Below are 55,481 nucleotides of genomic sequence, written 5' to 3' on the forward strand. Positions count from 1 at the left end.
TTGATGTCGATGCTGCCATCGGCCGCCTGCGGCGTGTAGTTCAGCTCGCACAGGCCGGCATGGCCGGTGCCTGCGTTGTTCCAGGGGTTGGAGCTCTCCGCCGCGCCGGAGTCCATCGCCTCGACGACCTCCAGCCGGATCGAGGGGTCGAGTTCCTTGAGCAGCACGGCCAGGGTGGCACTCATGATGCCCGCGCCTACCAGTACCACATCAACCGATTCGTTCTGCGACATTCCGCGTCTCCACACTCTACAGCCTAATTGACAGCACAGGATCCCTGGGGTGCCTGGGATCGCCATGTCCGATTGTTCGCAATGCCTGCCATTGCCACGGACACTCGCCAATCAGTCACAGCGCCTTCGCATTGAACGCTGCCTGCCGCCCTGCGGCAATTCGACCAATGGTCAAGATGTCCGAAATGCGTCATGGTCCGCCCTCAGGCGGCACCACCGGACGCGCTGGTGCATCGGTCGAAAAAGGCGTTACTGCGGACTTCGACAGCTATTGCACTTGCCAGACTGTTCATTCTGCTCGCCACACTCTTGTGAAGTTGTGAATTACCCGTTCTTTCACGCTCTTCTGGATGCGTGAACCTCTGAAAGTGGGCCGTGCGATGACGACCCGCAGCGTCGAGCGGGGCCGAACGCGTGAAAACGCGCGCGAGGGCCGATGCAAGACCTGTCGTGGAAGGCTCCCTGTGGGCGAAGTCAGGAGGTGCCGTTCGCGAGGAAGCGGCGTACTGCGGGGCCCGATCAGGAGACGTCCTTGTAATCGGGGGGAGATTATAACGATGTCGCGGGCAGAAAGGTCGTTATTCGCGGTTTAATTGTCGTTTTCCAAGGGCCTCAGGCCGGCAGTCCGCGCCGCCAGCCGTTCGCCTGCGAATGCGCCGGCACCCGCGCACTGGCGGGCAACGGCAGGCCCAGCCAGCTCAGGCGCGCTTCCGTGATTTCCACCCAGCCGCCGCCGACGGGGCGCTCGGCGCAGTGCTTGAAGGCTTGGCAGTTCCCATGGACGTCCAGGTACGCATAGGCGCGCAAGGCCGGGCGGCGGGTCAGCAGGTTCCAGAAAGCGAGCATGGCGGTCGGTCCTTGAGCGAGCGGGTGTGCGAGCACGGTAACCCTTCGACCATGAACCCTGTATGACAGCCCGTGCAGGCCGATGGCCGCTCATCGGGCGGCTGGGTATACTGCGGCCTTTGCGGCCTTTTCTGGAGAATCGCCCATGTTGCAACGTCTGTTGTTCGGTTTGATCGCGGTGGCCAGCGTGAGCCTGGTCGGGTGTGCCCACAGTCCGCAACAGCTCAGCCCGCAGCCCACTCTCAATGCCCAGTTGGCCGCCGTCGGCCGTGGCCAGCCGGTGGTCGTGCGCGTGGTGGACGGGCGTCCGAGCCAGTCCCTGGGCACCCGCGGTGGCCTGTACCCGGAAACCAGCACCATCAGCGTCAGCGGCAACGAAGTCGTGCCCAAGCTGCAGGCCCAGGCCGAAGCGGCTGTGCGTCTGCTGGGCTTCACGCCAACCGCCAACGCCTACAACGCGCCCCAGCTGACCGTGACCCTGGCCGAGCTCAAGTACCAGTCGCCCAAGGACAAGATGTACGTGACCGAAGCCACCATCGGCGCCACCTTCCGTGCGGACGTGAACAATGCCGGTCGTCGCTACAACGGTCGCTACGGCGCGTCGTTGGATCAGCGCTTCGGCATGGCGCCGAACCAGGAAACCAACACCAAGCTGGTCAGCGATGTGCTGAGCGATGCGCTGACGCGTCTGTTCAAGGATCCGACCATCGGTCAGGTACTGGCGCAGTAACGACCACGCCCGTCCAGGTGTCGATCGCCGCCCGGTCTCGTGGCGGTGATCGACACGCTTTTCATAGCCTTGAGGGCCTAGCCGCAGCCGGTCTGGCATAGGCTGCATACGTTGAACTGCTTTGCGAGTCCGATAGGCCGACGCGACCTGTTGTGCGGGCTTGCCCGCGATGCAGGCGGTGACGGACCGGACGCTATCGCGGGCAAGCCCGCTCCCACAGGGTCCGCGACAGCCGGTCCTGCTGCGGCGTGCTCATGGATGAGCAGTCTTGGGAATGGATCAGCGGTAAAGCTTCTGAGCTCGCTGGTCATCGCCATGCTCTCTGCACGACAGCGCGGCGCCGGGCGGACGCTCGCCAGTCCGTCAGGCCGCTTCGAAGGACCAGTCCAGCAAGCTGATGCCCGTCTGCGCATCGACATCTGGCAGATCATGATGGGCATGTCCGCCCAGAGCGCAATACGTCAGCCAGCGGCGATCGTGAACGTTGATGGAAAAGCCGTCGATCAAGGCGGACTGCTCGTCGCTGTGCGCGACCCGGTACAGGTGATCCTGGGTTTCAGCGTGCAACATGATGGGCTCCCATGCGAAGAAGGCCGACAGCGTGGCCTCTTTGCATGACGAGCGTATGACACCGCGTTTTACCCTCACCGGGCGACGGTCGCCCATCTGACCGCCGTCCGGCGCTGTACGTGGTGCCTGCCACGCCTGCTCAGCGTTCCAGCGTCGCCTTGACCTGGTATTGATTGCGGACCGGCGTCGCGTACTGCTCGATGAGGTACGGCTGGTGCTCGACCGGGCAGGCGTCCAGGCGACGCTGCCACTCGGCCTGGGCCGTCGCCAGCTCCTCCTTGGGGAACAGGCTGTCGGCCGTCGGCACGTCGAGGGCGGGTTCAGCCTGTGACCACATGGCATAGGCCAGGTAGTGCGCCGGGAACAGGCGGTATCCGGACAGGACCTGACGGTCGACTTCCTGCGCCAGCTGCTTGGTGTCCTCGAACGCTGCCGTGATCGGCGTGGCGAAGTGGATGTGCACTCGGCCCTTGTAGCCGGTGATGCCCTTGGCAATGCTCGAGTCGTCTTCGCCAGGCGCCTTGGTGTAGCTGCCGGTGGTTGCCCGGATGTACAACTCGCGTGCCTTGTCCAGGTCGCAGGGGTCGTATTCGTAGCTGATCGAAACGGGTGTCAGGTGAAGACTCTGGAACACTTCGCCGAACGGCTCGTCCTTGCGGCTCATGTGGAACATCTTGAGGATCGCCGAATCAGTGCGGTCGTCCCCGTCCTTGGCGCGCCCTTCGGCCTGGGCGATCCAGATCGACACGCAGTCGTGGCGAATCGAATGGTTGATGTAGGCCGACAGCAGTTGATACGCCGCCAGTTTTTCACGTCGACCCGTGAGCGAGCGGTGCACGATGAAGCTTTTGTTCAGGCGCATCATGTCGCTGACGAAGGGCTTTTGCAGCAGGTTGTCGCCAATCGCGATCCGTGGCGTCGGCAAACCGGCATGGTAGACCGCATAGTTGACGAAAGCCGGGTCCATCACGATGTCGCGGTGATTGGCCAGGAACAGGTAGGCCGTCCCGGACTTGAGCTGCTCGACGCCGGTATAGGTCACGCCATCGGTGGCACGCTCGATGGTCTTGTCGACGTAGTGCTCGACCTTGTCCTGCAAGGTGGCGACGCTGTCGACGCCCGCGAATTCCTTGCGCAGGCGGCGAGCGATCAGGGGTTTGAGCAGCCAGCCCAAGGCGCCTGCCGCCCGAGGGAAGCGGAAGTGGGTAAGGATGTCGAGGAAGGCCGCGTCGCTGAACAACCGTGCCAGCACGGCAGGGACCTCGGCGTCGTCGTAGGGTCGGATGGCATCGAATTCGCCCATCATGCTCTCTTGTTGGAAACGACTAAGGTAGAAGGTGATCACCGCTGCCGGCAAACGGATGCGAAACGGCGCGGTCTACAGGCAGACCGGCAATTATACGCATAAGTCATCCCCGAGGCCGCGATGCTCGAAGAAGCGCTCTACGACTGCCCCTATTGTGGCGAGGCGGTGACCACATCGGTCGACCTGTCCGGCGGCGATCAGACCTACATCGAAGACTGCCAGGTCTGCTGCCGCCCGATCGTGTTCAGTCTGCACGTGCAGGGCGATGCGTGGAGCCTTGAGACGCGCAGCGAGGACGACGCCTGATGCAACGGATCTACGCCCCCGAAAGCCTCATGCAAGCGCAATTGCTGATCGACGTGCTGGCCAGCGAGGGCGTGGTCGCGCACCTGGCCGGGCGACACTTGACCGGCGCACTCGGTGAATTGCCAGTGCACGGCCTGCTGGCCTTGATGGTGGTCGACGATGACGCCGAACGCGCACGGGCGCTGATCGCCGCGTACACTACCGCGCAACCCCTGGCCGGTGACGAGCCAGAGCCGGTTTCCACCACCTTGATCTGTTAGGCCCCCACGCCCCATGTCTGGACGTTATGCACTGTTTCGCTGGCCGCCCACCTTCACGGCGCTGCCAGGCTTTCCCAGCGGTCAGCCGCCGCATTGGAACATCGCACCCGGCGCGCAGGTGCTCATCCAGCGGCTGCTCGAAGGCCAGTTGCACGTCACGCAGGCCCGTTGGGGGCTGACACCGGCCTGGCTCACCGATCTGTCGCGCACACCGGCCCACGCCCGTGCCGAAACCCTGGCCGATCAACCGATGTTTCGCGACGCGTTCGTCCAGCGCCGTTGCCTGATGCCGGCCAATGGATTCTACGAATGGCGCGGTACTGCACGCAAACGGCCCTATTGGTTGACGGATGGGCAGGGCGGTCTGCTGGCCTTCGCCGCGGTCTGGGAGGCCTATCCGGTACAGGATCAGGTCTGGTTGAGCTGCGCGATGGTCACCCAGGCTGTCATGAACCAGCGCCGCCCGCTGCTGCTCGACACGGCCGCACAAGCCGCCTGGCTCGATCCGCAGACGCCGATGCCACGCTTGCATGAACTGCTCGCCCAGCCACCTGCCAGCCTGCGCGAGCGGCTGCTCGCCAACTTCGTCAACGATCCGGCGCTGGACGCCCCCGAGTGCCTGACCCCGGCTTCGTGATGCACGTCGCACGGACGAGGCAAACCGCTGCATGGCGCTGGCTTGAAATCGGCGTTACGCCTAGGATACGCGGCACGTAAAAAGGGAGTGTTTTCATGCGCAAGTCATTCGTCGCCAGCGCCTTGGGCGCTAGCATCCTGCTCGCCGGCTGTCAGGCCGTGAACACCACCAGCGGCGGAGCCGTGGGGGTAGAGCGCAAGCAGTACATGTTCAGCATGCTGTCGACCGACGAGGTCAACACGATGTACGCCCAGTCCTACCAGCAGACCTTGAGCGAGGCTTCGGGCAAGGGCGTGCTGGAGAAGAGCAGTGTCAACGCCAAGCGGGTCCAGCGCATCGCCGATCGCCTGATCGCCCAGGCGCCGCTGTTCCGGCCCGATGCGGCGCAGTGGAAGTGGGAAGTCAACCTGATCGACAGCGACGAGCTCAACGCCAACTGCGGTCCAGGCGGCAAGATCATCGTCTACAGCGGCCTGATCGAAAAGCTCAACCTCACCGATGACGAGCTGGCTGCCGTAATGGGCCACGAAATCGCCCACGCCCTGCGCGAGCACGGCCGTGAAGCCATGTCCAAGACCTATGGCGTGCAGATGGCACGCCAGGGCGCGGGTGCGATCTTCGGCCTGGGCGAAACCAGCCTGGCATTGGCCGACAAGGTCGTCGAGTACTCCCTGACCCTGCCCAACAGCCGTTCCAACGAGAACGAAGCCGACCTGATCGGCCTGGAGCTCTCGGCCCGCGCCGGTTACAACCCGAACGCCGCCATCACCCTGTGGAACAAGATGACCCAGGCCTCCAACGGCGCGCCGCCTGAGTTCATGAGCACTCACCCGGCCTCGAGCAGCCGCATCGCCTCGTTGCAGGCGGCCATTCCCAAGGTCATGCCGCTCTATCAGGCGGCCAAGAAGTAGGTGAGGGGCAAGCTATAAGCTTCAAGCTTCAAGCTGAAACGTGGCGTCTAGGCGTCCTCGAGCATGACATGCTCCAGGGCGCTAGCTTGTAGCTCCTAGCTTGCCGCTACACCCACCCACTGCTCTGCAGCGCCGCATAGACCGCCACCGCCGCCAGCACGAAGAACGCGGCGGCGGCCAGCCGGCGAATCAAGGTCAGCGGCAGCCGGTCGGCAGCGAAGTTGCCGGCCAGTACCACGGGGACGTTGGCGATCAGCATGCCCACGGTGGTGCCGATGATCACCATGATCAGGTAGGGGTATTGCGCGGCCAGCATGACCGTGGCGACCTGCGTCTTGTCGCCGATTTCGGCCAGGAAGAACGCGATCAAGGTCGTGAGGAAGGGGCCGAAGCGGCGTGCCGTGGAGGCTTCGTCATCGTCGAGCTTGTCCGGCACCAGTGTCCACAGCGCCGTGGCGGCGAAGCTGGCTGCCAGGATCCAGTGCAGCACGGTGTCACTGAAGAAATCCCCGACCCAGGCGCCTACCGCGCCTGCTGCCGCGTGGTTGGCCAAGGTGGCGGCGACGATGCCGGCGATGATCGGCCAAGGTTTGCGAAAGCGGGCGGCGAGCACGAGCGCGAGCAGCTGCGTCTTGTCGCCGATCTCGGCGAGGGCCACGATGGCAGTGGGGACAAGCAACGATTCCAACATCAGGATTCCTACAGGGGCGGGTCGACACGGCTATGACACGAACAGCCTCCCCGCCCCGGGTAAGGTGTGCGTGTCATAGGTCTTGTCAAACCCCGGATCCGTCTGCGCGGACCGTGGGTCGTACGCGCCATGGCCTGTGGGCCAAGTGTGTTGACGCGTACCGGGCGAGCAGGGTGCTCGCGGAGACTACTCCCCTAGGACGGGGCGGATTCTGCCGAGTTGCAGAGCGTTGGGCAAGTGTTGTTTTCAGCTGCGCCGTGCGCTGTAGACCTTGAAGCCCTGGCCTTCGCCCAGCACCTGGCACTGCCCCAGGGCCTGCTCGATCAGCGGCTGATAGCGCAGGAAGCTGTTGGCGACCAAGCGAAGTTCGCCGCCTTTTCGCAGGTATTCGTGAGACTTTTGCAGCAGGTTCTCTGCTGCGGCGTAGTGGGTGTGGACTCCGCTGTGGAACGGCGGATTGCTGAGAATCACCGTCAGCTCGCGCGGCGCGGCGTCGATGCCATCACCGCTGAGCACCTCGCCTTCCAGGCCATTGGCCGCCAAGGTCAGGCGACTGCTGGCCACGGCGAAGGCATCGACGTCCAGCAAGGTCACGTCGCTGTCCGGATAGCGCCGTTTGATCACCGCCCCGAGCACACCTGCACCACAGCCGAAATCGAGCACCTTGCCGGACGGCAGGCCGTCCAGGTGCGCCAGCAACAGCGCCGTGCCCTTGTCCAGGCGGCCGTGGCTGAAGACGCCCGGCAAGCTGACCACCTGCAGCGGACCATCCTCCAGAGAAAGCGCAAAACGCTCTGCCAACTGTTCCAGTGGTGTGGTCGCCGGCGCGTCGTTCACCTGCACCTGCCAGAGCTGGCAATGCCGGGCGCTGTCGAGCTTGCGCGGCGTGCCAAAGCGTTGCAGCTGCTTGGCCGCGCCTTCGATGCCGCCACGCTTCTCGCCGACCAGGTAGAGCATGCCGGTGTTCATCCGGGCCGCCAGTGCGTCGAGCAGGTAGCTCGACAGATCACGGGACTTGGGCAGGAACAGCACGGCGCTGTCGAAGGCCTGCTCGCCTGGTGCGACACCATGGTGGACGCGTCCGGGGAAGCGCTGTTCGAGTCGTGTCAGATCGCCGGCATGCCAGGTCCAGCCATGGGCCTGGGGCAGCCGACCGAGCAGATCGTCGGAAGGCAGGCCGGCCAACAGGACCTGACCCTGGAAAAGCTCGGCCTGACGAAGCAGCACTTCACTGCGCGGGTCCATGGGGATTGTCTCCTGGCAAAAAGGGCGCAGTTTAGCAGAGCCGTCGAGCTAGACGACGCGGCGCGGCTGCCCGGCAAGGAAGGCCTGGGCGTTTTCGGCGAGTTGACCGACGATGCGCTGGCGCGCCTCGACGGCGCCCCAGGCGCTGTGCGGTGTGACGATCAGGCGTGGCACATCCGCAGCCAGCAAAGGGTTGCCTGCCACCGGCGGTTCGGTGCTCAGCACGTCGGTCGCCGCTCCTCCTAGATGCCCGTTGCGCAGGGCATCGGCCAGGGCCTGCTCGTCGATCAGCCCGCCGCGTGCGGTATTCACCACCAGTGCGCCTGGCTTGAGCAGGGCCAGTTCACGGGCGCCGAGCATGTGCCGGGTACGTTCGTTCAAGGGGCAATGCAGGGTCAGTGCATCGACCTGTGGCAGCAGTTCGTCCAGCGGCAGCCGGTCCGCGCGCGCTGGACGGCCCGGTACCTGGCCGCTGAGCACGCGCATGCCGAATGCTTCGGCCAGCCGTGCCACCGCCCCGCCCAGCTCACCGTGGCCGAGCAGGCCCAGTGTCTTGCCTTCCAGTTCGAGGATGGGGAAATCCAGCAGGCAGAACTGGCTGGCCTGTGCCCAGCGGCCCTCGGCGACCGCCTGGTGGTAGTCGCACAGGCGCGTGGCCAGGGCGAGCAGCAGTGCCAGCGTGTGTTGCGCGACCGAAGGCGTGCCGTAGCCTTGGCAATTACACACCGTGATGCCTTGGGCACGTGCAGCTGGCAGATCGACATTGTTGGTCCCGGTGGCGGCCACCAGGATCAGATCGATGTGCGGGTTGGCCTGAAGGGTGGCGGCGTCGAGCACGACCTTGTTGGTGACCACCACCGAGGCGCCTCGCAGATGCTCGGCAACCTGGTCGGGAGACGTGGCATCGTACAAGGTGAACGTATCGAACAATCGCTGCAGGGGCGACAGGTCGAGATCCCCCAGGTCGAGCGAGTGATGGTCGAGGAACACGGCGTGGCGTGGGCTGGGCATGAAGACTCCGCTAGCGTGAGGGCAGAGGTGGACAGTGGCCCAACGGAGGGCAGGTTGACAAGTCCGGTGTCTGGCGTGCGTTGGCCCAGGCCCCGCCAGTCCGATCATGGCCCAGGCCAAAATGGCCAAGCCAGTCTGACGGCACTCCCGCTACACTGCGTCCGGCAACGCCCGCCGCCTGCCGTGGTCAGACCACCGGGCGCGGGCGACGTCCGCCGCACGGACCTCTGGCGGCGGCGACTCGGCCGCGCCACTCTGCGTACACACCTTGATCTGGAGAACCGTCGATGACATCCGCCCCCGCCCGTTGGCGACGCGCCCGCCTGCCCATGGCCATCGGCCTGGCATCCTCGCTCGCCACACCCGCGTTCGGCGTCAGCTTCAACATCGGCGAGGTGGAAGCCCAGTTGGACACCACGCTGTCGATCGGTGCCGGCTGGTCCACGGCCAAGCCGGACAAGGGGCTGATCGGGGCCAACAATGGCGGTCGAGGGTTTTCGTCGATCGGCGACGACGGGCGACAGAACTTCACGCGTGGCGAGACCTTCTCCAAGGTCTTCACCGGCCTGCATGGCCTGGAACTGAAGTATGGCGACAGCGGCGTGTACCTGCGGGGCCGCTACTGGTACGACTTCGAACTCAAGGACGAAGGCCGTCCGTTCAAGGACATCGACGATTCGCACCGTGCGCGCAGCGCCCGATCCTCTGGCGGCGAACTGCTCGAAGCGTTCGCCTACCATCATTACACCCTCGGCGCGCAGCCCGGCACGGTCCGCCTGGGGCGGCAGGTGGTGAACTGGGGTGAGGGTCTGTTCATCGGCGGCGGCATCAATGCCATCAACCGCACCGACGTCAGCGCCTTGCGCCGACCTGGCACCGAGCTCAAGGACGGTCAGGCGCCCGTCAACCTGTTCTACGTGTCCCAGCAACTGACCGATACCGTGTCGGCCGAAGCGTTCTATCAGCTCGAGTGGGCGCAAACCGATGGCGAGAATTGCGGCACGTTCTTTTCGCAGTCCGATCTCCTGGCCAATGGCTGCACCGACAACCTGCGCCTGCTCGACAGCCGTCGCACCCTGTCGAGTGCCGACCGGTCTCTGCTGGCCGGGCAGGGGGTGGCTGTCGACGACGAGGGCGTCAAGGTCGCTCGGGGCGTGGACCGCGACGCCCGGGACGCGGGCCAGTTCGGGCTGGCGCTGCACTACCTGTTCGAGCCGCTGGATACCGAGTTCGGCGCCTACTTCATGAACTACCACAGTCGATCGCCGTTCTTGAACGCCCAGGGCGCCTCTGCATCGGCGCTGGCCGCGAGTCAGGCCTTGCCCGAAGCGTTGCGCCCCCTGGCCGTGGCCGGCAACAGCCGCTATGCGGTGGAGTACCCGGAAGACATCCGCCTGTACGGGGTGAGCTTTGCCACGACGCTCTCCACGGGCATGGCCTGGCGCGGCGAACTGAGCTACCGGCCCAATGCGCCCGTGCAGCTCAACACCCATGACGTCCTGTTCGCCAGCCTGCGTCCTGCAGGTGGCGTCCTGGCCAATGCGTCGTTGCTCGACGGGGCCGTCGGGGAAGCGACCCCTGGCTACCGGCGCAAGGACGTCACCCAGTTCCAGACCTCGTTGACTCAGGTGTTCGACCAGGTCATGGGCGCGCGCCGTTTCACTCTGATGGGCGAGCTGGGCGTCACCTACGTGGGCGGCTTGGACAGCACACGCCAGGCGCGCTATGGCCGCGATGCCGTGTTCGGCCCTGGTCCTCTGCCCGAGGCAGGGGGCGGAGACAGCTGCGCTCGGTTGAATGGCGACACCTACGAAGGTTCCGGTTTCGCAAGCAGCGCCGACCCTGGCCGTCATTGCGAAAACGAAGGCTATACCACCCGTGCAGCATGGGGTTATCGCGCGCGCGCGGCCTGGGACTACGACAATGTCTTCGCAGGTGTCGACCTCAGCCCGAGCATCGCCTGGTCGCACGACGTATCGGGTTACTCACCAGGCCCGCAGGCGACGTTCGAGGAAGGTCGCAAGGCCGTGAGCCTGGGGCTGGACGCCGAATACCAGGACACCTACAGGGCCAGCGTGGCCTACACCAACTTCTTCGATGGGGCCTACAGCACGCTGAGCGACCGCGATTTCCTGACGCTGAGCGTGAGCGTGACGTTCTAAACGCCCGCGATCCAAACGATGGCTCGACGCCATCAGGCGCCTGTGGTGAAATCCGGCTCATCTTTTTCCGATGGCGGTCGATAGCCTGCATGGCGTCTGGCAACGGCATGCGCCATTTCCCTTCTACACCAGGACAGGTCGCGTAGATGCTGCAGTACGGGCAAAAATCCTTTCTGATCGTCGACGACTACACCGACTTCCGGACGTCGACGCGCTCCATGCTGCGCGAGCTCGGTGCTCGCGATGTGGACACCGCCGACAGTGGCGAACAGGCGCTGCGTCTGTGCGCGCAGAAGCGCTACGACTTCGTGCTTCAGGACTTTCACCTGGGCGATGGCAAGAAAAACGGCCAGCAGGTGCTCGAGGACCTGATCATCGACAAGCTGATCAGCCATGAGTGCGTGTTCCTCATGGTCACGGCCGAAAGCAGCCAGGCCATCGTGCTCAGTGCCATCGAGCACGAGCCCGACGCCTACCTCACCAAGCCGTTCAACCGGGTGGGGCTGGCGCAGCGGCTGGAAAAGCTGACCCAGCGCAAGGCCCTGCTCAAGCCGATCCTGCAGGCGCTGGACCGCGGTCGCCCAGGCGAAGTGCTGGCCGCCTGCGCCGAGCTGTGCAAGAAGGACCCTCGGTTCGCGCCCTTGTGTCTGCGCTATCGCGCCGATGCCATGCGTGACCTGAACCGTTTCGAGGAGCTGGAGAAGTTTCTCAAGGCGATCCTGGCCAGCCGTCCGCAGCCGTGGGCCTATGCCGCACTGGGCAACCTCATGCACAAGCGGGGCAAGTACGGCCAGGCCCAGGGCGTCTTCGAGCAGGCGCTCAAGGCCTTCCCGATCATGCCCAACCTGTACGACGGCATGGCCGAGGCGTTGGTGGCGCAGGGCGATACCCAGCGCGCGCAGACCCTGCTCGAGGAAGCCGTGCGCCTGTCCCCCCTGGCGGTACGTCGCCAGTCGCTGCTGGGCAAGCTGGCGATGGAGAACGGCGACTTCGATGGCGCGGCCAGGGCCTTCCGCCAGGCGGTCAACCAGGGCAAGAGTTCGCGCTACAAGGACCCGGAATGCAACCTGGGGCTGGCCCAGGCGTTGATGAGCCGGGGCGAGCACCAAGGCCTGGATGCGCGGGCTCGGGTCGAGATCAACACCACACTCAGCGAAGTGGCCAAGGAAAACGCCGACGACCCGGGCATCCAGGTACGCGCGCGCATGATGAAGGCCGCCAGCCTGCAGCAGGTCGGCGACCCCGACACGGCGCTCAAGCTCACCGAGCAGGCCGTGCAGCGGCTGGAGAAGATGGACCAGTTCTTCTCCGTGGACGCCGCGCTGACCGTGGCCAGGCAGTTGCAGCAGCTGGGGCAGGGCGACGCGGCCAACAACATTCTCAAGAGCTGCGTCGAGACCTACGGCGACGACCCGAAAGTCATGGACAGCGTCTCGCAACTGACCGACGACCCGAGTGTGCTCACGGCCGTGACCCAGGCCGTCGAGCTCAACCGCCAGGGCGTGCGCAGCTACCAGGCCGGTGCCGTGCCGCAGGCGCTGGACACCTTCCGGCGCGCGCTCGGCATGCAACCGAAGAACATCAGCATCGCCCTGAACACCACCCAGGCCCTGCTACGGATCGCTGGCGACAAGCTTTCCGATGAAATCCTGCAAGAATGCCGCAGCAGCCTCCAGGGCGTGTCGGGCATTCCCAGCAGCGACAGTCGCTACGAACGCTACCGTAAACTGCACCTTCGAGTCTTTGGCGCATGAATCAGGAAAACCAGGGGCTGGATTTCTCCACGGTGATCGCCTCCACCGTACACGACATGAAGAATTCCCTGGCCGCGCTGATCCAGGCCCATGGCCAGTGGGTCGGGCGAATGCCGGAGGACCTGCGTACGGGCGTCGAGCACGGCGTGATCGAGCACGAGTTCGCTCACCTCAACAGCATGCTGGTGCAACTGCTGGGGCTGTACAAGCTGGGCGTCAACCAGCTGCCGGTGTGCCCGGACTACCACGAGCTGGACGACTTCATCGAGGCGCAGCTGGCGTTGCACCAGGACGTCCTGGTGCAGCGTGACATCCTGGCTTCGTGGCGCGTGGACGCTTTCAGCCCGCTCGGGTTCTTCGACCGCGAACTGGTGGCCTCGGTGGTGGGCAACATGATCGACAATGCCGTGCGCCATGCCGGCCACGCCTTGCTGTTGACCATCGACGAAGAGGACGAGCAACTGGTCATCAGCATCAATGACGACGGTCCTGGCTATCCGCAGGCCATGCTCGAGCGCCAGCAGGAATTCATCCAGGGCATCGACCAGAGCAGTGGCAGCACGGGGTTGGGGCTGTATTTCGCCTCGCGCATTGCCGCGTTGCACGAGCGCGATGGCGTCAAGGGTCGCATCGAGATCGCCAATGGCGGCACCCTGGGCGGCGGGGTATTCCGGCTGTTCCTGCCGTAGGGGCCGGCCTGGCAAGGAATTTTTCTCCGCGATCACGATCCAAACCGGCACGGGCCTGCCAGAGGTCCCACGCACTTTTTGAATCGAGTAGGAGCTTGCCCATGTTCAACATGCAGCGTCTTGTCATCGCAGTCACGGCCGCGGCCGTGATGTCCGGTTGCGCCAGCCAGAACCCTTACACCGACCAGGGCCAGGCCTCCAGCGGCGTGAGCAAGACGGCCAAATATGGCGGGCTCGGCGCACTGGCAGGGGCCGTGGCAGGCGCGGCCATCGACCACAACCACCGTGGCAAGGGGGCGCTGATCGGCGCGGCGGCCGTGGGCGCAGCGGCGGCGGGCTACGGCTACTACGCGGATCGCCAGGAAGCGGCATTGCGCGAAAGCATGGCCAACACGGGCGTCGAAGTGCAGCGTGAGGGCGATCAGATCAAGCTGATCATGCCGGGGAACATCACCTTCGCCACCGATTCGGCGAACATCTCGCCCAACTTCTACAAGCCGCTCAATGATCTGGCTGGCTCGTTCAAGCAGTTCAACCAGAACACCATCGAGGTCGTTGGCTTCACCGACAGCACCGGCAGCCGTCAACACAACATGGACCTGTCCCAGCGCCGCGCCCAGGCGGTCAGCAGCTACCTGACCTCGCAAGGGGTGGACCCTTCCCGTGTCTCGGCACGTGGTCTGGGGCCAGACCAACCGATCGCCAGCAACGGTGATGCCAATGGGCGTGCGCAGAACCGTCGCGTCGAAGTGAATCTCAAGCCGATCCCAGGGCAGGACTACCAGCAGCAAGGACAGCAGTAAACGGTGGGCCGGGCTGGCGTCGTCCTTCGAGGAGGAGGGCGCCGGTCAGGCCGTCATCGCGGGCAAGCCCGCTCCCACAGGGGCCAGATCAGGCCAGACTACCGCATCAGCCCTGGTCTCATGCCGATGCAGGCTGTGCTGACAAGCCGGTTCTTGCGGGTCCATGCAAGCCGGTTCCTGTGGGTCCATGCAGGCTGTGCCGGCAGACCTGCCCAGGTGGCAAAACCAGCCTGTGGGAGCTGGCTTGCCAGCGATGGCGATAGCGCCGTCACAACCGCCCGTCCATCGCTCCTCGCACATGCCAGCCCCCCATTCTCAGGCCGTACTCGCCTGTATCGCCGTCAGGGCAATGGTATGGACGATGTCATCCACCTGCGCCCCACGCGGCAGGTCGTTCACCGGCTTGCGCAATCCTTGCAGCATCGGCCCCAGACTCACGCAATCGGCACTGCGCTGCACGGCCTTGTGTGTCGTGTTGCCAGTATTCAGGTCGGGGAACACGAACACCGTGGCGCGTCCCGCCACCGGGCTGTCGGGGGCCAGCTGACGGGCGATGGCCGGGTTGGCCGCAGCGTCGTACTGCAATGGACCGTCGATCACCAGTGACGCCTGCTCCTGCTGCGCCAGACGCGTGGCTTCGCGGACCTTCTCCACCTCATCGTCGGTCACCGCCTGGTCGCTGGAATAGCTGAGCATCGCCACCCGGGGCGCGATGCCGAACGCCTGTGCCGAGGCTGCGCTCTGCCGGGCGATCTGCGCCAGCTCGTCGGCATCGGGGTGCGGGTTCATCATGCAGTCGCCATAGACCAGCACCTGCTCGGGGAACAGCATGAAGTACACCGACGACACCAGGCTGTTGCCCGGTGCGGTCTTGATCAACTGCAAGGCCGGACGAATGGTGTTGGCGGTCGAGTGCACCAGCCCCGACACCAGTCCATCGACCTCGTCCAGCGCCAGCATCATGGTGCCGATCACCACCGGGTCTTCCAGTTGTTGCTCGGCCATCGGGGCGTTGAGGCTCTTGCTCTTGCGCAGGCGCACCATCGGTTCGACGTACTGCGCCCGGATCTGATCAGGGTCGAGAATCTCCAGCCCCGGCGGCAGCACGATGCCCTGGGCCTGCGCCACCGCCTGGACGTCGTCGGGCTTGGCCAGCAGCACGCAGCGTGCGATGCCGCGCTCCTGGCAAATGGCTGCAGCCTGGATGGTCAGCGGCTCGGCGCCTTCCGGCAGGACGATGCGCTTGTCGACCTGGCGTGCGCGCTGGATCAACTGATAGCGGAACACCGCTGGCGACAGGCGCAGCTCCCGGGGTGTGCCGCAGCGCTGGTGCAGCCAGGTGGCATCCAGGTGGCTGGCGACGAAATCGGTGATGACTTCGGCACGCTCCCGGTCATCCACCGGGATTTCCCGGTTCAGCTGGTGCAACTGGTTGGCGGTCTCGAACGAGCCGGTGCCGACCGACAGCAGCGGCAACCCCGCCTGCAAGGCCCCCTGGCACAAGCCGAGGATCCGCGGGTCGGGCTTGCTGTCGCTGGTCAGCAGCAGGCCCGCCAGCGGTACCCCGTTGATCGCCGCCAAGCTGACCGCCAGAATGATGTCGTCGCGGTCGCCCGGTGTCACCACCAGGGTGCCCGGCTTGAGCAGGGGCACCGTATTGGCCACGGTGCGTGCGCAGATGATCGTCGTGTTCATGCGCCGTTGCTCGTAGTCGCCGGCATTGAGCACCTGCGCGCCCAGCAGCTCGGCCACATCGCGGGTACGTGGGGCGTTGAGCTCGGCCTGGTACGGGATGCAACCCAGCAGCCGGAAATCATCGCCTCGCAGCAGCGGCGAATGCTCGCGCAGGCGATTGGCGAAGGCCGGCATGCTCTCTTCGCTGCGCACCTTGTTCAGGATCACGCCCAGCACCTTGGGATCACGCGGGCCGCCGAACAGCTGCGCCTGCAACTCGACCCGGCCGGACAACTCGCCGAGCGCCTCGTGCTCGGCGGCCGACACCAGGATCACCTCGGCGTCCAGGCTCTTGGCCAGGTGCAGGTTGACCCGTGCGGCATAGCTGGCATGGCGCGTCGGTACCATGCCCTCGACCACCACTACGTCAGTGTCGACACAGGCTTGCTGGTAGAGACGAATGATCTGTTCGAGCAGCTCGTCCAGCTGGCCCTCACCGAGCATGCGCTCCACGTGGGACAGGCTCAGGGGTATCGGTGGCTTGATGCCATGGGTGCGCGCCACCAGCTCGGTGGAGCGTTCCGGACCGGTATCGCCAGGGTGCGGCTGGGCGATCGGCTTGAAGAAACCGACCTTCAGGCCGGCGCGTTCCAGCACACGGACCAGGCCCAGGCTGATGGACGTCAGGCCGACGCCGAAGTCGGTTGGTGCGATGAAGAATGTCTGCATGCAGGCTCTCGAGCGCAGCGAATGGAAAAGTCAGGGCTCAAGAGTAGTCCCATCGACCCCTCCAGCGCACCAGCCGCAATCAAATGGCTGGCCCAGGCACGCAGCGCGTCGGGCGGCATCGAGCACCCACGGGCGTACCTGCCAGGGCGGCTGGTGGCGCAGGTGCTGGGTGTGCCCGCACGACAGCTCGACCACCCAGTGGCCCTGCTCGTCCTGACGAAAAGCGACCATCCGACTGGTGGAGGCGACATCTTCGGAGGTGCGTTCGCAATCGCGCGGTGCCTTGGTTACACTTGTCCGTTCTACATTCTTTTGCAAAGGTCTCCTCCCCATGCTGATTGCCGCCAACAAGGCTGTCTCGATCGACTATACCCTGACCAACGACGCCGGGGAGGTCATCGACAGCTCCGCCGGTGGTGCGCCGCTGGTCTACCTGCACGGTGCAAGCAACATCATCCCGGGTCTGGAAAAGGCCCTGGAAGGCAAGCAGGCCGGTGACGAGCTGAACGTCGCCATCGAACCTGAAGAGGCCTACGGCGAATACATGGCCGAGCTGGTCAGCACCCTGAACCGCAGCATGTTCGAAGGCGTCGACCAGCTGGAAGTCGGCATGCAGTTCCACGCGTCGGCGCCGGACGGCCAGATGCAAATCGTCACCATCCGTGACCTCGATGGCGACGACGTGACCGTCGACGGCAACCACCCCCTGGCCGGTCAGCGCCTGAACTTCAAGGTCAAGGTCGTCGACGTGCGTGACGCCACCGAAGAAGAGATCGCTCATCGCCACATCCATGGCGAAGGTGGCCATCACCACTGATTTCTGCGCTAAGCTCAGAAGCAGGAACGAGGCGCTGGGTACGCCGGACATGCGCGCTTGGAACGCATGACCGGCGCGCCCGGCGCCTTTTTGATGGGCGACGTGTCTTGTCGCGATAATCGATAGCCGGGGGGACTTCACCATGAGTGCGTTTCACGACCTCACCTTGCAGACCCTGGAGGGCGCACCGTTACCACTGGCACCGTTCAAGGGCGGGGTGACGCTGGTGGTCAACGTCGCCTCCAAGTGTGGGCTGACGCCGCAGTATCAAGCGCTGGAAGGCCTCTACCAACGCTACAAGGAACGTGGTCTGACGGTGCTGGGCCTGCCGTGCAACCAGTTCGCCGGGCAGGAGCCTGGTACCGATCAGGACATTCGGCAGTTCTGCAGCCTTACCTATGGGGTCAGTTTCCCCATGGCCGCCAAGCTCGAGGTCAATGGCCCCCACCGTCATCCGCTGTACCGCCTGCTGGCCGGCGAGGGTGCCGAATTCCCGGGCGACATCACCTGGAATTTCGAGAAGTTTCTGGTAGGCAAGGATGGCCGCGTGTTGGCGCGGTTTTCCCCACGCACTTCGCCCGATGATCCGTCGGTGGTCCAGGCCATCGAAAAAGCCCTGGCCTGAGGGCAGGCCTCAGGCACGACGCCGGGCCGGGTCACTCCGGTGACAGGGACTTTGCGGCGGACGACGTCGCGAGGTCCGACGCAGGGGGCAGGCTCGTTTCGGGCAATGCGCCCAGCGCCATGCTCGACGACTGGCACGCCTCGCGCAGATAACCTTCGAACTGCTCGACGATCATCGACCAGCCTTGTCGGCTGGCGTGGCACCGTGCGTTGAGCCGTACCCGGCGCAAATGCTCGTTTTCTTCCAGCAACCAGCTGGCCGCTTCGATGAAGGCAGCCTGATCACCCGGCATGGCCAGTGCGCCGTTGTCACCATGACGGATGTGCTGGGCAGCGGCGGCCTGGTCATAGGCCACCACCCCCAGGCCCGAGGCCATGGCTTCGAGCACGACATTGCCGAAGGTCTCGGTCAGGCTCGGGAACAGGAACAGGTCGCCACTGGCGTAGTGCTCTGCCAACGCCTCGCCCTGCTGCGCGCCGCAGAAGACGGCGTCTGGCAACAGGCGTTCCAGGGCGGCGCGCTGCGGCCCGTCGCCGACCATCACCAGGCGCATGCGACGCTGTGGGTGGGCCTGGTGCAAAGCCAGCAGGCACGGGCGCAACAGCCCCAGGTTCTTTTCCAACGCCAGCCTGCCCACATGCAGCACCACGACATCGTCCGGGCCCATGCCCCAGCTGTCGCGTAGCGCCTGGCTGCGTCGACAGGGCGTGAACAATGCAGCGTCGACGCCACGGCTCATGAGGGCAAGGCGCTCGAACCCACGACGCTCCAGCTCGACCTGCTGACTGACGCTCGGCACCAGGGTCACGGCGGTCCGCCGATGAAACCAGCGCAGGTAATGGGTCACCGGGCGGGTCAACAGACCACACCCATAGTGGCTGGTGTAGTGCGCGAAGTTCGTGTGGAAGCCGCTGACGACGGCGATGCCCAGCCGTCGAGCGGCACGCAATGCGTTGAGCCCCAGGGGCCCTTCGGTGGCGATGTACAACACGTCCGGCCGTTGTCGACGCCAGTGACGCGTCAGGGTCTGCACGGAGATCTCGCCCCACTGCAGGCCCGGATAGCCAGGCAGTGGCCACCCGCGCGCGAGCATGACGTCCGGCCCTGGTGGCGTCGTGGTGTCGACCGCCTGCCGCGGGCGAAGCACCTGAACGCGATGGCCACGTTGCCGAAGCCCCTCGGCCAGGCGCCCAAGGGTAGTGGCCACGCCATTGATTTCGGGTGGGAAGGTTTCGCTGACCAGTGTGATGCGCAGGGAGGATGTGCTCATGCACTGCAGTGTGCGGCCAGCGGGTTGCAAGGGTGTGTCATCGTCGTGACCAAGGCATGAAAGCAGGTCGGCAGGTCTGCGTTACGCGTGAATATTTGTTCACCCCACTCAAGAATCGCTCGCACCTGGCCGATGGCTTGTCAACGAACCCTCGATGCCCTCCAGGAGAGCGGTAATGTTCCACAACAAACTGAAGAAAGAACTCCAGCGTCTGCGCGATGACCTGCTATTGGTCTCGCAGATCAAGACGAGTCTCGACAACGAGATGCTGGTACTTCAGCTCGATCCACAGGGACGCATCGAGTCGGTCAACGGCAATTTCGAACGGGACATGCACTACCGCGCCGAGCAACTGGTGGGGCGATCCGTCGAGGACATCGTACCGCCGCATGTCAAGACCCTGGAGTTTCACCAGCGCATGAGCCGTGCCATACGCAATGGCGAACATTACCACGGTGCCTTCAGACTGCTGCGTGGGGACGGTGAGGAAGCCTGGCTGCGTTCGATCTTGCAGCCGGTGCGGGATGCGACGGGGCGTATCACGTGTTTCACCCTCCACTCGAGCGACCTCACTCGCACCATCAAGGCGTCCCGCGAACACGAAAGCCTGATCAAGGCACTGCAGCGTTCCACGGCGGTGATCGAGTTCAACCTCGACGGCGAAGTGCTGACCGCCAATGAGCGCTTCCTGGAGGCGACGGGTTATACGCTGGAGCAGATTCGCGGCAAGCACCACCGCCTTTTCTGCGATCCCGAACAGGCCCGTTCGACCGACTACCAGGCCTTCTGGGAAAAGCTGCGCCGCGGCGAGTACATTGCCGGTCGCTTCCAGCGTGTCGATTCGCGCGGTCGCACCATCTGGCTCGAGGCTTCGTACAACCCGATCTTCGATGCCCATGACGTGCTCTACAAAGTGGTCAAGTTCGCCACCGTGATCACCGATCAGGTCAATCAGGAACACGCCGTGTCCAGGGCGGCGGACATTGCGCATTCGACGTCGGTGCAGACCGACGCCAGTGCGCGCAAGGCCAGCGACGTGGTCAGCCAGTCGATGGGGGTGATGCGCGAGCTGGAAGCCTGCATGCAGCAGGCGGCCGAGAGCATCGAGGCGCTGGACAAGCAGTCACGGGTCATCGGCGCGATCATCAAGACCATCAGCGACATCGCCGGGCAGACCAACCTGCTGGCGCTCAACGCGGCCATCGAAGCCGCTCGCGCAGGCGAGCAGGGACGGGGGTTCGCCGTGGTGGCCGACGAAGTGCGTCAGCTGGCGTCGCGCACCAGCGGCGCCACCGAGGAAATCGCCCAGGTGGTGAAACAGAACGAGAAACTTGCACAGGCGGCGGTGGCGATCATCGATGCCAGCAAGCGTCAGGCCGAGCAGAGCCTGACGCTGGCGGGGCAGACCGATGCGGTGATCGCCGAGATCCAGGACGGTGCGCGCCAGGTGGTCGGCGCCGTGGGCCAGTTCGCGCATCAACTGGGTCGCTGAGCGAGCGGACACAAGCCGGCCAGGGCACGCTCGATCAACCGGCCTGCTCGGTCTCCTTGATATGGTCGTAGACGACGCCAAGGGCCTCACTGACCAGGTTGATGTCGGCCCTGGCGTACAGGTGCTGGCTGGTCTGGCTACGGACCCTGAACAAACCGCCATGGGGGCCGATGGAGGGGCGTTCGCTGTCCAGCACGGCACGGGTCAGCAAATCGACCAGCGACTCGCTGTAGTTCACCACACCGTCCTTGCCCCATGTGGTGTAGAACAGCTGGTCGTAGGGTTCAGCGATGGCGTGCGCCTCGAGTATCTCGCGCAGGCGCCATTTGACGCGGTGGGTGGCGATGACGGTGCCTTGTAGATGCTCGGGCACACCGGCCAGTTCGATGAAGTCTTTCGATTTGACGTCGTAGAAGTCCATGGGTGATCTCCAGGTGGTGAGGTCGCAACCACTGCGGCCTCATCGCCATTGAAAATCGAATCCGCGCCAGGCCAGCGCTACATAGTTAGCGCTCCCGCTCACGCACCCAGAACAGCGTCGCCCCGGCCACTGCCGCTGGCATCATCAGCAGGTTGACCAGCGGAATCAGCAGTGCCAGGTAAGTGACGCCGCCAAACCCCAGGCTCTGCCAGCGCTTGTGCCGCAGCCAGGCGAGCATGTCCTGCCAGCTCATCTTGTTGTTGTCGGCCGGGTAGTCGATGTACTGGATGGCCATCATCCACACCCCGAACAGCAACCAGAGCGGTGCGGCGATCACATTCACCACAGGAATCAGCGACAGCACGAACAGGCCGAGCGCGCGGGGCAGGAAGTAGCCCAGCTTGCGCATCTCGCGACCAAAGGTGCGCGGCACCATCGCGGCCAGCTCGCCCCAGCTGAAGGCGGGGAAGTGATCTTCGCCGCGCACCACCACCTCGACCTTTTCCGCCAGGAAACCGTTGAACGGCGCGGCGATGATGTTGGCGACCAGCGTGAAGGTGAAGAACACCATCAGCGCCACCAGCACCACGAACAGCGGCCAGATGATGTAGCTGAGAAAGCCCAGCCAGTCCGGCAGGCTGGGCATGAGGGTCTCGACCCACAGGTCGAACTGGTGCCAGGCGAAATACACCAGGCCGCCGAACAGCAGCAGGTTGATCAGCAGCGGCAACAGCACGAACAGGCGCAGGCCAGGGCTCAACACCAGCCTGAGCCCCTCGCGCAGGTAGCGAGGGCCGGACAGAACGGGAACAGGCATCTCAAGCACTCCAGGGTCGACAGAGGCGCCGACCTTACCGAGTTTGCACGGCAGGCGAAAGCGACCTGCCTGTGACGAGGCATGACGGGTCAGGTTTCCTGGCGGCGAAACGCGCCTCAGGCATAGAGCCGGGCTATGAGGTGGATTGTCGATGGATATTTCCTTACTCTCTGCGACCTCGCTACAGTGCCCTCACTCTTTTCAACCCTTCGGATCTCGACTTAACAAGGAGTCACCATGAGCATTCTGGTCAACAAGCAGGCCCCGGACTTCGATGCAGCCGCCGTTCTGGGCGATGGCTCGATCGTCGACAGCTTCACGCTGTCCTCGCTGCGCGGCAAGTACGTCGTGCTGTTCTTCTGGCCGCTGGACTTCACCTTCGTCTGCCCATCGGAAATCATTGCCCACAACAACCGCATGGACAAGTTCCGCGAGCTGGGCGTCGAGGTGGTCGGTGTGTCGATCGACTCGCAGTTCACCCACCATGCCTGGCGCAGCACGCCAGTGGAGAAGGGCGGCATCGGCGCGGTCGAGTTCACCATGGTCGCCGACGTCAAGCACGAGATCACCCGTGCCTATGGCATCGAGCACGAAGCCGGCGTCGCGCTGCGGGCGTCGTTCCTGATCGACCAGCAGGGTGTGGTGCAGCACCAGGTCGTCAACAACCTGCCGCTGGGTCGCGAAGTCGACGAGATGGTCCGCCTGGTCGAGGCGCTGCAGTTCACCGAGGCGCATGGCGAAGTCTGCCCGGCCGGCTGGCGCAAGGGCCAGAAAGGTATGAAGGCCGATGCCCAGGGCGTCGCCGACTACCTGGCCGAGAACGCCAGCAGCCTGTAACACGCGGCGCTGCTTCACCGCGGCCGGCGCTCCAGGCGCCGGGCCGTGGTCTTCACCATCCAGCCGGCCACGCCGGCGTCACGACGACGGTCCTGCGGGGCCGCGTCGACAGGAGTGCATCATGTCCGAATCACGTCACTCGCGCGTCATCATCCTCGGCTCGGGCCCTGCCGGCTACAGCGCCGCCGTCTATGCCGCACGCGCCAACCTCAAGCCGCTGCTGATCACCGGCATGCAGGCGGGTGGCCAGCTGACCACCACCACCGAAGTCGACAACTGGCCAGGCGACCCCCATGGCCTGACCGGCCCGGCCCTGATGCAGCGCATGCAGGAGCACGCCGAGCGCTTCGAGACCGAGATCGTCTTCGACCACATCAATGCCGTGGACCTGGCCAACAAGCCGTTCACCCTGACCGGCGATAGCGCGACCTATACCTGTGACGCCCTGATCGTCGCCACCGGTGCCAGTGCTCGCTACCTGGGCCTGCCCTCGGAAGAGGCCTTCATGGGCAAGGGCGTTTCGGCCTGTGCCACCTGCGACGGCTTCTTCTACCGCAACAAGCCGGTCGCCGTGATCGGCGGTGGCAACACCGCCGTGGAAGAAGCGCTGTACCTGGCCAACATCGCCAGCAAGGTGACCTTGGTCCACCGCCGCGATACCTTCCGCGCCGAGAAGATCCTGGTCGACAAGCTGCACGCACGCGTGGCCGAGGGCAAGATCGAACTCAAGCTCAACGCGAACCTGGACGAGGTCCTGGGCGACAACATGGGCGTGACAGGCGCACGGCTGAAGAACAACGACGGCAGCAGCGAAGAGATCAAGGTCGACGGCGTCTTCATCGCCATCGGTCACACGCCGAACACCTCGCTGTTCGAAGGCCAGCTGACCCTCAAGGACGGCTACCTGGTGGTCAGCGGCAGCCGTGAAGGTAATGCCACCGCGACCAACGTCGAGGGTGTGTTTGCGGCCGGCGACGTGGCTGACCATGTCTACCGCCAGGCGATCACCTCGGCCGGCGCCGGCTGCATGGCGGCCCTGGACGTGGAACGCTACCTGGATGGCCTGCAGAACGCCTCGTTCTGAGCCGACAGGCATGACCGCGTCCGGTGTGCGCCAGGCGCGGTGAAAAAGCCCGGTGTCGCGAGCGCGATCCCGGGCTTTTTCATGTCTGTGTGTCAGAGGCTCAGACGCATCGACAGGTCGACGGCCTTGACTTCCTTGGTCATGGCACCGATCGAGACGAAGTCGACGCCGGTCAGGGCGATCTCGCGCAAGGTCGTCTCGTTCACCCCGCCACTGGCTTCGAGCTTGGCCTTGCCCGCCGTCCTGCGCACCGCTTCGCGCATGTCGTCCAGGCTCAGCTCGTCAAGCATGACGATGTCGGCCCCAGCGTCCAGTGCCTGGCTCAGTTCGTCCAGGCTTTCGACCTCGACCTCCACGGGTTTGCCCGGGGCGATGCGGTGTGCGGCAGCCACTGCCTGCGCGATGCCGCCGCTGGCGGCGATGTGGTTTTCCTTGATCAGAAAGGCGTCGAACAGACCGATGCGGTGGTTGTGACCGCCGCCGCAGGTGACGGCATATTTCTGCGCCAGGCGCAGGCCGGGGAGGGTCTTGCGGGTATCGAGCAGGCGCACAGAGGTGTCGGCCACCTGGTCGACATAATGCCGAACCCGCGTCGCCACACCCGACAGCATCTGCAGGAAGTTCAGTGCCGAACGCTCGCCGGTGAGCAGCGAACGGGCCGGCCCCTCGAGGTGGAACAGGGCCTGGCCGGCGCTCGCCTGCTGACCGTCGATGACCTGCCAATGCACCGCCACGCGCGGGTCGAGCTGGCGAAACACGGCATCGACCCACGCCGTGCCACTGATCACGCAGGCGTCGCGGGTGATGACCGTGGCCTTGGCCAGGCGCTCGGCCGGAATGAGCTGGGCGGTGATGTCGCCACTGCCGACGTCTTCGAGCAAGGCGCGGCGTACATTGGCTTCGATTTCGGCAGAAAGGTCGGCAAGGCGTAGGTTCGGCATGTCGTGCTCCAAAGCAGGGTGCCGGCGATTATAGGGCAGGTGGCGTCCCTGTACAGGCACGCGGCGTGCTGCCTTCCGTCAGGCGGTGGGGAGCTTTGTCGACCTTTCACGGTCTGTGGTAACGACCGCTTCCGCGCCCCCGTGCAACGAATGCAGACGTCATGGTCGAGGCCAAGCCGATTGGCCTCGTGGATACGGACCCGCAGCGGCGTCGATGACGCGCCCTGTCAAGGAGATCGGGATGTACAAGGACAGCAATGTTGTGAACCTGGCACATGCCATGCGGCAGGGTGTTCGCACCGTCGAGCCTGGGTTGCCCATGCTGGTCGTGCAAGTGCGCGACAAGGCGGCCTTGCAGGTGCATCAGGGTTTGCGCACGCTGTTCGACATTGCCGACGACACCCTGTTCGAGCTTGCAGACAAGGCCTTCTGCGAGCATGACCGGCGTCTCATGCTCGACGCCATGCACCAGGTTCGGCAGCAGCGCAAACATTTAGAGCGCCTGTTTATGGAGATGTTCCATGACGCGTTCGATCAAATCGGGCGTTCCCGTGCCGCGACCTGGCCCACGCGTTCCATGGACCAGAGCTGGAACCCACTGGACTACCGCGACTCGGCCCTCGTGCTCGAGGCCATGGTCGAGCGGACGATGGCCCGCGACAGCCAGGCCCTGCATCACCTGAACGTGCGCTTTCATCACCTGCTCGAAGCGCCCCTGGACATGCAGCACAATCCGTTGGGCCCGCGATGCCTTGCCGACTACTTCCTGCGTGTCGTGCACATGCTGGAGGTAAGCGCCACGGTCAAGCGTGTTCTGGTGAAACTCTTCGATCGTTGCGTCTTGCGCGATGTGGACTTGATGTATGCCGAAAGCAACCAAATGCTCATGGCCGCCGGTGTCCTGGGCGCGCTCAAGCCGGCGCCGCGGCGACGTGCGCAAGACGCTCCGCGAATGACCAGCGTTCTGCCTGCCAATCAGGACGATGCCCACCTGGCGCCGGAAAAGGGTGTCGACGGTGCAGGTTTCGCGACGGCCTGCGGCCTGCTGGGCGATCGTCGTGGCCGATTGTCGTCGAGGACGTCGGGAGGACGTGGCGTGCAGACGATCGAGGGGCATGACCTGCTACGCGTGCTCACGTCCTTGCAGCAGCGCGTGCTCGCTCCCGAGGCGCCAGACACCTCCGATGTCCTGGGGCCCCTTGAATGCGCCTTGGCCCACATCGCCAAGCGCGGCGCCGTGGCGTGCCGTATCACCGAGCAGGATGAAGCGGTGATCGACCTGGTAGGGCTATGGTTCGACCAGGTCCTGGCAGATCCGAATCTGCCGCAGTCGCTCAAGACGCTGATCGGCCGAGTGCGCATCCCGGTGATGAAGGCGGCGTTGATGGAGGCGGGGTTCTTCGATCATCCCGGCCACCCGGCCCGGCGCCTGGTCCAGGCGATCGCCGATGCCGGTATGGGCTGGGACGACCAGGGCGAGGCGTCCCCTGACGGTGTGCAGGTCATGCTCGAGCACATGGTGCATCGCCTGCTGGCCGATTTTACCGAGGACATGGGCCTGTTCACCGCCGTGACGAACGAGTGCCTGGCGCGGGTCGAAGAAGAGCGCCAGCGTGCCGCCAGGCTCGAACAGCGTGTGCGTGACGCCGAGGAGGGCCGCCTGCGTTGGTTGCAGGCCCGGCAGAGCGTGCAGCGCGAGCTCAACCTGCGCCTGCATGGCCGTTTCGTGCCGCACAGGGTGGTGGACATGCTGGTCACCGGCTGGAGCCAGGTACTGCTGATGACCTGGCTCAAGCATGGCGAGCGCTCCCTGCCGTGGTCCAAGGCCCTGGCGACCATGGACTCGCTGTTGCTCAGCGTCACCCCGCATCGGCAGGCGCTGGCCCGGCAAGAGCTGCTCGAACGGGTACCTGGGTTGCTCAAGGCATTGCGTGAAGGGCTGGCGGGCGTGGCCATGGAGTCGACGGCCATGAGCGCGTTCTTTCAGCACCTGCAGCAGTTGCACCTGTGTGCATGCAGCCAGTCGGAAGACGGCGAGAGCGCCCAGGAAGCGCTGGTGCATGTCCAGGATGAAATCGTCCTGGCGGTTCCGCAGGAAACCGTCTGCGGCCCCCTGTGGCAGCCGGCGGCGGACGATCCCGCGCTGTTGAGCGTTCGCGCGCTGCGCATGGGCCATTGGATCGTCACCGACGATGGCGAATCGGCCCGCTGCAAGTTGGTGGCGTCGCTGGACGAGGTCGATCGACTGGTCTTCACCTACCATGCCGGACGCAAAGTCCGCGAGTGGACACGGGCTGGGCTGGCCATGGCCGTGCGCCGTGGCGAGGTCCGGCTGCTGGAAGACGGCCCTGTGTTCGAGCGGTGCTGGGAACGTGTCCTGACCTGCCTGCGCGCCCAGTCCCTGCACTGAATCTTCATGCAAGCGCCAGGCGCTCGCGGCATACTGGCGCTTCCTTTTCGTGATGCAGGAACGATCATGCCACTGGACCTCGCGACCGGCTGGTTCACGGACGTCGTGCGATGCCCCTCGCCCAACTTCAATGCGCGCCCGGCGAACGAACAGATTTCTCTGCTGGTCATCCACAACATCAGCCTACCACCCGGCCGCTTCGGCACAGGCCGAGTCCAGGCGCTGTTCCAGAACCGCCTGGACCTGACCGAGCACCCCTATTTCGACGGCCTGCGCGGGCTGACCGTATCGGCGCACCTGTTCATCGAGCGCACGGGGCAGGTGACCCAGTTCGTCTCGTTGCTCGACCGTGCCTGGCATGCCGGCGTGTCCTGCTTCGACGGCCGCGAAGGCTGCAACGACTTCTCCATCGGTATCGAGCTCGAGGGCACCGACGACCTTCCCTACACCGAGGCCCAGTACGAGGCGCTGGCCAGGTTGACCCGGTCGATACAGGCCGTGTGGCCGGTCATCGACTTCGAGCGCATCCAAGGCCACAGTGACATCGCGCCCCAGCGCAAGACCGACCCGGGTGCGTCGTTCGACTGGGCACGGTTCGAGGCCGATCTCATCGAAGGGGGGCTTTCATGAGCTTTCTGGCCCTGGTCCTGATCCTGGTGATCGAGACCTGTTCCGCCTGGCGCTCGCGGCTCCAGCACGACGGGGGTTTCCTGCGCGAGCTGGCGCGTCTCGAATGCGAGGGCAGGCGGTCGTCCCTCGGGGTGCTGGCCATCCTGGTCGTCGTGCCCATGGGGCTGCTGGGTGTGCTACTGCATACCCTCGAACCGGTGGCGTACGGCCTGCTGGCCTTGCCCGTTCATGTGCTGGTGTTGCTCTACAGCCTGGGGCGAGGGCAGGCCAAAGGCGCGCTTGGGCCATTTCGCGATGCCTGGCGCCGTGGCGACTACCAGGGCAGTGTGTACGCTGCCGAACGCGATCTGAACGTTCGCGGTGAAGAGACTGCGTCAGTCTTGGCACAGGTCCAGGGCTACCTGGTCTGGCGCGTGTACGACGGTTTCTTCGCGGTGGTGTTCTGGTACGCCCTGTTCGGACCGGTGGGGGCCCTGGGCTTCCGGCTGCTGACCCTGTGCCAGCAGCACAGCCGTCGACCCACCGTGGTCCTGTACGCCGAACGGATCCGCCATGCGTTGGACTGGGTGCCCGCCAGGGTGCTGATCGTCAGTTTCGCGCTGGTCGGCCATTTCGTGGCGGTCATGCGCCTGCTATTGAACGAGGTGCTGGCCTGGCGCACCTCAGCGACGACGCTGCTGGCCAGCGCAGGCCAGGCAGCGAATTCACCGCTCGAACCGGGCGCTGGCCAGCAAGGATTGGACTACCTGGACAGTCAGTGGGCGTTGCTGCAGCGCAGTGCCGTCTTGTGGTATGTCGTTCTGGCCTTGGGCGTGGTGCTGGCCTGAGTCGACCGTCGTTCGTGCCTGGGCTGTGACCTGAGGCTACCAGCCGAACACGGCCTCGGCATTGCGACTGCTGGCCTGTGCCAGCGTCTCGTGCTCTATGCCCATGACCTGGGCCAGCGCCGCGGCGATCTGCGGCAAGTGGTCCGGGCTGTTGCGCTGGCCGGCGAACATCGAGGGAGCCATGTCCGGGGCGTCGGTTTCCAGTACCACGCTGTCCAATGGCAGCTGGGGCAGGGTGCGCTGCAGCCGGAGCGCCTGTGGCCAGGTCGCCGCGCCGCCCAGCCCCAGCTTGAAGCCCAGCCGGATGTATTCGCGGGCTTGCTCGATACTCCCGGCGAACGCATGGATGATCCCGGGCCTGGGCAATCGGTAGCGCTTGAGCGTGGCGATCACCTGCGCATGGCTGCGTCGGACATGCAGCAAGGGGGGCAGTTCGAAATCCACGGCCATCTGCAATTGCGCTTCGAACAGCGTCTGTTGACGGACCTTGTCGAGGTCGGGAAGGTAATAGTCCAGGCCGAACTCGCCCAGGGCGCACAGGCGCGTCTGGCCTTGCAGGCGTTCGAGCCAGTCGCGCAGCTCGGTCAAGTGCTCGGGGCGATGCTGGTCGAGGTAGACCGGATGCAGGCCAAAAGCAGCATGGACGGCATCATGGGTGCAGGCCAGGCCCCAGACCCGCTGCCAGTTGGCCTGATGGACGCCTAGCACCACGATACGCTCCACGCCGACTGACCGGGCCCGGGCCAGCACGTCGAGCCGGTCTGGGTCGAAGTCCTCGAAGTCCAGGTGGGTGTGGGTATCGATCAGGCGCATGGTCAGGCCTTGAGCAGGCGTTGCTTGAAGGTGCGGGCCACGGCATGCACGCCGGGCTGATAGCGCTTGTGCTCGACGGCAGCCACGGCCAGGTCCAGCGCCGTGGTGGCGATCAGGCCATGTTGCTGGGCCATGGCATTGACCGGCAGGGGCAGGAAGTCCAGCAGCTGGTTGTCGCCGAAGGTCCCGAGGCGCAGGTGCCGCGAGTCGTCGGCGCAGGTGCGCAGTACGTCGAACACGCCCTGCAGCAGCACGTACGACGTGGTCACCAGGGCGTCGGGCAGCTCGCCGAAGTCGTCGATCAAGCGTTGCATCAGGCGTTCGCCCCAGTCACGGCTGAACGCGTCGCCCTCATAATGCGCTACCTGTCCGGCATACCCTTGCAAGGCCTGATCGAAGCCTTTCAGGCGCGCGCGGCTGACACCCAGCGTCGGACGTGCGCCGATCAGGGCGATGCGCCGAGGGGCAGTGGCCAGCAGGCTGGCGGTCAGCAGCCGGCTGGCGTCCCGATCGTCACTGATCACCGAGCAGAAGTGTGCAGCATCCATCTGCCGGTCGATGGCGATGATCGGAAGGCCCTGGGCCTGCAGGGTCCGGTAGCTGTCATCGTCCGCCGGCAGGCAGCTGGCGACGAACAGGGCATCGCAACGCCGTGCGCGAAACAGCTGCTGCAACTGCCACTCACTCTCGGGCTGGTCGTCGCTGCTGGCGATCAGCAATTGGTAGCCGCGCGCCCGCGCGCCTTGTTCCAGCTGCTTGGCCAGACGTGCGTAGCTGGGGTTCTCCAGGTCGGGAAGAATGAAGCCCAAGGTGCGCGTGTGGCGGCTGCGCAGCCCGGCAGCCTGCGGGTTGGGCGTGAAGCCATGGGCCTCGACCACTGCCCGCACGCGCTCGACCGTGGCCTGGCTGATGCGCTGTTGTTCGGCCTTGCCATTGATGACGTAGCTGGCGGTGGTCACGGAGACGCCGGCCAGTCGAGCGATATCGCTGAGTTTCACCACAGATTCCTTGTCATACCGGACAGTCCGGCCTGTACTCGACAGTCTTGCCGATCCGCCGCACCGGGCGCAGGCGACCAATGTCGTAGTTGTCTGTCGTCATGGTAACGCCGTTGCGTCGAGAAAGTCAGACCTGGGCGCCGTCTGGCAGGTCTCGACGGCAGGCGTGGGCGGCCTGGAGGCTGCGCGCCGGGGATGGGCCATACTGGCTACAGCCACGGCGATGCCAGCCATTGCACTGCAGAGGCGACAGGCTGGGCTTTTTCGCCGACCGAATATCGAGTAACGTGGCCGGTTAATCAGGTTAAACGTTTCAGCAGGCGCTTACTGTCACCGTCTTCACGCCTGCCAGGAGTCGACGACACGCTCCTGCCCTGTACTCAAAAAAATACCGGGTACCGCATCGGGTACCGTAAAGGAGAAGGTCATGCTGGAGCTCGCCAAAGAGCAGATAGCCATGGGGCAGGTAGCGGCCGACAAGCCCGCCGCACTGCGCCTGCTTGCGGACCGCCTGGTCGCCGACGGCCTGGTGGCCGAGGGTTACCTCAGTGGGCTGGAAGCCCGTGAAGCCCAAGGGTCGACGTTCCTCGGGCAAGGCATCGCCATTCCGCACGGCACGCCGGACACCCGTGAGCTGGTGTTCACCACGGGCGTGCGCCTGATGCAGTTTCCCGAGGGCGTGGACTGGGGCGGTGGGCAGATCGTCTACTTGGCGATCGGCATCGCCGCACGCTCGGACGAGCACCTTCGCCTGCTGCAGCTGCTGACCCGCGCCCTGGGCGAGACCGACCTGGCCGAAGCGCTGCGCCGCGCCAGCTCTGCCGAAGCGCTGCTCAAGCTGTTGCAGGGCGCACCCAAGGAACTGGCCCTGGACGCCCAGCTGATCGGCCTGCAGCAACCGGCCGAGGATTTCCAGGAGCTGGCCTGGCGGGGTGCGCGGCTGCTGCAACGCGCCGGCTGTGCCGACGAAGGCTTCGCTGGCGTACTGCAGCAGGCCGAGCCATTGCCTTTGGGTGAAGGGCTCTGGTGGTTGCACAGCGAGCGTCACGTGCGTCAGCCCGGTCTGGCCTTCGTCACCGCGCAACAGCCGCAGAGCTACCGCGGACAGCCGCTCAACGGCCTGTTCTGCCTGGCCAGTCTGGGCGCTGCCCACCAAGCCTTGCTCGAACGCCTGTGCCAGGTGCTGATCGAAGGCCGCGGCCAGATGCTCTACCAGGCCACCAGCAGCCGTGCGGTCCTGGAAGTCCTGGGCGAGCAGGTGCCGGCCGACTGGCCGAGCGAACGCATCGTGCTGGCCAATGCCCACGGGCTGCATGCACGCCCCGCCAAGGTGCTGGCGCAACTGGCCAAGGACTTCGAGGGCGATGTGCGCGTGCGCGTGGTGGAAAGCGGGCAACCGGCCGTGTCGGCCAAGAGCCTGAGCAAGCTGTTGAGCCTGGGCGCCCAGCGTGGCCAGACCCTGGAGCTGAGCGCCGAGCCGTCGATCGCGGCGGATGCCTTGCCGGTCTTGCTGGCAGCGATCGGCGAGGGCCTGGGCGAAACCGTCGAGCCTGTGCAGGCCAGCGAAAGCGTGGCAGAGCCGGCACCGTCCGCCGCGGCCGAACTCGTGGCGCGTGCGCCGGCTGCCGGCACGCGGATTCAAGGTGTCGCGGCGGCGCCCGGTATTGCCAGCGGCCCGGCGCACCTGCGCATCGAACGTGTCATCGACTACCCGAAGCGGGGCGAGTCACCTCGCGAGGAGCGCCTCAAGCTCGAACAGGCCATCACGGCGGTCAATGCCGATCTGCAACGGCTGATCGAACGCAGCGACCGGGCGATCGGCGAGATCTTCGTCACCCACCAGGAAATGCTCGCGGACCCAGGGCTGACCGACGAGATCGAACAGCGCATCGGCCAGGGCGAAAGCGCGGCCGCGGCCTGGATGACGGTCATCGAGGCGGCAGCCCAGCAGCAGGAATCGCTGCGCGATGCCCTGTTGGCCGAACGCGCCGCCGACCTGCGCGACATCGGTCGCCGGGTGCTGGCCCAGCTGTGCGGCATCAAGGAACCCGAAGAGCCGGCCGAGCCCTACGTGCTGGTCATGGCCGAAGTCGGCCCGTCGGACGTGGCGCGGCTCGACCCGACGCGCGTGGCCGGCATCCTGACCGCCCATGGCGGGGCCACCGCGCACAGCGCGATCGTCGCCAGGGCATTGGGCATCCCGGCCGTGGTCGGTGCAGGCGACAGCGTGCTGTTGCTGGAGCCCGGCACGGCGTTGCTGCTCGATGGCCAGCGCGGCCAGGTCAGTGTCGCACCGGCCGCAGATGAGCTGGCCCGGGCCCTGGCCGAGCGCGACGCCCGCGAGCGTCGCTTGCAGGCCGCCTGGGAACGTCGCATGGAGCCTGCCGTCAGTCGCGACGGCCAGGCCATCGAAGTGTTCGCCAACATCGGCGAAAGCACGGGGCTGGAGAAGGTCGTGGACTGCGGCGCCGAAGGTGTCGGCCTACTGCGCACCGAGCTGATCTTCATGGCCCATGCGCAGGCGCCCGACGTGGCCACGCAGCAGGCTGAGTACGCGCGCGTGCTGGAAGGCCTGGGCGGGCGTCCGCTGGTGGTGCGCACGCTCGATGTCGGCGGTGACAAGCCGCTGCCGTACTGGCCGATCGAGGCCGAAGAGAACCCGTTCCTGGGCGTGCGTGGCGTGCGCCTGACCCTGCAGCGGCCGCAGGTGATGGAAGATCAGTTGCGCGCGCTGTTGCTGGCCGCCGGTTCACGGCCCCTGCGGATCATGTTCCCCATGGTCGGGCAGATCCACGAGTGGCGCGAAGCCCGTGCGATGGTCGAGCGCCTGCGCCAGGAGATTCCGGTCGCCGACCTGCAGCTGGGCATCATGGTTGAGGTGCCCTCGGCCGCCTTGCTCGCCCCTCAACTGGCCCGCGAAGTGGACTTCTTCAGCATCGGCACCAACGACCTGACCCAGTACACCCTGGCCATCGACCGTGGCCATGCCAGCCTGTCGGCCCAGGCTGACGGCCTGCACCCGGCGGTCCTGCGGCTGATCGACATGACCGTGCGCGCCGCCCATGCCGAAGGCAAGTGGGTCGGCGTGTGTGGCGAGCTGGCGGCCGACCCGCAGGCGGTCGCCATCCTGTTCGGCCTGGAAGTGGACGAGCTGAGCGTGTCTGCCCGCAGCATTCCGGAAGTCAAGGCGCTGGTGCGCGAAACCGATTACCAGGCCGCGCGTGTCCTGGCCCGCGAAGCGCTGGCCCAGGACAGTGCGCAGGCCGTTCGCGCCTTGGTGGAGACGCACTGATGGCCAAGATACTGACCGTTACCCTCAACCCTGCGCTGGATGTGACCATCACCCTGGACGCCTTGCGCGCCGGGCACGTCAACCGTAGCCAGGGCCAGGCCACCCACGCGGCGGGCAAAGGCCTCAACGTGGCCCAGGTGCTCGCGGACCTGGGCAACAGCCTGACCGTCAGCGGCTTTCTCGGGAGCGACAATCCGCAACCCTTCGAAGCGCTGATGCAACAGCGTGGCTTTACCGACGGGTTCATCCGTGTGCCCGGCGAGACGCGCAGCAACCTCAAGCTGGTGGAGGCCGATGGCCGGGTCACCGACGTCAATGGCCAAGGGCCTGAGGTGAGCGAAGCGGCGCAGACGGCGCTGTTGCGTCGCCTGGAGAGCCTGGCGGTCGGCCACGACGCCGTGGTCGTCGCTGGCAGCCTGCCCCGTGGCGTCAGCCCGCAGTGGTTCCGGCAACTGCTGGTGCAGCTGCGCGAGCAAGGCCTGAAGGTGGTGCTCGACAGCAGTGGCGAGGCCCTGCGGGTCGGGCTCGAAGCGACGCCCTGGCTGGTCAAGCCCAATGCCGAAGAGTTGGCCGACGCGCTCGGCGTGCCGCTCGAGGAATCGACGGCGCGCCGTCAGGCCGTGGCACGCCTGCTCGATCAAGGGGTCGGGCACGTGGTGCTGTCCCAGGGCGAGGAGGGCGTCAGCTGGTTCGCGCCGGGGCACGCCCTGCAGGCCAAGCCGCCTGCGGTACGCGTGGCCAGCACCGTGGGCGCCGGCGATTCGCTGGTCGCCGGCATGGTCCATGGCCTGCTCAGCGGCGAGCCTGCCGAGCAGACCTTGCGCCGTGCGACGGCGATCGCCGCCCAGGCGGTGACCCAGGTCGGCTTCGGCATCCACGACCGTCCGCAGCTCGAGCGCCTGCAGGCAGGCGTTCAACTCACTTCCCTACACGAGGCTTGCCGATGAACATCGTCATTGTCACCGCCTGCCCCAACGGCCAGGTGTCCAGCGTGCTCAGCGCACGCCTGTTGGCCGCCAGCGCTCATGTCCGGGGCTGGCATACCCACGTCGAGATCCAGGACCCCCAGCATGCCAGCCCACAGGTCGAGTCGGCCGACATCGAGGCCGCCGACTGGATCCTGGTCGTGGCCACTGGCCCTGTGGACCTCGCGCGTTTCGACGGCAAGCGCCTGTACCAGGCGACACCGGCCGAAGCCCTAGCCGACCGCGAGCGCTTCCTTGACGAGGCGGCCGCCAACACCCATGTGCACCAGGCCTCAGCGTCCGCCGAGCCTCAAGCGGATACGAGCACGCCGCGCATCGTCGCCATCACCGCCTGCCCGACCGGTGTTGCACACACCTTCATGGCGGCCGAGGCATTGCAACAGGCAGCGGCCCAGGCCGGTTACACCTTCCACGTCGAGACCCAAGGCTCGGTGGGTGCCCGCAACCCGTTGCCGGACGAAGCCATCGCCGAGGCCGACGTGGTGCTGCTGGCCGCGGACATCGAAGTGCCGACCACGCGCTTCGCCGGCAAACGCATCTACCGGTGTGGCACCGGCATCGCCCTGAAGCAGGCCCGTGCGACCCTGGACAAGGCCTTGGCCGAAGGTCGTGTGGAAAGTGCCGGCCAGGCGACAGGTGGCGAGACCAAGAGCAGCGAGAAGGCCGGGGTCTACAAACACCTGCTGACCGGTGTGTCGTTCATGCTGCCGATGGTGGTGGCCGGCGGTCTGCTGATCGCCTTGTCGTTCGTCTTCGGCATCGAGGCCTACAAGGAAGCCGGTACTTTGCCCGCCGCGCTGATGCAGATCGGTGGCGAAGCGGCCTTCAAGCTGATGGTGCCGCTGCTGGCCGGCTACATCGCCTGGTCCATCGCCGACCGGCCGGGCCTGGCGCCGGGCATGATCGGCGGGCTGCTGGCGAGCAACCTGGAGGCTGGCTTCATCGGCGGCATCGTCGCGGGCTTTCTGGCCGGCTACAGCGCCAAGGCGATCGCCCGTTGGGTGCGACTGCCCAGCAGCCTGGAATCGCTCAAGCCGATCCTGATCATCCCGCTGCTGGCCAGCCTGTTCACCGGCCTGGTGATGATCTACGTGGTCGGTCACCCCGTGGCTGCCATGCTCGAAGGCCTGACGCACTTCCTCGACAGCATGGGCACCACCAACGCCGTGCTGCTGGGCCTGGTGCTGGGCGCGATGATGTGCGTGGACCTCGGCGGCCCGATCAACAAGGCGTCCTACGCCTTCTCGGTGGGCCTGCTGGCGTCGTCGAGCTACGCGCCGATGGCCGCGACCATGGCGGCGGGCATGGTGCCGCCGATCGGCCTGGGCATCGCCAGCTTCCTGGCGCGGCGCAAGTTCGCCCAGAGCGAGCGTGAAGCGGGCAAGGCTGCCCTGGTGCTTGGCTTGTGCTTCATTTCCGAAGGGGCGATCCCGTTCGCGGCCAAGGATCCGTTGCGGGTCATTCCGGCAAGCATCGCCGGTGGTGCCCTGACCGGTGCCCTGACCATGTACTTCGGCTGCAAGCTCATGGCACCGCACGGTGGTCTGTTCGTGCTGCTGATCCCCAACGCGATCAACCACGCGGCGCTGTACCTGCTGTCGATCCTGGCCGGTAGCGTGTTGACCGCCGTGATCTACGCGCTGATCAAGCGCAGTGAGCAGGTCGAGATGACCGTGGCGCCTGCGGCGCCGTGAGGTAGTCCAGCCTTCTTCAGGAGGGCGTCAGGGCCGCCCGGTACGGCCCTGACGGTAGCCAGCGAATAGAGCGAAGGCTCTGACACTACACGTCCTGAGAGGGCGGTGGCGTCAGAGCCTTCGCTCTTTTGGGGGTGCCTGTCATCGCTTGCGCCGCAACGGCTCCAGCAGCGCGCCCAACCCGTTGTGGTCGATCTCGTGCATCAAGGCCAGGAGCCGTCCCAATTCCCCTTCCGGAAACCCCTTGCGTGCGAACCAGGCCAGGTAGTCGCCCGGCAGGTCGGCAAGCGTGCGGCCCTGGTATTTGCCGAATGGCATGGTCCGCTCGACGAGCGATTGAAGCGCTTCAGGTTTCACGATGAGCCTCCCGGCCAGGCAAAGCGCGCACGATACTGCAATCTGCATGATGGCTGAAGTCGCCATCATGCAGAACACCACTCGCCATGGTGCCGTTCTTGTCGATAACCTGTTGATTTCTAATGACATCGAAAATTCTTTGAACCTGGCATGAAGCCTGCTCTCCCATATAGGGACTATCAACTGCCACGGAGTTTGAGCCATGAGCAATCCAAACAAAGAAGTGATTGATGTACTGAACAACCTGATCGAGTACAGCAAGGACGGCCAGAAAGGTTTCGAAGAGGCTGTTGATGACCTGAAGAACCCAGAGCTGAAGGCCTTTGCCCGTCAGCGCGCCGAAGGTTGCGCACAGGCAGCCCGTGAGCTGCAGGCCGAAGTGAAGTCGCTCGGTGGCGACCCGGAGACCTCTACCAGCTTCACCGGTGACCTGCACCGTGGCTGGGTCAACCTGAAGTCGGCACTGACCGGCAAGGAAGACAAGGCGGTCTTCGAAGAGCTGGAGCGTGGTGAAGACTACGCACTGAAGGCCTACAAAGACGCCGTCGAGAAGCTGGCCAAGCTGGGCCATGGCGACGTCGCCGTCGGCCATACCACCGTCAGCACCGGCGTAGGTGCCACCCATGTCGGCGCCACCGATGGCCTGACCAGCACCGCCACTACTGCCGCCACCGGTAGTGGTCCATACGCGCTGGTGCGCAAGCAGCTCGAAGGCGTACAGAAGAATCATGACGAAGTCAAAGCCCTGCGCGATCGTGAAATCGCCAAGGCCAAGCACGCCTGATTCATAGGCCATCCCTGTGTCGTCAGGTCAACGCAGGCTGCGTGCCTGACAGGATGGCCGACATAGAGGCTCATGGTCGCAAGCCGTGAGCCATCATCGGACAGAGGCAGTGTCTCAACGCGGGTGCGAATACGTTTCGCCCTGCCGACAGCACTGCCTCTTTCCGTTTCGGGTGCGCAGTCCTACGGTCAGAAGATGTTCAATGGATAATCGACGATCACCCGGTATTCATCGACATCGTTGTCTACCCACGAATACCCTTGACTACCCCGATGGCTGGCATAGCGCAGCTGTACGGCCAGGTCTTTGAACTGACCCTCCTGAACCACGTAGCGCACGTCCAGATCGCGCTCCCAGTGGTGCGCGTCCTTGCCGTCGGGGTTGTACCAGTTGCCATAGCCGCTGCTGCTGCGATCGGCCTTGGTCAGGTCGATCTCCCCGCGCGAATAGGACAGCGTCGTGCTTAGCCCAGGATAGCCCAGTGCCGAGAGGTCATAGCCATACTGCAGTTTCCAGGAGCGCTCGTTGGGCCCGTTGAAGTCCGAGTACATGCGCGAGTTGTCGAGAAAGACGCTGTCGCCCTGGTTGATGTAGTCGAACGGGGTGTCGCCGTTGACCCGCTGGTAGGCGGCGGTGACGCTATGGCCGTTGACGTCCAGGGTCAGGTGCAGGCTGTAGGTGTTGTTGTCGATGCTGCCGAGCAGGGCCTTGCCGGTGTCCTGGGTATGGTAGACGTGGAATCCAGGGTTGAGGCTGACATGGTCGTTGATGACATGGATGTACTCGACATCGGCGTAGTACTGGTTCCAGATGTCTTGAAGTTCGGCACCATACAGGCTGGCGGTGATGTTCGGTGTACCGCTCCAGGTCGCACCGGCCCAGTTCAGGTGATGGCTTTTGCTACCGTCGGCCAGCGTGCCGTAGAAGGTGTCGATACGACGGTGCCCGCTCTGGTTGTAGGGCTTGGTGAAGCTGACCTGGCCGCCTTCGAGCGCGAGGCCGTCGATGCTGTTGTTGGTCAGGCTGACGCCACGGAAGGTCTGCGGCAGCATGCGCGTCTCGCCGCCGGCGATCACCGGGTTGGTGAGGAACAGGTCGCCGGCCTTGAGTTCGGTGTCGAACGCCTTGAGCTTGATTGCCGCCCCTGCCGTGGAGAAGGTGCCCGGCGCCTTGCCCAGTTCGCCGTCGTCCTGGTAATGCAGCGGCAGGATGCTGGTCCCGGCATGCCCACCACCGCCATCGAGTTTCAGGCCCAGCATGGCGTGCGCATCGAGCCCGAAGCCTACCGTGCCAGGTGTGTAGCCGGACTGGAAGCGGGCGACGAATCCCTGGCCCCATTCACGGCTGTCGGCATTGCCCCGATCGAGCTGATTGCGATTGAAATAGGCATTGCGTGCGTTGACGTTCAATGAGGCGCCTTCGATGAAGCCTTCGGGTTGATCGTCAGCAGCGTGAACGGCAGCGGGGATCGTTGCAGCCATTGCAACGAAAAGCGACGTTAAACGGGACACGATGGGCACCGGTACGGGCTCCTTTTGTACGAGAGGGTGGGCAGGTCGTGTTATCGGCCCGGCTACTTTCTCGTCAGGAACGTACACACCGCGAAGGAATGAACCGCACACGAAGGAAAAGCCGCCGGTCGGCCAACGGCTGCGTAAACTACCATACCGGACCCTGCGTGTCGTGGCACCGTCGGTGTACCGGTGCCTGTACCGACGCTGGGATCAGCTGTCACCGTGAGTCTGTTCGGTGGCCTTGGAGGCCGTCTGCTGTGCGCCTTGCAGTCCTTCGGCAGGGTGGGCGGTCAGGGCCTCGCGGGCCTCTTGATGAGTGGCTTGAAGCGCTGCATTCCGGGCGACGAATGCGGGTGATTCCTCGGCCATCGCCCAAGGCGACGCCAGCAGGCCCGACAGGAGGGAGACACAAACGAGTGTGGAATGGGTCGACATGGGTAACGTCCTTCTTGCCAGGCAAGTATCGGTTGGATACCCCTACGGTAGGCGTGGGACGCACCTGGAAACAGCAGGCTGCTGAAGAATCACTGTTGCATTCAAGGTAACAATTTGCCCAGGATGGGTCGTCATGTCCTTCAGAAGCCGCGCGCTTGAGCGAGTCGAACGCGCGAACGGGATAGGCACGCCTATCCTGGCATGAATTGGAAAACCTGGGGGTGGGGCGACGAGAGGCGCGCGTCGTGTTCAGCGAATCAACCGACCCTTGAGTGACGAGGCTTGCCATTCACTGACGAAGGCGCGTTGCTGTTGCTTGTCGAAGAGACACAGCTCGGTGCCGGTGCGTTTGTTCATGTGCTTTTGCGGATAGGTCCCCTCGAGCACCAAAGCGCTGTAGCCGACCTGATCTTCGAACTCGACCGGTTTGCCACGCACGTGGGCGTCCTTGAACTGACTGGCGGCCAGGCAGGTCTTGAGGACTTGCTGACGGTGTTCGGTCCAGGCCTGTTCACTGGAGGCTTGGGCGGTGCCGGCCGACACCAGGCAGGCCAGCAGAGGAAGAATGAAACGTTTCATGGCGGTCTCGCGTGGGCATGACAGTGACCACAGAGTAATGCCAATCGCGCCGTCGATTCAAAACTTCGTTGCCCGCTGCGTCCTGTGCGGCCATTGCAGGGACGCACGCGATCTCAGCGCTCGGCGAAGACCACGGCCTCGGCGGCCGTCATCAGACAGTCGGTCAGCTCCGGGGAGGAGAATTTGGTCAGGATGGCATTGGCACCGCAGAGCGTGGCTTTTTCACCGGCCATGGCGCTGTCCAGCGAGGTATGCAACAGGACGTAGAGGTGCTGGAAGTCCGGCGTCTCGCGCAAGGTACGGGTGAAGGCATAGCCGTCCATTTCCGACATCTCGATGTCGGAGACCACGATGTTGATCTCCTTGTCGGTGCCTTGCAGCTCCAGCAGCACGTCGATGGCCTCGCGGGCGCTACGCGCCGTGCGGCATTCGATGCCCAGGTTGCGCAACGTGAACACCGATTGCTGCAATGCCACCAGGCTGTCGTCGACCACCAGGATGTTGGCCGCTGCCAACAGCATCGACTGATCGTGGTCCAGGGCACCCACGGGTGAGTCCTGGCTGGGTGGAACGATGCCCTGCAGGACCTTTTCGATGTCCAGGACCTGGACCAGTTGCCCGTCGACCTCCGTGACGCCGGTGATGAAAGCGCTGCGGCCCGACCCGTGGGGCGGCGACTTGATGTCGTGACTGCTGCAATGAATGATCCGACTGACCGATTGCACGTGCAGGCCTTGGCGCGACCGGCTGATGTCGGTGACGATCAGGCAGCCACCCTGGGGGTCGGCCAACGGACGCTCGCCAATGGCCCGGGACAGGTCGATGACCGACAGCGCCTGGCCGCGCAGAGTCGCCACGCCCCGCACGTGCGGATGCGACTGCGGCAGCACGGTCAGGACAGGGCAGGGGATGATTTCGCTGACCTTGAGCAGGTTGATCGCCATCAGCTTGCCACTGCGCAGGGTGAACAAGAGCAGTGACAGAGCGTCCGCACGGGCGTTTCGGGTGGGCATGGTGATCGTCTGGCTCGATTGAACAGGTTGTCAGGTTATCGACCTGAAAGAGGCAGGCTTTAACATCAGCGACGACATTGAATCGCAGGATTGCAGGACAACGACGCTGGGCTGCACGGCAACACGCCGGCTCAGGCGTGTGCTTTATAAAGACAGGCGGCAGTGCTCAGCGCACGCCGAGCCGCTTGGCCAGTCGGTTCAGGTTGGCCCGGTCCAGTTGCAGTTCGCGCGCCACTGCCGCCCAATTGCCTGCCTGACGCGCCAGAGCGGCGGCGATCACCTGCCGCTGGTAGTCGTCCAGGGCTTGACGCAGACCGCCCTCGGTCGCGGCAGGGGAGGGGGGGTTGGCGAGGACGGGAGCCGAGGGTTGTTCCGGGCTCAGGTCAAGGTCAGCGACCTCCAGCGTCAAGATCCGCGGGCGGTTTTCCTGGCGACCCAAAGCCTTGAGCGCCGAGCGTCCGATCAGGTGCTCGAGCTCGCGCACGTTGCCTGGCCAGGCGTACTGGAGCAGGGCCGCCTGCGCCGGCTGGCTCAGGCGCAGGCCGTTGAGCCCCATGCGTGAACGGTTCTGCTCGAGGAAGTAGCCGGCCAGCAGCAGCACGTCGCGCCCGCGCTCGCGCAACGGTGGGACCTGCAGGGGGTACACGCTCAGGCGGTGGTAGAAGTCGGCGCGGTAGCGGCCCTCGCGCACGGCTTCGGCCAGGTCCCGGTTGGTCGCCGCGATCAGTCGTACGTCCACATGGTGCTCACGGTCCGACCCCAGGCGTTGCAACTGGCCGCTCTGCATGACGCGCAGCAGCTTGGCCTGCACGGTGAGCGACAGTTCGCCGACCTCATCCAGGAACAGGGTACCGCCGTGGGCCAGCTCGAACTTGCCACGCCGTTCGCCATGCGCGCCGGTAAAGGCGCCCCGCACATGGCCGAACAGCTCGCTTTCGACCAGGGTCTCTGGCAGCGCCGCGCAATTGAGACTGATCAGCGGTTTGTGCGACCGGTCGCTGGCCTGGTGCAGCGCCTGTGCCACCAGCTCCTTGCCGACCCCCGTCTCGCCGGTGATCAGCACCGTCATCGGGCTCGCACCCACCAGGCGGATTTCATCCAGCAGATGCTGATGCGCCGGGCTTTGGCCAATCATCTCCTGGCGCTGGCCGCCGGCCTCTCGGTAAAGCTCGGCCCGCTGTTGGGCATCCTCGGCGCGCAGGGCCAGGTATTCGATGCGCTGGGCGACCGTGACGGTCGCGGCAGCCAGGCTGGCGAACGCCTGCAGCGCGTCCAGCTCGGCGGTGCCGAACTGTCCGGGTGTCAGCGAGTCGAGTGTCAGCAGCCCCCAAGGTCGATCGTTGACGCTCAAGGGGCAGCCCATGCAATCGTGCACTTCGAGGTCGACCTCGGGTGCGTTGATCAAGCCATCGTAGGGATCGGGCAGTTCGCTGTCGCTGGCGAAGCGCGTCGGCTGGTGGCTGTCGAGCAGGATCGCGAACCGCGGGTGTTCGCTGACCCGGAATCGCCTGCCCAGGGTATCGGCCGACAAGCCGTCGACCGCCAGCGGGACCAGCCACTCGCCTTCGAGCTTCAGCAACGCTGCCGCATCGCATGGCAACAGCGCGCGCATGGCGTGCAACAGACGACGGTAGCGTTCCCGATCGGGCAGATCGCAGGACAGGTCGCTGACCAAGGGCAACATCGCCGTCAGCAAGGCATTCGAGGTCATAATGACTCCTGGTAGTCGGTAAGACTCTACCGGATCAGCAGTCATTATGACCTGACCTGTATCAAGACGCCCTGTTTGCAGGGTTGCAAGGTTGGCACGGTTCCTGAACACGCTCGTGTATCCGATTCGTGTCTACCTTGCCCTTTGGAGTACTGCCATGCTCGATGACCACCAACGTACGATCATCAAGGCCACTGTCCCGCTGCTGGAAACCGGCGGTGAAGCGCTGACCACGCATTTCTACGCCATGATGCTCGACGAATACCCTGAGGTACGCCCGCTGTTCAACCCGGCGCACCAGGCCAGTGGTGCTCAACCCCGTGCCTTGGCCAACGCGGTGCTGATGTATGCGCGTCACATCGACCGGCTCGAGCAACTGGGCGGTCTGGTCGGGCAGATCATCAACAAGCATGTAGCGCTGCAGATCCTGCCCGAGCATTACCCCATCGTCGGCACCTGCCTGCTGCGGGCCATCCGCGAGGTCCTGGGCGAGGACATCGCCACCCCGGCCGTCATCGAGGCCTGGGCGGCGGCCTACCAGCAACTGGCCGACCTGCTCATCGGCGCCGAGGAAGACCTGTACCAGCAGAAGGCACAAGCCACCGGTGGCTGGCGTGGCGCTCGGTCCTTCCGGCTGGTACGGCGCGAGCGGGAAAGCCAGGAGATCGTCTCGTTCTACTTCGAGCCGGTGGACGGCCAGCCCGTGCTCAAGGCCGAGCCGGGCCAGTACATCGGGGTGCAGCTGTTCATCGATGGGGTCGAGCAGCGGCGCAACTACTCGCTGTCCTCGCGCTGCGATGGTCGGCAGTACCGGATCAGCGTCAAGCGCCAGCCGGACGGCACGGCGTCCAACTACCTGCACGATCGCCTGCAGGTGGGCGACACGGTGCCGATGTTCCCACCGGCGGGCGACTTCACTCTGACGGACGAGCCGGGCCCTCTGGTGTTCATCAGCGGCGGTGTGGGTATCACCCCGACCCTGGCCATGCTCGAAGCTGCGCTCGAACAGGGGCGAGCAGTGACGTTCATTCACTGCGCCCGCAATGCGGCAGTGCACGCCTTCGGCGATTGGGTCGATGCGCTGGCGGCACGTCATCCGCAGCTCAAGCGGTTCTATTGCTATGCCGAGAGCGACGGCACGCCAGGCGCCGATGCCATCGGCTTGCTGGATCAGGCCCTGCTCGAGCGCTGGCTGCCACGCGATGCGCAGGTGTACTACCTCGGGCCGCAGCCGTTCATGGCAGCCGTGCGCCGTCATCTCCAGGCGCTGGGCGTGCCTGAGTCGCGGATGCACCATGAGCACTTCGGACCGGCGGCCGCGCTGGCCTGAGCGGTCCGGCGGCTCTTACCCTTACCACTGCGTCGGGTGTAGGAGATTCCATGGTTTCTGCCAAGCCCATATTTTGCCTTGGCAGAAACCGTAGAATCGCTCCTGCGTGGGAGGCGTGTGGGCCTGTCAGGTCAATACGCTGCCTCGACGGTGCAGCCGTCCTTGTCGGGAAAGGGTGCTGTGCGCTCTCGGTGATCGGGTCGTTTCAAATACGAACACGTTTCATCTTTAATGGACGATTAATCCCTGTATCCTTCACTCGCCACGGCTACCGCGCGTGGCAACGTCGTGCCGTGGCCGCCCGATTCGTGCGGATGTGCCGTGAACCGTTCGGCCAAAGACCAGTCTGAATCCTCCCGGACAGACTGGACGTCGGTGTCCTACGAGCGTTCGCGACTCAGCAGCGTCCCGTGCCGTCTTGTCCATCGAAGGAAATCGCAATGAACGACTACACCTCGCGCCTGAACCGTGAACGGCGCTTTCTGGTACTGTTGGGGCTGATCTGCCTGGCGCTGATCGGCGGGGCGCTGTACATGCAGGTCGTGCTGGGCGAGGCGCCTTGCCCCCTGTGCATCCTGCAGCGGTACGCGTTGCTGTTGATCGCGCTGTTCGCCTTCATCGGCGCGGCGATGCCCACGGCCCGGGGTGTGACACTGTTCGAGGGCCTGGTGGTACTCAGCGCGATCGGCGGGGTGATTGCAGCCGGCCGCCATGCGTATATACTCGCCAACCCGGACGTCAGCTGCGGCATCGACGTCCTGCAGCCCATCGTCGATGAGCTGCCCTTGGCCAAGGTCTGGCCGCTGGTGTTCCAGGTCGATGGATTCTGCACCACGCCCTATCCTCCCGTGCTGGGGTTGTCGTTGGCCCAATGGGCCTTGCTGGCCTTCGTGCTGACCGCCGTGCTGGTGCCCGTCGGCCTCTTTCGCAACCGCCGCCGCCCCTAGACCAAGCGCGACACTTGCGCAAGTCGAGTGACCTGGCAAGTGGCCCTGAAAATCCTGTGGTTAATCCCTTTGGAATGGGCCAAGGCCTTGAAGTAGAAGGGCTAGAAGGGGTTCCGCAGGGGTGTGACAAACTGTCGCGAACCTGATTTTTCAGGGCTTATTGTTGCAGATCCTGCAAGAGACTGTTGCTCAATAAGTCATAGTCAAGGGTTTGCGACCTATCTACAATCGCCCCCAATTTCCGTTCGGCACTGCTTGCAAGTCGCAGGAATGAAGGAAGCCAAGGCTCCTTTTTGCTGACTTAGCCAAGCGTCGCCCAACGGCGATACCGGGCGGATCTCCCTCCGCGTTTTCTCGCACCAAATGGACTTGGTCTGCAGTACGGGCTAAGCCTACGAAGCCCTATGACACCGCAACTGTGCTCGATGCCGCGTTTCAGCAGTCGAACACCCCGGCACGAGCGCATTCGCACCACATGCTGACGCTTGGCAGGACGAAGTGTTGGTGACCAAAACATAATTGCATTGAAGCAAGCTGATCTAGAGGTCGTGAGATGAGTAAAAAGCGTTACCCCAGACTGTTTGGCATTCTGCCCTTTTTAGGCATGCTTTTACTCAGTGGGTGCAACTGGACCCTGCTCGACCCGAAAGGTCAGGTCGGCATTGAGCAAAAGAACCTGATCCTGATCGCATTCGGCCTGATGTTGCTGGTTGTGATCCCGGTCATCATCATGACCCTGGTCTTTGCCTGGAAGTACCGTGCCACCAACAAGGCCGCCACCTACACGCCCGACTGGTCGCACTCGACCAAGATCGAAGCCGCCGTGTGGCTGATCCCGATCCTGATCATCATCGCCCTAGGCGTGGTGACCTACAAGACGACCCACTCGCTCGACCCTTACCGTCCACTGGATTCCGACGTGAAGCCCGTGCAGATCGACGTGGTCGCGCTAGACTGGAAATGGCTGTTCATCTATCCAGAACAAGGCATCGCCACGGTCAACAAGATCGTCTTCCCTGCCAACACGCCCGTGAATTTCCGCGTGACCTCTGACGCCGTGATGAACTCCTTCTTCATTCCAGGTCTGGGCGGCCAGATCTACGCGATGGCGGGCATGACCACCAAGCTGCACCTGATCGCCAACGAGAACGGTGAGTTCGACGGTATCTCGGCGAACTACAGCGGCGCCGGCTTCACCGGCATGAAGTTCAAGGCCACTGCAACGTCCCAGGCCGATTTCGACGCCTGGGTCAACGAAGTCAAGCAGTCGCCGAAGAAGCTGGAAAAGGCGCAGTACGAAGCCTTGGCCAAACCTAGCGAAAACAACCCGGTAGAGCTGTACGGCGAAGTGCCGGCCGACCTGTTCCAGACCATCGTCGACAAGTACGAAGGGATGAACCGCGGCAAGCCACTCAGCCACGAAGGTAGCAAGGACGTGGCCACTACCAAGGGTGCGGAGTCGAGTATGCAACCAGCTGCTGGGGCAGAGGAGTAAGAGATGTTCGGTAAATTAAGTCTGGAGGCGGTACCTTTCCACGAGCCGATAGTGATGGTGACGCTTGCCATCATCGCGCTCGGTGGTATCGCTGTGGTAGGTGGCATCACCTACTTCCGCAAGTGGAATTACTTGTGGAGCGAATGGCTGACCTCGGTCGACCACAAGAAGATCGGCGTGATGTATATCATCGTCGCCATGGTCATGCTGCTGCGCGGCTTCGCCGACGCCATCATGATGCGTTCCCAGCAGGCGCTCGCCACCGGCGGCTCCGAAGGCTATCTGCCGCCTGAACACTATGACCAGATCTTCACCGCCCACGGTGTGATCATGATCATCTTCATGGCGATGCCGTTCTTCACCGGCCTGATGAACCTGGCCCTGCCTCTGCAGATCGGTGCGCGCGACGTTGCCTTCCCGTTCCTGAACTCCCTGAGCTTCTGGCTGCTGGTCGCTGGCGTGATCCTGGTCAACGTCTCCCTCGGGGTCGGTGAGTTCGCCAAGACCGGTTGGGTCGCGTATCCGCCGCTGTCGGGAATCGAGTACAGTCCTGGGGTCGGTGTCGACTACTACATCTGGGCGCTTCAGTTATCGGGTCTGGGCACGACGTTGACCGGCGTGAACTTCCTGGTCACCGTGGCCAAGATGCGCGCGCCTGGCATGAAGCTGATGGACATGCCGATCTTCACCTGGACCTGCACCTGGGCCAACGTCCTGATCGTGGCCTCGTTTCCGATCCTGACCGCTGCGCTCGCCCTGCTGACCGTTGACCGTTATCTGGACTTCCACATTTTCACCAACGAGCTTGGTGGGAACCCGATGATGTACGTCAACCTGTTCTGGGCATGGGGTCACCCTGAGGTCTACATCCTGATCCTGCCGGCCTTCGGCGTGTTCTCGGAAGTCACCTCGACCTTCTCCAGCAAGCGCCTGTTCGGCCACCACGCGATGATCTACGCATCGGGTGCGATCGCCATCCTGGGCTTCGCGGTCTGGCTGCACCACTTCTTCACCATGGGTGCCGGCGCGAGCGTCAACACCTTCTTCGGTCTGGCGACGATGCTCATCTCGATCCCGACCGGCGTGAAGCTGTTCAACTGGCTGTTCACGATGTACCAAGGTCGCGTGCGGTTCACCCCGCCGATGCTGTGGACCCTGGGCTTCATGGTCACCTTCTCGATCGGCGGCATGACCGGCGTCCTGCTGGCCGTACCGGGTGCCGACTTCGTGCTGCACAACAGCCTGTTCGTGATCGCACACTTCCACAACGTGATCATCGGTGGTGCCGTGTTCGGCTACATCGCGGGCTTCGCGTTCTGGTTCCCGAAAGCGTTCGGCTTCACCCTGAACGAGAAGTGGGGCAAGGCAGCGTTCTGGTTCTGGATCTCCGGCTTCTACGTGGCCTTCATGCCGCTGTACGCGCTGGGCTTCATGGGCATGACCCGTCGCCTGAACCACACCGACAACCCACTGTGGGAACCCTACCTGTACGTCGCCGTCGTCGGTGCCGCACTGATCGCCTGCGGTATCGCCTGCCAGCTGATCCAGCTCTTCGTGTCGGTCCGCGACCGCAACCAGAACCTGGACGTGTCCGGCGACCCATGGGGCGGCCGTACCCTGGAATGGTCGACTTCGTCGCCACCTCCGTTCTACAACTTCGCCACCATGCCGGAAAAAGTCGGTCTGGATGCCTGGCATGAAGCCAAGGAAGCGGGCGTCGCGTACAAGGTTCCGGCCAAGTACGAAGCGATCCACATGCCGAACAACACCTCGACCGGTGTGTTCATGGGCCTGCTGCTGGCAGTCTTCGGCTTCGCGTTCATCTGGCACATCTGGTGGCTGGTCGGCGTCAGCCTGGTCGCGACCATCGCAGTCTTCGTTCGCCACGCTGCACGTGACGACCAGGGCTACATGGTGCCTGCCGAGGAAGTGGCGCGTATCGAAGGTGAACGTCAACGGGCCCTGCAGCTCGCCGGCGTGCCTACCGGTGGCGCTCGTGTCGAAACGTTTGAACGGGTTTAATCAATGTCCAGTCATGTAATCAATGCTGGTGACCATGGTCACGACCATGGTCACGATGATCACCACCACGACTCGGGCCAGATGACCGTCTTCGGTTTCTGGCTCTACCTGATGACCGACTGCATCCTGTTTGCGTCGCTCTTCGCCACCTACGCGGTGCTGTCCGGCAGTTTTGCCGGCGGCCCGTCGGGTCACGACATCTTCGAACTGCCGTTCGTGGCCGTCGAGACCGGTCTGCTGCTGTTGTCGAGTATCACCTTCGGCTTCGCCATGCTGCAGATGTTCAAGGGCAACAAGAGCGGTGTGCTGGGCTGGTTGGCCATCACCTTCCTGTTCGGTGCCGGCTTCATCGGGATGGAAATCTACGAATTCCACCACCTGATCAACGAAGGTTTCGGTCCTAACCGCAGCGGCTTCCTGTCGGGCTTCTTCGCCCTGGTGGGTACCCACGGTCTGCACGTGACCTCGGGTCTGATCTGGATGGCGATCCTGATGTACCAGATCAACACCAAAGGCATCACCCCGACCGTCAAGACCCGCATGAGCTGCCTGAGCCTGTTCTGGCACTTCCTGGACGTGGTCTGGATCTGCGTCTTCACCGTCGTCTACCTGCTGGGGGTTCTGTAATGGCCAATGCACACGACACTCATCACGAAGGCAATCACGGTAGCGTGAAGTCGTATGTCATCGGCTTCGTCCTGTCGGTGATCTTGACTGCGATCCCCTTCGGCCTGGCGATGTACCCGAGCCTGCCGAAGAACCTGACCGTACTGGTCATCGTGGCGCTGGCCGTCATCCAGGTTGTAGTGCACCTGTTCTACTTCCTGCACATGGACCGCTCGAAAGAGCAGCGCAACAACTTGACGACGTTCCTGTTCACCACCGTGGTGATCGCTCTGCTGGTCGGTCTGTCGCTGTGGATCATGTTCAGCATCCACGTCGAAATGATGGCCAAGTGAGGTAAGACAGCATGTCCCTGAAGCACTTTATCCAGATCACCAAACCGGGCATCATCTTCGGTAACGTGCTTTCCGTGGCGGGGGGCTTTTTCCTCGCCGCGCAGGGTCATGTGGACTTCGCGCTGTTCCTGGCGGTGGTGGTGGGGACGTCCCTGGTCGTCGGTTCCGGTTGTGCATTCAACAACTGCATCGACCGTGACATCGACCAGAAGATGGAACGAACCAAGAACCGCGCCATGGTGCAGGGCGCCATGTCCCTTCCGGTAGCGCTGGCCTATGCCACGCTGCTGGGCGTCGTCGGCTTCAGCCTGCTGTACGTGCGTGCCAACCCGTTGGCGGCTTACTGCGCATTGGCAGGCTTTGTCATCTACGTCGGTTTCTATAGCCTCTGGCTGAAGCGTCGCTCGGTGCACGGCACCTTGGTTGGCAGCCTGTCCGGTGCCATGCCTCCGGTGATCGGCTACTGCGCCGTGAGCAACAGCTTCGACCTGGCAGCCGTCACCCTGCTGGTGATGTTCAGCCTGTGGCAGATGCCCCACAGCTTCGCCATCGCCATCTTCCGCTTCAACGACTACCGCGCGGCGAAGATTCCGGTCCTGCCGGTGGCGCGCGGTATCTTGGCGGCCAAGAAGCAGATCGTGCTGTACGTGCTGGCCTTCGTGCTCGCGACCTTGATGTTGACCCTGGGCGGCTATGCCGGCCTGGGCTACCTGGCCGTCGCGGCTGCCATGGGCCTGTACTGGTTGTACATGGCCTGGGGCGGCTACAAGGCCGAGGACGACAGCAAGTGGGCGCGCAAGGTGTTCGGCTTCTCCATCCTCACCGTCACCGCCCTGAGCGTGATGATGTCGGTGGACAGCCAGACCGCCACGGACGTGCTGATGACCTATGCTCGCTGATTCAGCAACCGCTTGACCAAAGACCCCGGCCTTCGTGCCGGGGTTTTTGTTTGGGGAGGTCATGCGCAGCAAGAATGAGCGTTCACGGGGTCAACTTGTAAAAGCCCCTGAAAATTATCCCAAAAACACGGTTTTAACCTTTACAGAAGCTTACATTCGGCATTATCTTTCGATCAGGTCACTGCAGTGACCAACGTCGCTCGGACGGTTCCGGGCGCTTACGTCTTTCGAGGAAATCATGGCCGAACAAGGTTCGCCGCGCCGCTTCGCGCGCATCGATCGTCTCCCCCCTTACGTCTTCAACATCACCGCCGATCTCAAGATGGCCGCTCGCCGCCGTGGCGAAGACATCATCGACTTGAGCATGGGCAACCCCGATGGCGCCACGCCGCCGCACATCGTCGAGAAACTCGTGCAGGTCGTGCAGCGCGAAGACACGCATGGCTATTCCACGTCCCGCGGTATCCCGCGGCTGCGACGCGCCATCTCGCGGTGGTACCAGGATCGCTACCAGGTCGACATCGACCCCGAGAGCGAAGCCATCGTCACCATCGGCTCCAAGGAAGGCCTGGCGCACCTGATGCTCGCCACCCTCGACCAGGGCGACACGGTGCTGGTGCCCAACCCCAGCTACCCGATCCACATCTACGGCGCGGTCATCGCCGGCGCGCAGGTACGCTCCGTGCCGCTGATCCCCGGGGTGGATTTCTTCAATGAGCTCGAACGGGCCATCCGCGAGTCGATTCCCAAACCGAAGATGATGATCCTCGGTTTCCCCTCCAACCCGACCGCGCAGTGCGTCGAGCTGGATTTCTTCGAGCGCGTGGTCGCGCTCGCCAAACGCTACGACGTGCTGGTCATCCACGACCTGGCCTACGCCGACATCGTCTACGACGGCTGGAAGGCACCGTCGATCATGCAGGTGCCGGGCGCCAAGGACATCGCGGTGGAGTTCTTCACCCTGTCCAAGAGCTACAACATGGCCGGCTGGCGGATCGGCTTCATGGTGGGCAACCCCGAGCTGGTCAGCGCCCTGGCACGGATCAAGAGCTACCACGACTACGGCACCTTCACGCCCCTACAAGTGGCGGCCATCGCGGCCCTGGAAGGCGACCAGCAGTGCGTGCGCGATATCGCCGAGCAGTATCGCCAGCGTCGTAACCTGCTGGTCAAGGGGCTGCATGAACTGGGCTGGATGGTCGAGAACCCCAAGGCCTCGATGTACGTCTGGGCGAAGATTCCCGAGCACTATGCACATCTTGGTTCGCTGGAGTTCGCCAAGAAGCTGCTGGCCGACGCCAAGGTGTGCGTCTCGCCCGGCATCGGTTTCGGCGAGTATGGTGATGACCACGTACGCTTCGCCCTGATCGAGAACCCGGATCGCATCCGCCAGGCCATTCGCGGGATCCGGCAGATGTTCCGGGCCGATGGGGTGTTGGCGCGGTAGGGCGGGAAGCGACGAGCTGCAAGCTGCAAGCTACAAGCTACAAGCGGATCTGTAGGGCTGCGGGATAGCGAAGCAGGTGTTCAAGCTAGGCGCTGCATTCACAGCCATGCAGCGCTTGCAGCTTGCTGCTCGCCGCTCGTAACTTTTCCTCCTGCACCCCTTCTCACGCACGCGCGGTTGGATTACAAAGAGCGGCGGGGCAGACCCGCCCACTCCCAACCTCTTTCAGCCTGCCCATCATGTCCGAAACCAATCCTTGCTTGAACTGCGGCGCCTGCTGCGGGTATTTCCGTGTGTCCTTCTTCTGGGGCGAGTGCGTGTCGGCAGGCGGGCTGGTGCCTGACGAGGCCGTGGTGCAGATCAGCCCGAGCCGTGTGGCGATGATCGGTACCGACAGCAAGCCCTGTCGCTGCACGGCCTTGAGCGGAGAGGTGGGCCAGCAGGTGGCCTGCACGCTCTACGCCCAGCGTTCCAGCACCTGTCGCGAGTTCGAAGCGTCGTGGGAGCACGGTGAGCACAATCCGAGCTGCGACGCTGCACGCGCCGCCTATGGCTTGCCAGCGCTCACGCCGCCCGGGGCCAACGAGCCGCACTGGCCGGATGACGGCATCGCCGTGGCCTGACGCCAGGCGCGGTAGCTGTCGTGCGCGTGGCAGGTCAGGTAAGGTCGGTGCGTTCGCTTCATCGCCTGGAGAGCCAACGTGGCCGCGCGTTACCTGACCTTTACCTTGATCCTGCTGGGCGTCGGCCTGTGCTTCGACGGCGCGCACATGCGTGGCGGTGCGCACATGCCTGCTGTGCAGATGCTGATCTACGGGCCCTGGGGGGTGCCGTTCGGACTGACCCAATGGTTCGCCAACCCGCTGTTCGCCCTGGCCATCCTGATCCATCGCCGTTACCGACGTCTGTCGTTGGGCTTTGGTCTTTGGGCGCTGTACCTGGCAGTCAACAGCTTCACCATCGAGCGCCTGCCCGACAATCAGAGCTACGCCTTCCATGACGTGACCCACCTGGGCCTGGGCTTCTACCTGTGGTCGAGTGCCATGGTCGTGTTCTGCCTGGGGCAGGGCTGGCAGGTCTGGACCGCGCGAGGCCGGCAGGACGTACCCGGCTGGTCCTGGCCAGACCTGGCGCTGCTGGTGGCGATCGCAGGGCTCATCTATGGGGCGACGCAGCTCGAGTCGCTGCGCTTCGACAGCGACCAGGTGCTCATGCCACCGGTGCAGACAGTGCTCTGACCGGCCTGCACGATCTGCATCACGTCGTGGCGCCCGACCTGCAGCCGTTCACTGCCTCGTCGTGTCGCGCGGCGCCCGCGCTTCCAGGTAGGCCTTGACCTGTACGGCGTCGCCGATGAACTCGATGCGCTCGGCCTTGGCCTCGCGCTGATAGGCGTACATCGGGTCGTAGTACTCATTGAGCAGGCCTTCGATCCAGCCCCGATGCGCCTCGACCGAACCGCTGCGCAACTGCTCGTCCAGCGCCTGTTGCAACAGGCCGGACAAGCGCTGGAAACGCTCGCCGCCAAGCCGCTTGTAGATACGCGCCATGCTCTGCTGCAGCCGTTCGGCGAACGCCGGCAGGCCCTGCTCAGGCCCATGCAGTGCGACGAACTCGGCGCTCAGGTCGATCACGTAGTCGCGCAGGATGCGCTCGACGCGGTTGTCGAAGCGGTCCTCCAGCCACACCAGGGGATAGTGCTGCATGCCCTGGTGCAGCTCGAGCGGCACGGTGCAACTGCCGACGATGCGGCCTTCGTCCTCGAGCACGAACTGGCCGATACCGCGGTCGCGCTTTCTGAGCACATCGATCGCCAGGGCGTTCTCGAAGTCGATCTGCGCCGGTTGCCCGGTGGCACGCTTGCCGAAGCTGGAGCCGCGGTGGTTGGCATGGCCTTCCAGGTCGATCACGTTGTCCAGCTGCGCCAGCACATCGGTCTTGCCGGTGCCGGTCAGACCGCCGATCAACACGAAGTCGCACTGCGCCACGGCCTCGGCGGTGGTTTCCACCAGGAACGTGCGCAGAGCCTTGTAGCCCCCGGCGATGCGCGGGTAGTCGATGCCCGCTTCCTGCTTGAGCCACTGCTGGGCGATCTGCGAGCGCAGGCCGCCCCGGAAGCAATACAGGTAACCCTCGGGGTGGGCCTTGGCGAACTGCGCCCAGGCGTCCAGGCGCGCCTGCTTGATCTCGCCGCTGACCAGCTGGTGCCCCAGGGTGATGGCCGCCGCCTGGCCTTGCTGCTTGTAGCAGGTACCGACGCGCTGGCGCTCGCTGTCGGTCATCAAAGGCAGGTTGACCGTGCCAGGGAAGGCCCCTTTGGCGAATTCGATGGGCGCGCGCATGTCCATCATCGGCGCGCCTTGCAGGAACAGCGTGCGGAAATCCGTGCAGTCGTCGCGCATCAGAGCACCTCGACTGCATGACGCTGTCGCTCGACCAGCTCGCCGATCGGCGCCAGGTCCAGCCCCAGTTCGGCCGCCACCGCGAGAAACTCGGTCTCGCCCTCGGGCGCGACTGCCACCAGCAAGCCGCCGCTGGTCTGCGGGTCGCACAGCAGGTGTTTCTGGTCGTCGCTGAGCGCGCCGAGCTTGTGCCCGTAGCTGGCGTGGTTACGCAGGGTGCCGCCCGGAATGCAGCCCTCCACCAGGTAGTGCTCGACGCTGGGCAGACGGGGCACCCGGTCGTAATGCAGGTGAGCGGTCAGGCCGCTGCCCTCGGCCAGTTCCACCAGGTGGCCCAGCAGGCCGAAGCCGGTGACGTCGGTCATGGCCAGGACGCCGTCCAGCTTGCCGAAGCGGCTGCCTGGCGTGTTGAGCGTGCACATCCAGTCCCGCGCCAGGCCCTGATCCTGGGGGCGCAGCTTGGCCTTCTTCTCGGCGGTGGTGAGGATGCCGATGCCCAACGGCTTGGTCAGGTACAGCCGGCAGCCGGCGCGGGCGGTGTCGTTGCGCTTGAGGTGGCGCTTGCTGACCACCCCGGTGACCGCCAGGCCGAAGATCGGCTCGGGGGCGTCGATCGAGTGCCCCCCGGCCAGCGGGATGCCCGCTTCGGCGCACACGGCGCGCCCGCCGCGGATCACCTCGCGGGCGACTTCAGGCGCCAGCAGGTTGACCGGCCATCCCAGGATGGCGATCGCCATCAGCGGGTCGCCGCCCATGGCGTAGATGTCGCTGATGGCATTGGTGGCGGCGATCCGGCCGAAGTCGTACGGATCGTCGACGATCGGCATGAAGAAATCGGTGGTCGAGACCACGCCGCGTTCATCGTCCAGGGCATAGACCGCGGCATCGTCGCGCGAGGCATTGCCGACCCACAGGTTGGGGTCCAGGGCCTGAGTGCCGCTCTCGGCAAGGATCACGTCCAGCACCTGGGGGGAAATCTTGCAACCGCAGCCGGCACCGTGGCTGTACTGGGTCAGGCGAATCGGCTCGCTCATACGCACCTCTGAAGTTCTGATGTGCGATTGTAGCAAAGCTGG

Annotated in this window: 54 protein-coding genes and 1 riboswitch (1 of these 55 only partly in view); of the genes, 31 read left to right on the forward strand and 23 right to left on the reverse strand. The window is 64.6% G+C overall.

All coding sequences use genetic code 11. The features are described 5' to 3' along the window. Positions 1-233, reverse strand: the start of a protein-coding gene (gene mqo, locus G7007_RS02800; protein WP_181098924.1) for a malate dehydrogenase (quinone). 1,273 nt of this gene lie to the left of the window's left edge; only the first 233 of its 1,506 coding nucleotides appear in the window; the start codon lies at positions 231-233; the stop codon falls past the left edge of the window. Between the two features lie 612 nt (positions 234-845). Further along, entirely contained in the window at positions 846-1,079 is a 234-nt protein-coding gene (locus G7007_RS02805; protein WP_181098925.1) for a hypothetical protein, read from the reverse strand. A 145-nt stretch (positions 1,080-1,224) separates the two neighbouring features. On the opposite strand from G7007_RS02805, the gene G7007_RS02810 reads away from it, so the two are divergent. After that, the gene (locus G7007_RS02810; RefSeq protein WP_181098926.1) at positions 1,225-1,809 is read left to right on the forward strand and encodes a YajG family lipoprotein; all 585 of its coding nucleotides are present in this window, start codon (positions 1,225-1,227) and stop codon (positions 1,807-1,809) included. Positions 1,810-2,172: 363 nt separating this feature from the next. Here the strand turns inward: G7007_RS02810 and G7007_RS02815 are convergent, their stop codons facing one another. Both G7007_RS02815 and G7007_RS02820 read right to left on the reverse strand, forming a co-directional pair. Beyond that, positions 2,173-2,379 (reverse strand): hypothetical protein, encoded by a 207-nt coding sequence (locus G7007_RS02815; RefSeq protein WP_181098927.1) that lies wholly within the window; start codon positions 2,377-2,379, stop codon positions 2,173-2,175. A gap of 139 nt (positions 2,380-2,518) precedes the next feature. Next, a complete protein-coding gene (locus G7007_RS02820) occupies positions 2,519-3,682 on the reverse strand; it encodes a 1-acyl-sn-glycerol-3-phosphate acyltransferase (RefSeq protein ID WP_181098928.1) in 1,164 nt (387 codons plus the stop codon). A gap of 123 nt (positions 3,683-3,805) precedes the next feature. Between G7007_RS02820 and G7007_RS02825 the strand changes: the two genes are divergently transcribed. From G7007_RS02825 to G7007_RS02840, 4 genes are all read left to right on the forward strand, one after another. Further along, positions 3,806-3,991, forward strand: a complete 186-nt coding sequence (locus tag G7007_RS02825) for a CPXCG motif-containing cysteine-rich protein (RefSeq protein ID WP_181098929.1) — start codon at positions 3,806-3,808, stop codon at positions 3,989-3,991. Then, complete coding sequence (locus tag G7007_RS02830; protein ID WP_181098930.1) at positions 3,991-4,251, forward strand: putative signal transducing protein; 261 nt, start codon at positions 3,991-3,993, stop codon at positions 4,249-4,251. The genes G7007_RS02825 and G7007_RS02830 overlap by 1 nt, the downstream gene beginning before the upstream one ends. Before the next feature lie 13 nt (positions 4,252-4,264). Next, positions 4,265-4,888, forward strand: a complete 624-nt coding sequence (locus G7007_RS02835; protein ID WP_181098931.1) for an SOS response-associated peptidase — start codon at positions 4,265-4,267, stop codon at positions 4,886-4,888. Between the two features lie 95 nt (positions 4,889-4,983). After that, complete coding sequence (locus G7007_RS02840; RefSeq protein WP_181098932.1) at positions 4,984-5,799, forward strand: M48 family metallopeptidase; 816 nt, start codon at positions 4,984-4,986, stop codon at positions 5,797-5,799. Between the two features lie 106 nt (positions 5,800-5,905). On the opposite strand, the gene G7007_RS02845 is transcribed toward G7007_RS02840, so the two are convergent. The 3 genes from G7007_RS02845 to G7007_RS02855 form a co-directional block, all read right to left on the reverse strand. Then, positions 5,906-6,490, reverse strand: coding sequence for a TMEM165/GDT1 family protein (locus G7007_RS02845; RefSeq protein ID WP_181098933.1), 585 nt, complete (start codon positions 6,488-6,490; stop codon positions 5,906-5,908). An 87-nt stretch (positions 6,491-6,577) separates the two neighbouring features. After that, positions 6,578-6,697: riboswitch (yybP-ykoY riboswitch) on the reverse strand. Positions 6,698-6,736: 39 nt separating this feature from the next. Beyond that, positions 6,737-7,735, reverse strand: coding sequence for a class I SAM-dependent methyltransferase (locus tag G7007_RS02850; protein WP_181098934.1), 999 nt, complete (start codon positions 7,733-7,735; stop codon positions 6,737-6,739). A 48-nt stretch (positions 7,736-7,783) separates the two neighbouring features. Further along, complete coding sequence (locus G7007_RS02855; RefSeq protein ID WP_181098935.1) at positions 7,784-8,746, reverse strand: 2-hydroxyacid dehydrogenase; 963 nt, start codon at positions 8,744-8,746, stop codon at positions 7,784-7,786. A gap of 287 nt (positions 8,747-9,033) precedes the next feature. On the opposite strand from G7007_RS02855, the gene G7007_RS02860 reads away from it, so the two are divergent. The 4 genes from G7007_RS02860 to G7007_RS02875 all read left to right on the forward strand — a co-directional run bounded on the left by G7007_RS02860 (position 9,034) and on the right by G7007_RS02875 (position 14,154). Further along, positions 9,034-10,908 carry a DUF1302 domain-containing protein gene (locus G7007_RS02860; RefSeq protein WP_181098936.1) on the forward strand — a complete coding sequence of 625 codons (1,875 nt, stop codon included), beginning with the start codon at positions 9,034-9,036 and terminating at the stop codon, positions 10,906-10,908. Positions 10,909-11,054: 146 nt separating this feature from the next. Continuing rightward, positions 11,055-12,662, forward strand: a complete 1,608-nt coding sequence (locus tag G7007_RS02865) for a tetratricopeptide repeat protein (protein WP_181098937.1) — start codon at positions 11,055-11,057, stop codon at positions 12,660-12,662. Continuing rightward, complete coding sequence (locus G7007_RS02870) at positions 12,659-13,351, forward strand: sensor histidine kinase (protein WP_181098938.1); 693 nt, start codon at positions 12,659-12,661, stop codon at positions 13,349-13,351. Before G7007_RS02865 ends, G7007_RS02870 begins: the two co-directional genes overlap by 4 nt. Positions 13,352-13,452: 101 nt before the next feature. Then, a complete protein-coding gene (locus tag G7007_RS02875; protein WP_181098939.1) occupies positions 13,453-14,154 on the forward strand; it encodes an OmpA family protein in 702 nt (233 codons plus the stop codon). Between the two features lie 315 nt (positions 14,155-14,469). On the opposite strand, the gene pta is transcribed toward G7007_RS02875, so the two are convergent. Beyond that, the gene (gene pta, locus G7007_RS02880) at positions 14,470-16,557 is read right to left on the reverse strand and encodes a phosphate acetyltransferase (RefSeq protein ID WP_181098940.1); all 2,088 of its coding nucleotides are present in this window, start codon (positions 16,555-16,557) and stop codon (positions 14,470-14,472) included. Between the two features lie 30 nt (positions 16,558-16,587). Then, positions 16,588-16,890 carry a DUF3565 domain-containing protein gene (locus G7007_RS02885; protein WP_181099051.1) on the reverse strand — a complete coding sequence of 101 codons (303 nt, stop codon included), beginning with the start codon at positions 16,888-16,890 and terminating at the stop codon, positions 16,588-16,590. On the opposite strand from G7007_RS02885, the gene G7007_RS02890 reads away from it, so the two are divergent. Together G7007_RS02890 and G7007_RS02895 are read left to right on the forward strand one after the other, a co-directional pair. After that, on the forward strand, positions 16,889-17,374 hold the full coding sequence (locus G7007_RS02890) for an FKBP-type peptidyl-prolyl cis-trans isomerase (protein WP_181098941.1): 486 nt from the start codon (positions 16,889-16,891) through the stop codon (positions 17,372-17,374). The genes G7007_RS02885 and G7007_RS02890 overlap by 2 nt on opposite strands. Positions 17,375-17,516: 142 nt before the next feature. Beyond that, positions 17,517-17,999 (forward strand): glutathione peroxidase, encoded by a 483-nt coding sequence (locus tag G7007_RS02895; RefSeq protein ID WP_181098942.1) that lies wholly within the window; start codon positions 17,517-17,519, stop codon positions 17,997-17,999. 31 nt (positions 18,000-18,030) lie between these two features. Here G7007_RS02895 and G7007_RS02900 read toward each other — a convergent pair whose 3' ends face one another. Next, complete coding sequence (locus G7007_RS02900; protein WP_181098943.1) at positions 18,031-19,269, reverse strand: glycosyltransferase family 4 protein; 1,239 nt, start codon at positions 19,267-19,269, stop codon at positions 18,031-18,033. 175 nt (positions 19,270-19,444) lie between these two features. Between G7007_RS02900 and G7007_RS02905 the strand changes: the two genes are divergently transcribed. Continuing rightward, positions 19,445-20,761: a methyl-accepting chemotaxis protein gene (locus tag G7007_RS02905; RefSeq protein ID WP_181098944.1), complete on the forward strand. Its 1,317-nt coding sequence runs from the start codon at positions 19,445-19,447 to the stop codon at positions 20,759-20,761. Between the two features lie 34 nt (positions 20,762-20,795). On the opposite strand, the gene G7007_RS02910 is transcribed toward G7007_RS02905, so the two are convergent. Next, on the reverse strand, positions 20,796-21,182 hold the full coding sequence (locus tag G7007_RS02910) for a hypothetical protein (RefSeq protein WP_181098945.1): 387 nt from the start codon (positions 21,180-21,182) through the stop codon (positions 20,796-20,798). 85 nt (positions 21,183-21,267) lie between these two features. Continuing rightward, complete coding sequence (gene cysZ / locus G7007_RS02915) at positions 21,268-21,999, reverse strand: sulfate transporter CysZ (protein WP_181098946.1); 732 nt, start codon at positions 21,997-21,999, stop codon at positions 21,268-21,270. A 237-nt stretch (positions 22,000-22,236) separates the two neighbouring features. Between cysZ and G7007_RS02920 the strand changes: the two genes are divergently transcribed. Both G7007_RS02920 and trxB read left to right on the forward strand, forming a co-directional pair. Beyond that, positions 22,237-22,836 carry a peroxiredoxin gene (locus G7007_RS02920; RefSeq protein WP_181098947.1) on the forward strand — a complete coding sequence of 200 codons (600 nt, stop codon included), beginning with the start codon at positions 22,237-22,239 and terminating at the stop codon, positions 22,834-22,836. 121 nt (positions 22,837-22,957) lie between these two features. Then, on the forward strand, positions 22,958-23,920 hold the full coding sequence (gene trxB, locus G7007_RS02925; protein ID WP_181098948.1) for a thioredoxin-disulfide reductase: 963 nt from the start codon (positions 22,958-22,960) through the stop codon (positions 23,918-23,920). A 92-nt stretch (positions 23,921-24,012) separates the two neighbouring features. Here the strand turns inward: trxB and nadC are convergent, their stop codons facing one another. Further along, positions 24,013-24,861, reverse strand: a complete 849-nt coding sequence (gene nadC / locus G7007_RS02930) for a carboxylating nicotinate-nucleotide diphosphorylase (protein ID WP_181098949.1) — start codon at positions 24,859-24,861, stop codon at positions 24,013-24,015. A gap of 241 nt (positions 24,862-25,102) precedes the next feature. Between nadC and G7007_RS02935 the strand changes: the two genes are divergently transcribed. The 3 genes from G7007_RS02935 to ampE all read left to right on the forward strand — a co-directional run bounded on the left by G7007_RS02935 (position 25,103) and on the right by ampE (position 28,728). Beyond that, positions 25,103-27,271, forward strand: a complete 2,169-nt coding sequence (locus tag G7007_RS02935; protein WP_181098950.1) for a DUF1631 domain-containing protein — start codon at positions 25,103-25,105, stop codon at positions 27,269-27,271. A 66-nt stretch (positions 27,272-27,337) separates the two neighbouring features. Beyond that, a complete protein-coding gene (gene ampD / locus G7007_RS02940; RefSeq protein ID WP_181098951.1) occupies positions 27,338-27,901 on the forward strand; it encodes a 1,6-anhydro-N-acetylmuramyl-L-alanine amidase AmpD in 564 nt (187 codons plus the stop codon). Further along, the gene (ampE, locus tag G7007_RS02945) at positions 27,898-28,728 is read left to right on the forward strand and encodes a regulatory signaling modulator protein AmpE (protein WP_181098952.1); all 831 of its coding nucleotides are present in this window, start codon (positions 27,898-27,900) and stop codon (positions 28,726-28,728) included. Before ampD ends, ampE begins: the two co-directional genes overlap by 4 nt. A gap of 36 nt (positions 28,729-28,764) precedes the next feature. On the opposite strand, the gene G7007_RS02950 is transcribed toward ampE, so the two are convergent. Further along, entirely contained in the window at positions 28,765-29,541 is a 777-nt protein-coding gene (locus G7007_RS02950; protein ID WP_181098953.1) for a TatD family hydrolase, read from the reverse strand. A gap of 2 nt (positions 29,542-29,543) precedes the next feature. After that, positions 29,544-30,539 carry a catabolite repressor/activator gene (gene cra, locus G7007_RS02955; RefSeq protein WP_181098954.1) on the reverse strand — a complete coding sequence of 332 codons (996 nt, stop codon included), beginning with the start codon at positions 30,537-30,539 and terminating at the stop codon, positions 29,544-29,546. A 427-nt stretch (positions 30,540-30,966) separates the two neighbouring features. On the opposite strand from cra, the gene ptsP reads away from it, so the two are divergent. The 3 genes from ptsP to G7007_RS02970 are packed head-to-tail and all read left to right on the forward strand — an operon-like array spanning position 30,967 to position 36,511. Then, a complete protein-coding gene (ptsP, locus tag G7007_RS02960; protein WP_181098955.1) occupies positions 30,967-33,831 on the forward strand; it encodes a phosphoenolpyruvate--protein phosphotransferase in 2,865 nt (954 codons plus the stop codon). Beyond that, positions 33,831-34,778, forward strand: coding sequence for a 1-phosphofructokinase (gene pfkB / locus G7007_RS02965; RefSeq protein WP_181098956.1), 948 nt, complete (start codon positions 33,831-33,833; stop codon positions 34,776-34,778). The genes ptsP and pfkB overlap by 1 nt, the downstream gene beginning before the upstream one ends. Continuing rightward, positions 34,775-36,511 carry a fructose-specific PTS transporter subunit EIIC gene (locus G7007_RS02970; protein ID WP_181098957.1) on the forward strand — a complete coding sequence of 579 codons (1,737 nt, stop codon included), beginning with the start codon at positions 34,775-34,777 and terminating at the stop codon, positions 36,509-36,511. The genes pfkB and G7007_RS02970 overlap by 4 nt, the downstream gene beginning before the upstream one ends. Before the next feature lie 141 nt (positions 36,512-36,652). On the opposite strand, the gene G7007_RS02975 is transcribed toward G7007_RS02970, so the two are convergent. Then, positions 36,653-36,868, reverse strand: a complete 216-nt coding sequence (locus G7007_RS02975) for a DUF3820 family protein (RefSeq protein WP_181099052.1) — start codon at positions 36,866-36,868, stop codon at positions 36,653-36,655. 202 nt (positions 36,869-37,070) lie between these two features. On the opposite strand from G7007_RS02975, the gene G7007_RS22475 reads away from it, so the two are divergent. Then, positions 37,071-37,652, forward strand: coding sequence for a ferritin-like domain-containing protein (locus tag G7007_RS22475; RefSeq protein WP_181098958.1), 582 nt, complete (start codon positions 37,071-37,073; stop codon positions 37,650-37,652). Between the two features lie 188 nt (positions 37,653-37,840). On the opposite strand, the gene G7007_RS02985 is transcribed toward G7007_RS22475, so the two are convergent. From G7007_RS02985 to norR, 5 genes are all read right to left on the reverse strand, one after another. Beyond that, the gene (locus tag G7007_RS02985) at positions 37,841-39,133 is read right to left on the reverse strand and encodes an OprD family porin (RefSeq protein ID WP_219858918.1); all 1,293 of its coding nucleotides are present in this window, start codon (positions 39,131-39,133) and stop codon (positions 37,841-37,843) included. 243 nt (positions 39,134-39,376) lie between these two features. Next, positions 39,377-39,601: a hypothetical protein gene (locus G7007_RS02990; protein WP_181098960.1), complete on the reverse strand. Its 225-nt coding sequence runs from the start codon at positions 39,599-39,601 to the stop codon at positions 39,377-39,379. Between the two features lie 249 nt (positions 39,602-39,850). Continuing rightward, a complete protein-coding gene (locus G7007_RS02995; protein ID WP_181098961.1) occupies positions 39,851-40,180 on the reverse strand; it encodes a hypothetical protein in 330 nt (109 codons plus the stop codon). 113 nt (positions 40,181-40,293) lie between these two features. Further along, complete coding sequence (locus tag G7007_RS03000) at positions 40,294-41,193, reverse strand: chemotaxis protein (protein ID WP_181098962.1); 900 nt, start codon at positions 41,191-41,193, stop codon at positions 40,294-40,296. Positions 41,194-41,359: 166 nt separating this feature from the next. After that, the gene (norR, locus tag G7007_RS03005) at positions 41,360-42,904 is read right to left on the reverse strand and encodes a nitric oxide reductase transcriptional regulator NorR (RefSeq protein ID WP_181098963.1); all 1,545 of its coding nucleotides are present in this window, start codon (positions 42,902-42,904) and stop codon (positions 41,360-41,362) included. A gap of 157 nt (positions 42,905-43,061) precedes the next feature. Between norR and hmpA the strand changes: the two genes are divergently transcribed. From hmpA to G7007_RS03055, 10 genes are all read left to right on the forward strand, one after another. Continuing rightward, a complete protein-coding gene (gene hmpA, locus G7007_RS03010; protein ID WP_181098964.1) occupies positions 43,062-44,234 on the forward strand; it encodes an NO-inducible flavohemoprotein in 1,173 nt (390 codons plus the stop codon). A 440-nt stretch (positions 44,235-44,674) separates the two neighbouring features. After that, positions 44,675-45,181, forward strand: a complete 507-nt coding sequence (locus tag G7007_RS03015) for a disulfide bond formation protein B (protein ID WP_181098965.1) — start codon at positions 44,675-44,677, stop codon at positions 45,179-45,181. Positions 45,182-45,734: 553 nt separating this feature from the next. After that, positions 45,735-46,676: a ubiquinol oxidase subunit II gene (cyoA, locus tag G7007_RS03020; RefSeq protein WP_060392635.1), complete on the forward strand. Its 942-nt coding sequence runs from the start codon at positions 45,735-45,737 to the stop codon at positions 46,674-46,676. 3 nt (positions 46,677-46,679) lie between these two features. Next, positions 46,680-48,698, forward strand: a complete 2,019-nt coding sequence (gene cyoB / locus G7007_RS03025) for a cytochrome o ubiquinol oxidase subunit I (RefSeq protein WP_181098966.1) — start codon at positions 46,680-46,682, stop codon at positions 48,696-48,698. Positions 48,699-48,701: 3 nt separating this feature from the next. Next, entirely contained in the window at positions 48,702-49,325 is a 624-nt protein-coding gene (locus G7007_RS03030; RefSeq protein ID WP_181092952.1) for a cytochrome o ubiquinol oxidase subunit III, read from the forward strand. Next, the gene (gene cyoD / locus G7007_RS03035) at positions 49,325-49,657 is read left to right on the forward strand and encodes a cytochrome o ubiquinol oxidase subunit IV (RefSeq protein WP_181092951.1); all 333 of its coding nucleotides are present in this window, start codon (positions 49,325-49,327) and stop codon (positions 49,655-49,657) included. Before G7007_RS03030 ends, cyoD begins: the two co-directional genes overlap by 1 nt. A gap of 11 nt (positions 49,658-49,668) precedes the next feature. Beyond that, on the forward strand, positions 49,669-50,556 hold the full coding sequence (cyoE, locus tag G7007_RS03040) for a heme o synthase (RefSeq protein WP_060392639.1): 888 nt from the start codon (positions 49,669-49,671) through the stop codon (positions 50,554-50,556). Positions 50,557-50,794: 238 nt separating this feature from the next. Further along, entirely contained in the window at positions 50,795-52,003 is a 1,209-nt protein-coding gene (alaC, locus tag G7007_RS03045; RefSeq protein WP_181098967.1) for an alanine transaminase, read from the forward strand. A 239-nt stretch (positions 52,004-52,242) separates the two neighbouring features. After that, positions 52,243-52,626 (forward strand): YkgJ family cysteine cluster protein, encoded by a 384-nt coding sequence (locus G7007_RS03050; RefSeq protein ID WP_060392641.1) that lies wholly within the window; start codon positions 52,243-52,245, stop codon positions 52,624-52,626. A 78-nt stretch (positions 52,627-52,704) separates the two neighbouring features. Then, the gene (locus tag G7007_RS03055; protein WP_181098968.1) at positions 52,705-53,241 is read left to right on the forward strand and encodes a hypothetical protein; all 537 of its coding nucleotides are present in this window, start codon (positions 52,705-52,707) and stop codon (positions 53,239-53,241) included. Between the two features lie 48 nt (positions 53,242-53,289). Here G7007_RS03055 and mnmH read toward each other — a convergent pair whose 3' ends face one another. Both mnmH and selD read right to left on the reverse strand, forming a co-directional pair. Next, positions 53,290-54,405 (reverse strand): tRNA 2-selenouridine(34) synthase MnmH, encoded by a 1,116-nt coding sequence (gene mnmH, locus G7007_RS03060; protein ID WP_181098969.1) that lies wholly within the window; start codon positions 54,403-54,405, stop codon positions 53,290-53,292. Then, positions 54,405-55,439 carry a selenide, water dikinase SelD gene (selD, locus tag G7007_RS03065; RefSeq protein WP_181098970.1) on the reverse strand — a complete coding sequence of 345 codons (1,035 nt, stop codon included), beginning with the start codon at positions 55,437-55,439 and terminating at the stop codon, positions 54,405-54,407. The genes mnmH and selD overlap by 1 nt, the downstream gene beginning before the upstream one ends. Positions 55,440-55,481: the final 42 nt, after the last annotated feature.

Origin of the sequence: Pseudomonas entomophila (assembly GCF_013523125.1) — a bacterium.
Taxonomy (GTDB): Bacteria; Pseudomonadota; Gammaproteobacteria; order Pseudomonadales; family Pseudomonadaceae; genus Aquipseudomonas; species Aquipseudomonas entomophila_B.

Coding starts and splice junctions, on each gene's coding strand:
- G7007_RS02995 (WP_181098961.1), bottom strand. CDS start 40,180: ATGAAACGTTTCATTCTTCCTCTGCTGGCCTGCCTGGTGTCGGCCGGC.
- G7007_RS02835 (WP_181098931.1), top strand. CDS start 4,265: ATGTCTGGACGTTATGCACTGTTTCGCTGGCCGCCCACCTTCACGGCG.
- G7007_RS02855 (WP_181098935.1), bottom strand. CDS start 8,746: ATGCCCAGCCCACGCCACGCCGTGTTCCTCGACCATCACTCGCTCGAC.
- norR (WP_181098963.1), bottom strand. CDS start 42,904: ATGACCTCGAATGCCTTGCTGACGGCGATGTTGCCCTTGGTCAGCGAC.
- pfkB (WP_181098956.1), top strand. CDS start 33,831: ATGGCCAAGATACTGACCGTTACCCTCAACCCTGCGCTGGATGTGACC.
- G7007_RS03015 (WP_181098965.1), top strand. CDS start 44,675: ATGAACGACTACACCTCGCGCCTGAACCGTGAACGGCGCTTTCTGGTA.
- ptsP (WP_181098955.1), top strand. CDS start 30,967: ATGCTGGAGCTCGCCAAAGAGCAGATAGCCATGGGGCAGGTAGCGGCC.
- G7007_RS02870 (WP_181098938.1), top strand. CDS start 12,659: ATGAATCAGGAAAACCAGGGGCTGGATTTCTCCACGGTGATCGCCTCC.
- G7007_RS02890 (WP_181098941.1), top strand. CDS start 16,889: ATGCTGATTGCCGCCAACAAGGCTGTCTCGATCGACTATACCCTGACC.
- cyoB (WP_181098966.1), top strand. CDS start 46,680: ATGTTCGGTAAATTAAGTCTGGAGGCGGTACCTTTCCACGAGCCGATA.
- nadC (WP_181098949.1), bottom strand. CDS start 24,861: ATGCCGAACCTACGCCTTGCCGACCTTTCTGCCGAAATCGAAGCCAAT.
- G7007_RS02885 (WP_181099051.1), bottom strand. CDS start 16,890: ATGGGGAGGAGACCTTTGCAAAAGAATGTAGAACGGACAAGTGTAACC.
- mnmH (WP_181098969.1), bottom strand. CDS start 54,405: ATGCGCGACGACTGCACGGATTTCCGCACGCTGTTCCTGCAAGGCGCG.
- selD (WP_181098970.1), bottom strand. CDS start 55,439: ATGAGCGAGCCGATTCGCCTGACCCAGTACAGCCACGGTGCCGGCTGC.
- G7007_RS02950 (WP_181098953.1), bottom strand. CDS start 29,541: ATGCGCCTGATCGATACCCACACCCACCTGGACTTCGAGGACTTCGAC.
- cyoE (WP_060392639.1), top strand. CDS start 49,669: ATGTCCCTGAAGCACTTTATCCAGATCACCAAACCGGGCATCATCTTC.
- G7007_RS02935 (WP_181098950.1), top strand. CDS start 25,103: ATGTACAAGGACAGCAATGTTGTGAACCTGGCACATGCCATGCGGCAG.
- ampE (WP_181098952.1), top strand. CDS start 27,898: ATGAGCTTTCTGGCCCTGGTCCTGATCCTGGTGATCGAGACCTGTTCC.
- G7007_RS02840 (WP_181098932.1), top strand. CDS start 4,984: ATGCGCAAGTCATTCGTCGCCAGCGCCTTGGGCGCTAGCATCCTGCTC.
- G7007_RS02845 (WP_181098933.1), bottom strand. CDS start 6,490: ATGTTGGAATCGTTGCTTGTCCCCACTGCCATCGTGGCCCTCGCCGAG.
- cyoA (WP_060392635.1), top strand. CDS start 45,735: ATGAGTAAAAAGCGTTACCCCAGACTGTTTGGCATTCTGCCCTTTTTA.
- ampD (WP_181098951.1), top strand. CDS start 27,338: ATGCCACTGGACCTCGCGACCGGCTGGTTCACGGACGTCGTGCGATGC.
- G7007_RS02865 (WP_181098937.1), top strand. CDS start 11,055: ATGCTGCAGTACGGGCAAAAATCCTTTCTGATCGTCGACGACTACACC.
- G7007_RS02825 (WP_181098929.1), top strand. CDS start 3,806: ATGCTCGAAGAAGCGCTCTACGACTGCCCCTATTGTGGCGAGGCGGTG.
- G7007_RS02860 (WP_181098936.1), top strand. CDS start 9,034: ATGACATCCGCCCCCGCCCGTTGGCGACGCGCCCGCCTGCCCATGGCC.
- G7007_RS02805 (WP_181098925.1), bottom strand. CDS start 1,079: ATGCTCGCTTTCTGGAACCTGCTGACCCGCCGCCCGGCCTTGCGCGCC.
- G7007_RS03030 (WP_181092952.1), top strand. CDS start 48,702: ATGTCCAGTCATGTAATCAATGCTGGTGACCATGGTCACGACCATGGT.
- G7007_RS02830 (WP_181098930.1), top strand. CDS start 3,991: ATGCAACGGATCTACGCCCCCGAAAGCCTCATGCAAGCGCAATTGCTG.
- G7007_RS02985 (WP_219858918.1), bottom strand. CDS start 39,133: ATGGCTGCAACGATCCCCGCTGCCGTTCACGCTGCTGACGATCAACCC.
- G7007_RS02970 (WP_181098957.1), top strand. CDS start 34,775: ATGAACATCGTCATTGTCACCGCCTGCCCCAACGGCCAGGTGTCCAGC.
- G7007_RS02905 (WP_181098944.1), top strand. CDS start 19,445: ATGTTCCACAACAAACTGAAGAAAGAACTCCAGCGTCTGCGCGATGAC.
- G7007_RS22475 (WP_181098958.1), top strand. CDS start 37,071: ATGAGCAATCCAAACAAAGAAGTGATTGATGTACTGAACAACCTGATC.
- cysZ (WP_181098946.1), bottom strand. CDS start 21,999: ATGCCTGTTCCCGTTCTGTCCGGCCCTCGCTACCTGCGCGAGGGGCTC.
- trxB (WP_181098948.1), top strand. CDS start 22,958: ATGTCCGAATCACGTCACTCGCGCGTCATCATCCTCGGCTCGGGCCCT.
- G7007_RS02895 (WP_181098942.1), top strand. CDS start 17,517: ATGAGTGCGTTTCACGACCTCACCTTGCAGACCCTGGAGGGCGCACCG.
- G7007_RS02850 (WP_181098934.1), bottom strand. CDS start 7,735: ATGGACCCGCGCAGTGAAGTGCTGCTTCGTCAGGCCGAGCTTTTCCAG.
- alaC (WP_181098967.1), top strand. CDS start 50,795: ATGGCCGAACAAGGTTCGCCGCGCCGCTTCGCGCGCATCGATCGTCTC.
- hmpA (WP_181098964.1), top strand. CDS start 43,062: ATGCTCGATGACCACCAACGTACGATCATCAAGGCCACTGTCCCGCTG.
- pta (WP_181098940.1), bottom strand. CDS start 16,557: ATGCAGACATTCTTCATCGCACCAACCGACTTCGGCGTCGGCCTGACG.
- G7007_RS02910 (WP_181098945.1), bottom strand. CDS start 21,182: ATGGACTTCTACGACGTCAAATCGAAAGACTTCATCGAACTGGCCGGT.
- G7007_RS02920 (WP_181098947.1), top strand. CDS start 22,237: ATGAGCATTCTGGTCAACAAGCAGGCCCCGGACTTCGATGCAGCCGCC.
- G7007_RS03050 (WP_060392641.1), top strand. CDS start 52,243: ATGTCCGAAACCAATCCTTGCTTGAACTGCGGCGCCTGCTGCGGGTAT.
- G7007_RS02815 (WP_181098927.1), bottom strand. CDS start 2,379: ATGTTGCACGCTGAAACCCAGGATCACCTGTACCGGGTCGCGCACAGC.
- G7007_RS02810 (WP_181098926.1), top strand. CDS start 1,225: ATGTTGCAACGTCTGTTGTTCGGTTTGATCGCGGTGGCCAGCGTGAGC.
- G7007_RS03000 (WP_181098962.1), bottom strand. CDS start 41,193: ATGCCCACCCGAAACGCCCGTGCGGACGCTCTGTCACTGCTCTTGTTC.
- G7007_RS02990 (WP_181098960.1), bottom strand. CDS start 39,601: ATGTCGACCCATTCCACACTCGTTTGTGTCTCCCTCCTGTCGGGCCTG.
- cyoD (WP_181092951.1), top strand. CDS start 49,325: ATGGCCAATGCACACGACACTCATCACGAAGGCAATCACGGTAGCGTG.
- G7007_RS02820 (WP_181098928.1), bottom strand. CDS start 3,682: ATGGGCGAATTCGATGCCATCCGACCCTACGACGACGCCGAGGTCCCT.
- G7007_RS02875 (WP_181098939.1), top strand. CDS start 13,453: ATGTTCAACATGCAGCGTCTTGTCATCGCAGTCACGGCCGCGGCCGTG.
- G7007_RS02900 (WP_181098943.1), bottom strand. CDS start 19,269: ATGAGCACATCCTCCCTGCGCATCACACTGGTCAGCGAAACCTTCCCA.